51 protein-coding genes and 2 pseudogenes (1 of these 53 only partly in view) are annotated in these 57,337 nt (G+C 66.7%); 21 read left to right on the top strand and 32 right to left on the bottom strand.

The features are described from left to right. The 11 genes from groL to dusB all read right to left on the bottom strand — a co-directional run. Window positions 1-568, bottom strand: partial view of a chaperonin GroEL gene (gene groL, locus WG924_RS03440; RefSeq protein ID WP_345931608.1) — the 5' portion only. The gene continues 1,079 nt to the left of window position 1, outside the view; only the first 568 of its 1,647 coding nucleotides appear in the window; the start codon lies at window positions 566-568; the stop codon falls past the left edge of the window. Between the two features lie 118 nt (window positions 569-686). After that, window positions 687-977, bottom strand: coding sequence for a co-chaperone GroES (gene groES, locus WG924_RS03435; RefSeq protein WP_188577348.1), 291 nt, complete (start codon window positions 975-977; stop codon window positions 687-689). Between the two features lie 162 nt (window positions 978-1,139). Beyond that, a complete protein-coding gene (gene hflX, locus WG924_RS03430) occupies window positions 1,140-2,492 on the bottom strand; it encodes a GTPase HflX (protein WP_345931607.1) in 1,353 nt (450 codons plus the stop codon). A 245-nt stretch (window positions 2,493-2,737) separates the two neighbouring features. Next, window positions 2,738-3,007, bottom strand: a complete 270-nt coding sequence (gene hfq, locus WG924_RS03425; protein WP_188577350.1) for an RNA chaperone Hfq — start codon at window positions 3,005-3,007, stop codon at window positions 2,738-2,740. A 171-nt stretch (window positions 3,008-3,178) separates the two neighbouring features. Beyond that, window positions 3,179-3,877 (bottom strand): HAD family hydrolase, encoded by a 699-nt coding sequence (locus tag WG924_RS03420; protein WP_345931606.1) that lies wholly within the window; start codon window positions 3,875-3,877, stop codon window positions 3,179-3,181. Window positions 3,878-3,940: 63 nt separating this feature from the next. Then, complete coding sequence (trkA, locus tag WG924_RS03415) at window positions 3,941-5,317, bottom strand: Trk system potassium transporter TrkA (RefSeq protein ID WP_188577354.1); 1,377 nt, start codon at window positions 5,315-5,317, stop codon at window positions 3,941-3,943. A gap of 46 nt (window positions 5,318-5,363) precedes the next feature. Beyond that, the gene (ntrX, locus tag WG924_RS03410) at window positions 5,364-6,749 is read right to left on the bottom strand and encodes a nitrogen assimilation response regulator NtrX (protein ID WP_345931605.1); all 1,386 of its coding nucleotides are present in this window, start codon (window positions 6,747-6,749) and stop codon (window positions 5,364-5,366) included. 4 nt (window positions 6,750-6,753) lie between these two features. Then, window positions 6,754-9,153 carry a sensor histidine kinase NtrY-like gene (locus WG924_RS03405; protein WP_345931604.1) on the bottom strand — a complete coding sequence of 800 codons (2,400 nt, stop codon included), beginning with the start codon at window positions 9,151-9,153 and terminating at the stop codon, window positions 6,754-6,756. 92 nt (window positions 9,154-9,245) lie between these two features. Further along, window positions 9,246-10,730, bottom strand: coding sequence for a nitrogen regulation protein NR(I) (gene ntrC, locus WG924_RS03400; protein ID WP_345931603.1), 1,485 nt, complete (start codon window positions 10,728-10,730; stop codon window positions 9,246-9,248). A gap of 15 nt (window positions 10,731-10,745) precedes the next feature. Then, the gene (locus tag WG924_RS03395; protein ID WP_372045122.1) at window positions 10,746-12,077 is read right to left on the bottom strand and encodes a two-component system sensor histidine kinase NtrB; all 1,332 of its coding nucleotides are present in this window, start codon (window positions 12,075-12,077) and stop codon (window positions 10,746-10,748) included. Further along, on the bottom strand, window positions 12,074-13,138 hold the full coding sequence (dusB, locus tag WG924_RS03390) for a tRNA dihydrouridine synthase DusB (RefSeq protein ID WP_345931602.1): 1,065 nt from the start codon (window positions 13,136-13,138) through the stop codon (window positions 12,074-12,076). Before dusB ends, WG924_RS03395 begins: the two co-directional genes overlap by 4 nt. 274 nt (window positions 13,139-13,412) lie before the next feature. On the opposite strand from dusB, the gene WG924_RS03385 reads away from it, so the two are divergent. The 3 genes from WG924_RS03385 to WG924_RS03375 all read left to right on the top strand — a co-directional run bounded on the left by WG924_RS03385 (window position 13,413) and on the right by WG924_RS03375 (window position 15,817). Then, on the top strand, window positions 13,413-14,723 hold the full coding sequence (locus WG924_RS03385; RefSeq protein WP_345931601.1) for a bifunctional 2-C-methyl-D-erythritol 4-phosphate cytidylyltransferase/2-C-methyl-D-erythritol 2,4-cyclodiphosphate synthase: 1,311 nt from the start codon (window positions 13,413-13,415) through the stop codon (window positions 14,721-14,723). Next, entirely contained in the window at window positions 14,720-15,256 is a 537-nt protein-coding gene (locus WG924_RS03380; protein ID WP_345931600.1) for a phosphatidylglycerophosphatase A family protein, read from the top strand. Before WG924_RS03385 ends, WG924_RS03380 begins: the two co-directional genes overlap by 4 nt. Before the next feature lie 69 nt (window positions 15,257-15,325). Beyond that, window positions 15,326-15,817 (top strand): CinA family protein, encoded by a 492-nt coding sequence (locus tag WG924_RS03375; RefSeq protein ID WP_345931599.1) that lies wholly within the window; start codon window positions 15,326-15,328, stop codon window positions 15,815-15,817. 33 nt (window positions 15,818-15,850) lie between these two features. On the opposite strand, the gene WG924_RS03370 is transcribed toward WG924_RS03375, so the two are convergent. From WG924_RS03370 to WG924_RS03330, 9 genes and pseudogenes are all read right to left on the bottom strand, one after another. Further along, window positions 15,851-16,888, bottom strand: a complete 1,038-nt coding sequence (locus WG924_RS03370; RefSeq protein WP_345931598.1) for a sigma-70 family RNA polymerase sigma factor — start codon at window positions 16,886-16,888, stop codon at window positions 15,851-15,853. A 3-nt stretch (window positions 16,889-16,891) separates the two neighbouring features. Then, window positions 16,892-17,392: a type II toxin-antitoxin system RatA family toxin gene (locus WG924_RS03365; protein WP_188577374.1), complete on the bottom strand. Its 501-nt coding sequence runs from the start codon at window positions 17,390-17,392 to the stop codon at window positions 16,892-16,894. A gap of 92 nt (window positions 17,393-17,484) precedes the next feature. Next, a complete protein-coding gene (gene lipA, locus WG924_RS03360; RefSeq protein WP_345931749.1) occupies window positions 17,485-18,423 on the bottom strand; it encodes a lipoyl synthase in 939 nt (312 codons plus the stop codon). Window positions 18,424-18,622: 199 nt separating this feature from the next. Next, window positions 18,623-19,996 carry a dihydrolipoyl dehydrogenase gene (gene lpdA / locus WG924_RS03355; protein ID WP_345931748.1) on the bottom strand — a complete coding sequence of 458 codons (1,374 nt, stop codon included), beginning with the start codon at window positions 19,994-19,996 and terminating at the stop codon, window positions 18,623-18,625. Between the two features lie 225 nt (window positions 19,997-20,221). After that, window positions 20,222-20,422, bottom strand: a pseudogene (locus tag WG924_RS03350) (biotin/lipoyl-containing protein); the annotation flags it as partial. 83 nt (window positions 20,423-20,505) lie between these two features. Further along, the gene (locus WG924_RS03345) at window positions 20,506-21,909 is read right to left on the bottom strand and encodes a pyruvate dehydrogenase complex dihydrolipoamide acetyltransferase (RefSeq protein ID WP_345931597.1); all 1,404 of its coding nucleotides are present in this window, start codon (window positions 21,907-21,909) and stop codon (window positions 20,506-20,508) included. 81 nt (window positions 21,910-21,990) lie between these two features. Continuing rightward, a pseudogene (locus WG924_RS03340) lies at window positions 21,991-22,977 on the bottom strand (pyruvate dehydrogenase complex E1 component subunit beta); the annotation flags it as partial. Window positions 22,978-23,099: 122 nt separating this feature from the next. Continuing rightward, window positions 23,100-24,122, bottom strand: a complete 1,023-nt coding sequence (gene pdhA, locus WG924_RS03335) for a pyruvate dehydrogenase (acetyl-transferring) E1 component subunit alpha (RefSeq protein WP_345931596.1) — start codon at window positions 24,120-24,122, stop codon at window positions 23,100-23,102. A gap of 149 nt (window positions 24,123-24,271) precedes the next feature. Further along, window positions 24,272-25,171: a LysR family transcriptional regulator gene (locus WG924_RS03330; RefSeq protein WP_345931595.1), complete on the bottom strand. Its 900-nt coding sequence runs from the start codon at window positions 25,169-25,171 to the stop codon at window positions 24,272-24,274. Window positions 25,172-25,323: 152 nt separating this feature from the next. On the opposite strand from WG924_RS03330, the gene WG924_RS03325 reads away from it, so the two are divergent. Next, on the top strand, window positions 25,324-26,145 hold the full coding sequence (locus tag WG924_RS03325) for an enoyl-CoA hydratase/isomerase family protein (RefSeq protein ID WP_345931594.1): 822 nt from the start codon (window positions 25,324-25,326) through the stop codon (window positions 26,143-26,145). Then, complete coding sequence (locus WG924_RS03320) at window positions 26,145-26,705, top strand: helix-turn-helix domain-containing protein (protein ID WP_345931593.1); 561 nt, start codon at window positions 26,145-26,147, stop codon at window positions 26,703-26,705. The genes WG924_RS03325 and WG924_RS03320 overlap by 1 nt, the downstream gene beginning before the upstream one ends. Window positions 26,706-27,060: 355 nt before the next feature. Here the strand turns inward: WG924_RS03320 and WG924_RS03315 are convergent, their stop codons facing one another. Then, the gene (locus WG924_RS03315) at window positions 27,061-27,474 is read right to left on the bottom strand and encodes an FtsB family cell division protein (protein WP_345931592.1); all 414 of its coding nucleotides are present in this window, start codon (window positions 27,472-27,474) and stop codon (window positions 27,061-27,063) included. Window positions 27,475-27,849: 375 nt separating this feature from the next. Between WG924_RS03315 and urtA the strand changes: the two genes are divergently transcribed. The 12 genes from urtA to ureG all read left to right on the top strand — a co-directional run bounded on the left by urtA (window position 27,850) and on the right by ureG (window position 40,026). Beyond that, entirely contained in the window at window positions 27,850-29,115 is a 1,266-nt protein-coding gene (gene urtA, locus WG924_RS03310; protein WP_345931591.1) for an urea ABC transporter substrate-binding protein, read from the top strand. 250 nt (window positions 29,116-29,365) lie between these two features. Further along, window positions 29,366-31,105: an urea ABC transporter permease subunit UrtB gene (urtB, locus tag WG924_RS03305; RefSeq protein WP_345931590.1), complete on the top strand. Its 1,740-nt coding sequence runs from the start codon at window positions 29,366-29,368 to the stop codon at window positions 31,103-31,105. A 154-nt stretch (window positions 31,106-31,259) separates the two neighbouring features. Further along, window positions 31,260-32,390, top strand: a complete 1,131-nt coding sequence (gene urtC / locus WG924_RS03300; protein ID WP_345931747.1) for an urea ABC transporter permease subunit UrtC — start codon at window positions 31,260-31,262, stop codon at window positions 32,388-32,390. Further along, complete coding sequence (gene urtD / locus WG924_RS03295; RefSeq protein WP_345931589.1) at window positions 32,387-33,184, top strand: urea ABC transporter ATP-binding protein UrtD; 798 nt, start codon at window positions 32,387-32,389, stop codon at window positions 33,182-33,184. The genes urtC and urtD overlap by 4 nt, the downstream gene beginning before the upstream one ends. Before the next feature lie 18 nt (window positions 33,185-33,202). Beyond that, complete coding sequence (gene urtE, locus WG924_RS03290; RefSeq protein ID WP_345931588.1) at window positions 33,203-33,898, top strand: urea ABC transporter ATP-binding subunit UrtE; 696 nt, start codon at window positions 33,203-33,205, stop codon at window positions 33,896-33,898. 133 nt (window positions 33,899-34,031) lie between these two features. Next, complete coding sequence (locus WG924_RS03285; RefSeq protein ID WP_493660855.1) at window positions 34,032-34,928, top strand: urease accessory protein UreD; 897 nt, start codon at window positions 34,032-34,034, stop codon at window positions 34,926-34,928. 78 nt (window positions 34,929-35,006) lie between these two features. After that, window positions 35,007-35,309: an urease subunit gamma gene (locus WG924_RS03280; protein ID WP_188577399.1), complete on the top strand. Its 303-nt coding sequence runs from the start codon at window positions 35,007-35,009 to the stop codon at window positions 35,307-35,309. Window positions 35,310-35,320: 11 nt separating this feature from the next. Further along, on the top strand, window positions 35,321-35,722 hold the full coding sequence (locus tag WG924_RS03275; protein ID WP_345931586.1) for an urease subunit beta: 402 nt from the start codon (window positions 35,321-35,323) through the stop codon (window positions 35,720-35,722). 3 nt (window positions 35,723-35,725) lie between these two features. Continuing rightward, complete coding sequence (locus tag WG924_RS03270) at window positions 35,726-37,435, top strand: urease subunit alpha (protein ID WP_345931585.1); 1,710 nt, start codon at window positions 35,726-35,728, stop codon at window positions 37,433-37,435. A gap of 191 nt (window positions 37,436-37,626) precedes the next feature. Further along, window positions 37,627-38,502: an urease accessory protein UreE gene (locus WG924_RS03265; protein WP_345931584.1), complete on the top strand. Its 876-nt coding sequence runs from the start codon at window positions 37,627-37,629 to the stop codon at window positions 38,500-38,502. Continuing rightward, window positions 38,486-39,280: an urease accessory protein UreF gene (locus tag WG924_RS03260; protein ID WP_345931583.1), complete on the top strand. Its 795-nt coding sequence runs from the start codon at window positions 38,486-38,488 to the stop codon at window positions 39,278-39,280. Before WG924_RS03265 ends, WG924_RS03260 begins: the two co-directional genes overlap by 17 nt. Next, window positions 39,277-40,026, top strand: coding sequence for an urease accessory protein UreG (gene ureG / locus WG924_RS03255; protein ID WP_372045123.1), 750 nt, complete (start codon window positions 39,277-39,279; stop codon window positions 40,024-40,026). Before WG924_RS03260 ends, ureG begins: the two co-directional genes overlap by 4 nt. A 35-nt stretch (window positions 40,027-40,061) precedes the next feature. Here the strand turns inward: ureG and WG924_RS03250 are convergent, their stop codons facing one another. Genes WG924_RS03250 through WG924_RS03230 form a run of 5 tightly spaced genes read right to left on the bottom strand, consistent with a single transcriptional unit; the run spans window position 40,062 to window position 45,625 of the window. After that, the gene (locus WG924_RS03250) at window positions 40,062-41,492 is read right to left on the bottom strand and encodes a hypothetical protein (RefSeq protein WP_345931582.1); all 1,431 of its coding nucleotides are present in this window, start codon (window positions 41,490-41,492) and stop codon (window positions 40,062-40,064) included. After that, window positions 41,489-42,277, bottom strand: coding sequence for a WecB/TagA/CpsF family glycosyltransferase (locus tag WG924_RS03245; RefSeq protein ID WP_345931581.1), 789 nt, complete (start codon window positions 42,275-42,277; stop codon window positions 41,489-41,491). Before WG924_RS03245 ends, WG924_RS03250 begins: the two co-directional genes overlap by 4 nt. A 17-nt stretch (window positions 42,278-42,294) precedes the next feature. Further along, window positions 42,295-43,119, bottom strand: a complete 825-nt coding sequence (locus tag WG924_RS03240; RefSeq protein ID WP_345931580.1) for a polysaccharide biosynthesis/export family protein — start codon at window positions 43,117-43,119, stop codon at window positions 42,295-42,297. Then, on the bottom strand, window positions 43,110-45,224 hold the full coding sequence (locus tag WG924_RS03235) for a GumC family protein (protein WP_345931579.1): 2,115 nt from the start codon (window positions 45,222-45,224) through the stop codon (window positions 43,110-43,112). The genes WG924_RS03240 and WG924_RS03235 overlap by 10 nt, the downstream gene beginning before the upstream one ends. Then, entirely contained in the window at window positions 45,224-45,625 is a 402-nt protein-coding gene (locus tag WG924_RS03230; protein ID WP_345931578.1) for a hypothetical protein, read from the bottom strand. The genes WG924_RS03235 and WG924_RS03230 overlap by 1 nt, the downstream gene beginning before the upstream one ends. A 318-nt stretch (window positions 45,626-45,943) precedes the next feature. Here WG924_RS03230 and WG924_RS03225 point away from each other — a divergent pair, with 318 nt between their 5' ends. The 3 genes from WG924_RS03225 (at window position 45,944) to WG924_RS03215 (ending at window position 49,798) form a co-directional block, all read left to right on the top strand. Beyond that, window positions 45,944-47,224, top strand: coding sequence for an oligosaccharide flippase family protein (locus WG924_RS03225; protein ID WP_345931577.1), 1,281 nt, complete (start codon window positions 45,944-45,946; stop codon window positions 47,222-47,224). 70 nt (window positions 47,225-47,294) lie between these two features. Continuing rightward, window positions 47,295-48,731, top strand: a complete 1,437-nt coding sequence (locus WG924_RS03220) for an undecaprenyl-phosphate glucose phosphotransferase (RefSeq protein WP_345931576.1) — start codon at window positions 47,295-47,297, stop codon at window positions 48,729-48,731. Window positions 48,732-48,748: 17 nt separating this feature from the next. Further along, a complete protein-coding gene (locus WG924_RS03215) occupies window positions 48,749-49,798 on the top strand; it encodes a glycoside hydrolase family 18 protein (protein ID WP_345931575.1) in 1,050 nt (349 codons plus the stop codon). Window positions 49,799-49,873: 75 nt separating this feature from the next. Here WG924_RS03215 and WG924_RS03210 read toward each other — a convergent pair whose 3' ends face one another. Further along, window positions 49,874-50,716, bottom strand: coding sequence for an FkbM family methyltransferase (locus tag WG924_RS03210; RefSeq protein WP_345931574.1), 843 nt, complete (start codon window positions 50,714-50,716; stop codon window positions 49,874-49,876). 79 nt (window positions 50,717-50,795) lie between these two features. Here WG924_RS03210 and WG924_RS03205 point away from each other — a divergent pair, with 79 nt between their 5' ends. Beyond that, window positions 50,796-51,440, top strand: coding sequence for a PAS domain-containing protein (locus WG924_RS03205; RefSeq protein WP_345931573.1), 645 nt, complete (start codon window positions 50,796-50,798; stop codon window positions 51,438-51,440). A 159-nt stretch (window positions 51,441-51,599) separates the two neighbouring features. Here the strand turns inward: WG924_RS03205 and eno are convergent, their stop codons facing one another. The 5 genes from eno to tpiA all read right to left on the bottom strand — a co-directional run bounded on the left by eno (window position 51,600) and on the right by tpiA (window position 57,111). After that, window positions 51,600-52,889 carry a phosphopyruvate hydratase gene (gene eno / locus WG924_RS03200; protein WP_345931572.1) on the bottom strand — a complete coding sequence of 430 codons (1,290 nt, stop codon included), beginning with the start codon at window positions 52,887-52,889 and terminating at the stop codon, window positions 51,600-51,602. Window positions 52,890-53,034: 145 nt separating this feature from the next. After that, window positions 53,035-53,889, bottom strand: coding sequence for a 3-deoxy-8-phosphooctulonate synthase (gene kdsA, locus WG924_RS03195; protein ID WP_345931571.1), 855 nt, complete (start codon window positions 53,887-53,889; stop codon window positions 53,035-53,037). Between the two features lie 74 nt (window positions 53,890-53,963). Continuing rightward, a complete protein-coding gene (gene pyrG / locus WG924_RS03190; RefSeq protein ID WP_345931570.1) occupies window positions 53,964-55,598 on the bottom strand; it encodes a CTP synthase in 1,635 nt (544 codons plus the stop codon). A gap of 226 nt (window positions 55,599-55,824) precedes the next feature. After that, on the bottom strand, window positions 55,825-56,250 hold the full coding sequence (gene secG / locus WG924_RS03185) for a preprotein translocase subunit SecG (RefSeq protein ID WP_345931569.1): 426 nt from the start codon (window positions 56,248-56,250) through the stop codon (window positions 55,825-55,827). A 102-nt stretch (window positions 56,251-56,352) separates the two neighbouring features. After that, window positions 56,353-57,111, bottom strand: a complete 759-nt coding sequence (gene tpiA, locus WG924_RS03180) for a triose-phosphate isomerase (protein ID WP_345931568.1) — start codon at window positions 57,109-57,111, stop codon at window positions 56,353-56,355. Between the last annotated feature and the right edge of the window lie 226 nt (window positions 57,112-57,337).

Here is a 57,337-nt window from a genome sequence, read left to right as displayed (position 1 = left end):
CCACGTCCAGCTCGGTCAGCAGGCTCTTCGCCTCCTCGACCGTGATGACGCCTTCCTTGCCGACCTTCTGCATGGCCTCGGCGATCATCTCGCCGATTTCACGCTCGCCATTGGCCGAAATCGTGCCGACCTGCGAAATCTCGTCCGAGGTGTTGATCGGGCTCGACCGGGTCTTCAGGGTCTCGACGACCTTGATCACCGCCTGATCGATGCCGCGCTTCAGATCCATCGGGTTCATGCCGGCGGCAACCGACTTGAGGCCTTCGTTGAAGATCGCCTGGGCCAGCACGGTGGCGGTGGTGGTGCCGTCACCGGCATTGTCGGCCGTGCGCGAGGCAACTTCGCGAACGAGCTGGGCGCCCATGTTCTCGAACTTGTCCGACAGCTCGATTTCCTTGGCAACCGAGACGCCGTCCTTGGTGATGCGTGGCGCACCGAAGGACTTCTCGATCACGACGTTGCGGCCCTTCGGGCCCAGCGTCACCTTCACGGCATTGGCAAGGGCGTCGACACCGCGCTGAATCTTGACGCGGGCGTCATTACCAAACTTGATTTCCTTGGCAGCCATGTTCGTTCCTCGAAAGCTCGAATTGTGACAGGGGCGCGCCTGGATGGGTGCTGCATCCCTGAAGATCGTGGACGGCTTCGGTCACCCGAAGCCGGAGGTCTAGGGCGGTTGAGAGGGATCAGCCCTCGATCACGCCGAAGATGTCCTGCTCCTTCAGGATCAGAACGTCCTGGCCGTCGACCTTCACCTCGGTGCCGGACCACTTGCCATAAAGCACGCGGTCGCCGACCTTCACGTCGAGCGCCACCAGCTTGCCGTCGTCGCCGCGGGTGCCGTTGCCCACCGCAACAACTTCGCCCTGCTGCGGCTTCTCCTTGGCGGTGTCGGGGATAATGATGCCGCCGGCCGTCTTCTGCTCCTGCTCGATCGGGCGCACAACGACGCGATCATGCAGCGGACGAATCGCCATGGTTAATCTCTCCAGTCTGAGCGGTTCTCTGAGGATGTGCCGGCCCGCGGGGATGCGGTTATCGCCAGCATCACGCGGGCTGTTTAGCACTCCTCAGGTAAGAGTGCTAGCAATTCGTTCAAGGACGGCCGGCCGAAAAAAACACCGGCCGGCCGAAAAAAATCATGTGTCGGAAGCCGGCGCGGAAAGATGGGGCCAGCGGGCCTGAAAGCGGGAGATGTCCTGGGGTTTCAGGCGGACCGAGACATGGGCTGCCGCCTCGTCATCCGCGCGTGCCGCCACGTCGCCATGGGCATAGAGCCAGGCCAGCGCCTGGCCATCGCTGTGCGGTACGTCGAAATCGGCCAGTTCGTCGCCGACCGCCAGCCTTGCATCGATGGCGCGCAGCAGCCCGTCGAGCCCCTCGCCGGTCATCGACGATCCCGCGACCGCATCGTCGGCACGCGCCGCTTCGTTCAGAACCTGATCGCGCGCATCGCCATCGAGCAGGTCGAGCTTGTTGCGGAATTCCAGAACATCATGCGGCAGGCGATGTCCCAGGCCCAACTCACCCAGCACCTGAAGCACGTCGCGGCGCTGGGCCGCGGTGTCGGGGTCCGCGATGTCGCGGACATGGATGATCAGCGCCGCTTCCTTCACCTCCTCCAGCGTCGCGCGGAAGGCGGCGATCAGGCCGGTCGGGAGTTCGGACACGAAGCCCACCGTGTCGGACAGGATGATCCTGCGGCCGGAGGGCAGTTCGAGGGCCCGCATGGTCGGGTCCAGGGTCGCGAACAGCATGTCCTTGGCGACCACCGCCGCACCGGTCACCCGGTTGAACAGGGTCGACTTGCCGGCATTGGTATAACCGACCAGCGCCACCACCGGATAGGGCACCTCACGACGGTTCTTGCGGTGCAGTTCGCGGGTGCGGACGACCTCGGTCAGTTGAAGCTTCAGCTTCGCGACCTTATCATCGATGATCCGACGGTCGGTTTCGATCTGGCTTTCACCAGGACCGGCCAGGAAGCCGCGGCCACCGCGCTGACGTTCAAGATGGGTCCAGCTACGCACCAGACGGCTGCGCTGATAGCCGAGTCGCGCCAGCTCCACCTGAAGCCGCCCTTCCCGGGTCCGCGCCCGGTCGGCGAAGATTTCCAGGATCAGCCAGATCCGGTCGATAACTTTGACATTCCAGGCTTTTTCAAGATTGCGCTGCTGGATCGGTGTCAGCGGCCGGTTGATCACCACCAGATCGACCGGGGCGGCCTCAAGCTGCGCCTTGATCTCGTCGACCTTACCGGAGCCGAACAAGGTGGCCGGGCGCGCCCGCGCCACCGGCACCACGACCCCTTCGGCGACCTCAAGTCCAAGCGCCGTGGTCAGGGCCATGCCCTCGTCCAGTCGCGCACGCATGCCACGGATCGCGTCGGGATCGTCATCCACCAGAGTCGCAGCCGGCGCCGGACCACGGCTGCGGCGTTGTTGCTTGATGTCCGGTTGGAGCACCAGTGCCCGGGCCGGTCCATCGCCCATGCCGTCATCACCGGTTCTCAATTTGATCTGATCGTCGGACAAGCCGCTCCTTCATGCGCAAGGCGCAAGGCGTGATCGCGACAAAATGTCGCTCAAGGTCGATGTCATCTGGGGGCGATGCCATCAGGAAAGGCCGCCAGCGATACCGCGGCGGCCCTGGTCTGTCGGCCCCAGTCTGTTGGATATGGTCGACCGGCCGGAGGGCGCCACCGCCGCCAGCAACGGTGGCGCGGTCTGCGGCCGGGTCAGTGGTCCCCGTGCTCCTTGTCACGTTCGCCCTGGGCCTGGGGGTCGAACAACTGCACCGGTACAGTCGGCATCACGGTAGAGATCGCATGCTTATAGACGAGCTGACTGTGCCCGTCCCTCCGCAAAAGCACGGAGAAGTTGTCGAACCAGGTCACAACACCCTGAAGCTTGACACCATTGACCAGGAAGACGGTCACGGGAGTCTTGTTCTTCCGGATGTAATTCAGAAACACATCCTGGAGATTCTGGTTCTTCTCAGACGCCATGGAGGCACCCCTTCTTGTTATCATGCGGCGAGTTTGATCTATCTCCCGGCCGCCGCGGCCGCTTTCTGGGCCTTAGCCGGGATCTTTGTCGAGCCGGTGCCGGACGTCCCCCGTCCAGTTACCGCGTGCCATCACACGCCGGCCCGGGCCTTGCCATATCGGACCGACCGATCAGGTAAGACCCATCGCCGAAGTTACAAGGTCATGCAGGTGGCGGCAATCGACAACCCTGAGCGATGCGCGGGCAAGCGCCCCGTCATCGAGGCTCGCGCCATCATGAACCAGCAGAATGGCGGTGCAGCCGGCGGCCATGGCACAGTCCATATCCACCAGCGCATCGCCCACGAACCACACATCCGGCCCGGCCGCGACCGCCATCGGCGCCAGGGCCATGGCAACCGGTGCCGCATCGGGCTTGTCCCGCGCGGCATCGCCCGCCCCCACCAGCGCGCTGAAGCGGCTGGTCCAGCCCAGATGCCCGGCTTCCGCACGCAGGAACGGCCCCTGCTTGTTGCTGACCACGCCGACCGGCACCCCGGCCCGTGCCAGCAGGTCGAGCAGATCGGCGGCACCGTCCATGGCGGTCAGCAGATCCAGATGGCGCGCGGCATAGGCCGATTTGAAATACAAGGCCGCTTCCTGCCAGCGATCGCCGAACAGCTCGGGAAAGGTGTCGCGCATCGACCGTCGGATACGCAGCCGGCCCTCTTCCGGCGTCAGCACCGGTGGCTGACCAAAGGCGATCATCACGTCGTTATAGGCCGCTAGAATCGCGCCCCAGGCGTCGACCAGGGTGTGATCCCAGTCGAACAGCACGGCAGCCGGCCGCGGCAGCCGGGCGAAGGCCGTGGCGTCGTCGATCGCGGTCATGCGCGATGCTCCTGATGTCGGTTCATGGCATTGGGGGCTTGGGTCCGGGCGGCCCGGCCGGGCTCAGAAGAATTCCAACCGCACCGAGAACAGCTTCTCCACCTTGCGGATGCTGTCGGCCAGGGCGAACAGCACGATGCGGTCGCGCACCTTGATGATGGTGTCGCCATCCGGCGCCATCACCTTGCCGTCGCGAACCACGGCACCGATGATCACGCCCGGGGGCAGCGCGGTATCGCGCAGCGGCCGGCCGACCAGCGGCGAGGTCTCCAGCGCATCCGCCTCAATGATTTCGCCGCCGCCATCATGCAGGCTGTAGACCGCATGAATGCGGCCGCGCCGGACATGCTGCAGGATGCGTGAGACGGTGACCGCCCGCGGATTGATCACCACATCCACACCCAGCGAACTGATCAGCGGCGGATAGGTCGGGTTGTTGACCAGCGCCATCGCCCGCTTGCAGCCCAGCCGCTTGGCCAGAAGCGCCGACAGGATGTTGGACTCATCGTCATTGGTAACAGTGACGATGGTTTCGGCATGGCTGATATTGGCGTCACCCAGCAGGTCGGGATCCAGCCCGCTGCCCGACAGCACCAGCGAATGGCTCAGCCGGTCGGCGATACGCTCGGCGCGGTGGCGATCGGCCTCGATCAGCTTGATGTTCAGCCGTGGCTGCAGCTTCTCCAGTTGCACGGTCAGGAACAGGCCGATATTGCCGCCACCGACCACGACGATCCGCCGGGCCTCGCGCTCCTCGAAGCCGAAGATCGCCATCGCCCGCGGCACGTGCTCGCGGTCGGCGACGAAATAGATCTGGTCGCCGGGCAGGATCTGGTCACGCGGGGTCGGCACCATCATCCGGTCGCCACGGATGATGGCGACGATACGCAAGGTCAGGTCGGGAAACAGCTCGGTCAACTGCGCCAGCGGCGTGTTGACCACCGGACAGGCCGCATCGGCCTTCAGGCTGACCAGATAGACCCGGTCGCCGGCAAACGGGATGACGTCGGTCGCGCCCGGCACCTTCAGCCGCCGGCCGATGGCGCGCGCGACCTCCAGCTCCGGCGAGATGATCACGTCGATCGGCAGGTTCTCGCGGCTGAACAGGTCGGCCCACATCGGCTGCAGATAGCCCTGATGGCGCACGCGCGCGATCTTGGTCGGCACGTTGAACAGGGCATGGGCCACCTGACAGGCGACCATGTTCACCTCGTCCGACGCGGTCACCGCGATCAGCATGTCGGCATCGGCGGCGCCGGCCTGTTCCAGCACGTCCGGATGCGAGGCATAGCCGATCAGCCCCTTGATATCCAGACTCTCCGACAGTTTCCGGATCAGGTCTTCCGACTGGTCGATGACCGTGATGTCATTGTCTTCACGGGCGAGCGACCGGGCGATGTTATAGCCCACCTGGCCGGCACCGCAGATGATGACCTTCATGTACGCCTGCCTTCCGGGGGCCCTAACCTGTGATCAGAACAGGGGCTTACGACGAGGTGTTGATGCCGAGGCTCTTGAGCTTGCGATGCAGGGCCGAACGTTCCATGCCGACGAAGCTTGCCGTGCGCGACACGTTGCCGTTGAACCGCGCCACCTGTGCCTTCAGATAGTTGCGCTCGAACACCTCGCGCGCATCGCGCAGCGGCAGGCCCATGATCTCGCCATCTTCCGACGGGTTGACCAGTGCCGGCGCCCCTGCCCCCAGTTCCGGCGGCAGCATCTCGGCCCGGATCTCGGCCTGAACATCCCCCGGTGCCATGATCAGCAGCCATTCGATGACATTGCGCAACTGCCGGACATTGCCCGGCCATTCGCCTGCCTGAAGCACGGCCAGCGCATCGGCGCCCAGGCTGCGCGCCGGCAGACCCGACAGCCCGGCCGCCCGCACCATGAAATGGCGCGCCAGATCCGGAATGTCGTCACGGCGTTCCTTCAGGCTGGGCACACGCAACGGCACCACGTTCAGGCGATAGAACAGATCCTCGCGGAACCGCCCTGCCTGGATCTCGGTGCCGAGGTCGCGGTTGGTCGCCGCCACCACACGCACATCCACCTCGATCGGCCGTTCGCCGCCAAGACGGGTGAAACGCTGTTCGTGCAGCGCCCGCACCACCTTGCCCTGAGTTTCGAGCGGCAGGTCCGACACTTCGTCCAGGAACAAGGTGCCCGAATGGGCCTGCTCGAACAGGCCCAGCTTGCGCGGCGTCTCCGGGCCCAGCGCGCCGGGTTCGGCGCCGAACAGCTCGGCCTCGACCCGGTCGGGGGTCATGATCGCGCAGTTCAGCACCACGAACGGTGCCTCCGCACGCTTCGACTGCATGTGTACGCGCCGCGCCGCCACTTCCTTGCCGGCACCGGCGGGGCCGGTGACCAGCACGCGGCTGTTGGTCGGCGCCACCCGCTCGATCGTGTGGCGCAGTTGCCTGATGGCCGCCGATCCGCCGATCAGTTCGGCATCGATACCGGCGCGCTTCTTCAGGTCGGCGATCTCGCGGCGCAGCTTCGCCTGTTCGATCGCATTGCGGACCACCAGCAGCAGCCGGTCCGATTTGAACGGCTTCTCGATGAAATCATAGGCACCTTCGCGGATCGCTGTCACCGCGGTCTCGATGGTGCCGTGGCCGCTGAACATCACCACCGGCAGGCCGGGATGCTCACGCACAATCTCGGCCAGAATCCCCATGCCGTCGAGCCGGCTGCCGTCGAGCCAGATGTCGAGCAGCACCATATCGGGGAGACGGGCGGCAACTTCCCCCAGCGCCTCGTCGCTGTTGCGCGCGGTGCGGGCGGTATAGCCCTCATCACGGAGCAGTTCGGCGACGAGGTGCCGGATGTCGTCCTCGTCATCGACGATCAGAATGTCCGATGGCATCGCGTCAGGGCCTTGTAGAACCAGGTTCGCTGATAGGACCGTCTTGGCTTGGCGGGGTCGGCCGGATTTCAGGGGTAACCGCACCGGCGACGGAGACCGGGGCAGCCAGAGGCAGTTCAAGCGTGGCGACGGCGCCGAGAATGCGTCCGTCGCTGTCCCGCCTGTCGTCGATCGACACGCGGCCGCCGTGATCTTCCATGATCTTGCGCACGATGGCGAGGCCCAAACCCGTTCCCTTGGCCTTCGTTGTGACATAGGGCTCGGTCAGCCTGCCCTTCAAGCTCTCGGGCAGACCACGCCCGGCATCGGCGACGGTGATCTGTGCCAGCCGGTCTAGGGCCTCGATGGCGACGACGATGCGCCGCCGCTCCGGAGGCAGGTCACGCGCCGGAACACCTTCGGTTTCGGCAATGGTATCAACGGCCTGTCCGGCATTCACCAGAAGATTGGTGAGGGCCTGCCCCAGCAGCCGGCTGTCTGCCCGCACCAGGACAGGCACGTCTGGGCGGGTGAATTCGAATCCCAGTTCGGGGCGGCCGAGGCGTTGAGTGATCACTGCTTCACGCACCAGCGGCCCCAGATCGACATCGGCCATCACCGGCTGAGGCATACGGGCGAAGGACGAGAACTCGTTCACCATGCGGCCGATATCGCCGACCTGACGGATGATGGTATCGGTGCAGGCGACGAATGTATCGGGATCGGAGGTGATCTCTTTCAGGTAGCGGCGTTTCAGCCGTTCGGCCGAAAGCTGAATGGGGGTCAGCGGGTTCTTGATCTCATGAGCGATGCGGCGCGCCACATCCGACCATGCCGCGGTACGCTGCGCCACCATCAGATCGGTGATGTCGTCGAATGTGATCACCACCCCCACCGGGGCCGCCGGTCCGCTATCGCGGGTCGAGATGATGTCGGCGGCCAGACGCACCATGAGATTACGATGGCGGCCGCCGGGGTCGGCTTCGATCTGCGCCTGAACCACCCGGTCGGGGCGGTCGACCAGGCGCGCCAGCAGCGGTTCCAGCGCCGGCAGCAGGTCCACCATCGGCCGGTCGACCGCCTGATCGAAATCGAGGCCCAGCAGCGACAGCGCCGACCGGTTGGCCAGATTGACCCGGTGATCGGCATCCAGGCCGATGACCCCCGCCGACACCCCTTCCAGCACCTTCTCGGTGAATCGCCGCCGGGTGTCGATCTGACGGTTAGCGGCCAGCAGAGCCTCACGCTGGGCGGCCAATTGTCGGGTCATGCGGTTGAACGCACGAGCCAGGATGCCAACCTCGTCATCCTCGCGCCCTTCGGGCACCTGGGCGCGCAGATCGCCGCTGCGCACGCGCTCGGCGGCACCGACCAGCTGGCTCATCGGCCGGGCGATCGAACGGGCGACCAGAAAGCCGATCCACACCGCCGCCAGCAGCAGAACCAGCGCGATCAGCACGAACAGCCCGGTGAAGGTCAGTTGAATGCCGGATCTGCGGCTTTCGGCCTCGTCATACTGGCTGACCGCGCGGTTGACCTGCTCCATGTGGTCGAGCACGGCACTGTCGACGAAGCGGCCGACATACAGGAAGACATCGCCCAGGCTCTGCACCTGGATCAGCGCCCGCACCCGGTCGTCCTGGCGATCGGTCAGCAGCACCACATCGCCGCGCCGCGCCTGATCCAGCAGCGGTTGGGGCACGGTGGCGAATTCCAGGCTGAAGCTCAGTTCGCTGCGGGCCAGGATGCGGCCATCGCCGCGAAACACCATGGCCTCCGGCAGATTGCGCAGCGCCGCCTGGATTTCCAGTAGCCGTTGCAACCGGCCCGACGCATCGAAGGTGGTCAGGGCCTCGCGATCGATATCGGCCGCCATGGCAATGACATCGGCGCGGATCGTGCGCTGATGTTCAAGCAGATAGGCGCGCGCCACGGCATTGGACTGGTTCAGCGCGGTGCGCACCCGTTCGTTGAACCAGGTCTGGATGCCGAAATCGAAGAACAGCGCCGAGAACACCATCACCACGATCGCCGGCAGCGCGGCCACCAGGGCGAACAGCGTCACCAGCCGCAATTGCAGCCGTGATCCCGCCGATCGCCGCCGGCGTTGCAACCACAGCCGGATCAGCCCATGGGCCAGCACCCCCACCAGCAGCAGCAGCAACGCCAGATCGACATTCAGCAGAATGAATACCGTGCTGGCATCGGCACGGGCCTCGCTGCCCCAGTTGCCGCCGAAGAACGACAGCCCGGTCAATGCCAGATAGGTCGCGACGCCCGATGCCAGCGCCGCGACCAGCAGCGCGATGGTGAAGATCCGCCCCGGTCGGATACGGGCGAACAGCACTGTCATCCGTCGGCCGAAACTGCCGGCGATACGACCGGCATAGCGTTCGCGACGTGCGTCATCGGCCTTGCTGCGCATGGTCGATGACGGCGGCGATACCGGACGTGCGGCGCCGTCCGGTCGTTGATCCTCCGGACCTGTCTGGTGCGGTTCTGGCCGGTCGGTATCGCTCATCGGCCCGACGGACCACCACCGATACGGGTTGGCTCGCCCCCGCGGGTCACCTCGATCGCCAGATCGCGGATCTTCTTGCGCAGCGTGTTGCGGTTCAGGCCCAGCACCTGCGCCGCCTTGATCTGATTGCCGCGGGTGGCGACCAGGGTGCGTTCGATCAGCGGCCGCTCCACCTCGCGCAGGATGCGGTCATACAGCCCCGCGGGTGGCAGACCGTCGTCATGGGCATCGAAATACTCCGCCAGATGGAAATCGATCGCCTCGCCCAGGCTGCCGCCCCGGCGGCGATCGTCGTCGGCCGGCAGCGGCTCGGCGAATTCGCCTTCGATATCGGGGCGATAGATCACGTCTTCCGCCGACAGCGCCGCCAGACGCCGCATCAGGTTTTCCAGCTCGCGGACATTACCCGGCCAGTGATAGGCGCTCAAAACCTCGACCGCATCGGCGGACAAGCTCTTCAACGGCAGTCCCTGGTCGCAGGCCAGCTTCAGGAAATGGCGGGCGAGGTCGGCGATATCCTCGCGCCGCTCCCGCAACGGCGGCAGACGCACCGGCACCACGTTCAGGCGATAGAACAGATCCTCGCGGAACAGCCCCTGCTGGATCAACTGGCGCAGATCGCGATGGGTGGCGGCGATGATCCGGACATCTGCCCGGATCGGCGTGCGGCCGCCGACGGTGGTGAACTCGCCTTCCTGCAGCACGCGCAGCAGCCGGGTCTGGGCATCCAGCGGCATGTCGCCGATCTCGTCCAGGAACAGCGTACCGCCCTGGGCCTGTTCGAAGCGGCCGGTCTTGCGTTGAGCGGCACCGGTGAAGGCGCCCTTCTCGTGACCGAACATCTCACTCTCGATCAGGTCACGCGGGATCGCCGCCATGTTGATGGCGACGAAGGGTCCACCCCGGCGCTTGCCATAGTCGTGCAGCGCCCGCGCCACCAGTTCCTTGCCGGTACCGCTTTCGCCGGTGATCATCACCGTCAGGTCGGTGCCCATGATCCGGGCCATGACCCGATAGACTTCCTGCATCGACGGCGATCGGCCGACCAGCGGCATTTCCTCATCGGCCTGCGGCTGGCTGCGCGGGTCCAGCGCCGGCGGCGGCGCGTCGCCACGCCGGGTGTTCAGCGCCCGCTGCACGATCCGCAGAAGTTCGTTCAGATCGAATGGCTTGGGCAGATATTCGAACGCGCCGCGTTCAGTGGCCTTCACGGCGGTCAGCAGGGTCTTCTGCGCGGTCATCACGATGACCGGCAGGTTGGGGCGCAGGCGTTTGATGCGCGGCAGCAGGTCCAGCGCGTTCTCGTCGGGCATCACCACATCGGTGATGACCAGATCGCCGTCGCCGTCTTCCACCATCCGCCACAAGGATGCGGCGGTGCCGGTGGTGCGGACCGTATGGCCGGCACGGCTCAGCGCCTGATGCAGAACGGTGCAGATGCTGCGGTCGTCATCGGCGACCAGGATGGTTGCGGGCTCCATCGCGTCTGCGTTCCTTCAGGCCTTGGAGTTGTACATGGGCAGCATCACCTTGAACACGGTGCGCCGGGGGCGGCTGTCGACCTCGATCACCCCGCCATGATCGTTGACCGCCTTGGCGACCAGCGACAGGCCAAGGCCGGTGCCCGAGGGCTTTGTCGTCACGAACGGATCGAACAGGTTGGCGCGGATGTCTTCGGGCACGCCCTGGCCATTGTCCTGCACCGTCACCACCAGCGGCAGGTCCAGCCGCTCGCGGGTGCCGGGCACCTGAACCCGCAGACCATGCTGGAAGGCGGTCGTCATGGTGATCTCGCCACCCTCCTCCGGCACGGCTTCGGCGGCGTTCTTCACCAGGTTCAGAAAGATCTGCACCAGCATGTCGTGGTGGCCGAACACCGGCGGCAGGGACGGGTCGTAATGCTCGATGAACCGGACATGGCTGGCGAAGCCGTTCTGCGCCAGCCGGCGGACATGTTCCAGAACCACATGGATGTTCACCGGCTCGCGCTCGATCGGCCGGCCGTCAGAGAACTGTTCCATGCGGCCGATCAGGTTCACGATCCGGTCGGCTTCCTTGCAGATGAGCTGGGTCAGCATCCGGTCGCCTTCCGGAACATTGTATTCCAGCAGCTGTGCGGCGCCCCGGATACCCGATAGCGGGTTCTTGATCTCATGGGCCAGCGCCATGGCCATGCCGGTGATCGAGCGCGCGGCGCCGCGATGGGTCAACTGGCGGTCGATCTTATGGGCCATGGAGCGTTCGATCAGCGACAGCAGCACCGCCGGGCCGGCCGTGCTGGCGTCGACGATCGGCGCCACCTGCACATCGACCAGCCGGCTGCCGGTGCGCGGCCCGTCGATCACGATGTCATATTCATGCAGGCCCGATACGCCTTCCGCCAGACCCTTGCGGATCAGTTCCATCAGCGGGCTGTCATAGCGGATGAACTCGGTCAGCGCCGATCCGATCAGCACCGAGATGCCGGTGCCGAAAAATTGCTCGGCTGCGGGATTGCCATAAAGGATACGGTCGTCACTCGCCACCACCAGAACCGGATGGGGCAAGGCGTCGAGGATGGCATCGCCGGGAACCGGCGATTTCGATGGCCGGCGTTTCCGGCCGAAACTGGTCAGAGCCATGGTCTGGGCCAGACCTTTCCACATGCGCTGGCGGGGGGGTGCGGACAGGCCGTCGGCCTCTCCGGCTGGCGTGGACAGGCCCTCCTCCACCGATCCGTCCTGGCCATTGCGGTCACGGGCGGTCTCCATGGGCGCGGCGGCCATGGCGGCGGGGTCGGGGGGTGGTGCATCATCTGCGGGTGTGGCGGCCCGACGGCGCTCGGTCATGCGGCCGCTCCAAACATGTGGGCGAGATCGGCCGGTCCGACCGGTCCGTCGGCCAATGCCGCCAGCCGGTCGCGCACGGCGCCGGCATCATCGGTTCGGACCAGGGCATCGCGCACAACCCGCCCGGCACCGGCCGATGACGCATAGGCGTCGAGATGCTTGCGGATCACCCGCCGCCCCTTCTGTTCCCCATAATGCGTCAGCGCCAGGTCGAAATGATCGCGGGCCAGGGCCCAGATGCCGGCCGTATCGGGCACCACCGCGTCGTCATCCATGCCGCTGAGCCCGGCCATGATCTGCGCCGGCAACCAGGGCCGGCCCATGGTCGCGCGGGCCACCATCACGCCATCGGCGCCGGTCTGCATCAGCAGCCGCCGGGCATCGGCGGTGCAGGTCACGTCGCCATTGGCGATCAACGGTATCCGGACACGCCGGCGCACGGCGGCGATGCCGGCCGGATCGGCGGCGCCGCGATAGAGCTGGGCGCGCGTGCGGCCATGCACGGTGATCAGCCGCGCGCCGGCCTGTTCAAGCCGTGCAGCCAGGTCCGGGGCGGTCAGGCTGCCCTCGTCCCACCCCAGGCGCATCTTCACCGTCACCGGCACGGGGCCGGCCGCATCGATCACCGCGCGCAGAATGGCTTCGGCAAGCGCCGGCTCGCGCATCAGCGCGGCGCCACAGGCGCCGCTGGTGACCTTCTTGGCGGGGCAGCCCATATTGATATCCACGATCGCGGCGCCCGCCTCCACAGCCCGCGCCGCCGCTTCCGCCATCACGGCCGGGTCGCGACCGGCCAACTGAATGGCGATGGGCCCCGGCTCGCCGTCGAGGTCGATCATGCCCAGCGTGCGGGCGCGGCCTTCCACCAGCGTGCCGCCGGCGATCATCTCGGATGCCATCATCGATGCGCCGAACCGGCGCACCATTGCCCGGAAGGGCCGGTCGGTCACGCCCGCCATCGGCGCCAGAAGCACGGGTGCCGGCGTCGGCGGTCGTGCATCGGCGGCCGGAAACAGCAGCGCGGCGATGGGATTTCCGAGGAAAGCGAACCGGTCGGTCATCGGGTTCCTGATCATGGGGTGGGCAGTTGCCCTGCCCAGGTGCATAAAGTTTAGGCGAAGTGTATTGAGCCGGCCCCCGCCGCGCAAGCGTCGCGCGCGCTCTGGCCGCACAGCCCCGTAAGCGGGCAGGCTGTCGAGGGCTGGATGTGGCACCACGGGGCCGCGCCTGCCGATCACTGAAGGCGCGCTTGCATGACCGGTCCTGTCCCGGTATCGAAGGACGCGGGCCTGCCCGCCGCCGCGCGCCCTGCCCGCCATCCGAGGAGACCCGCCGATGACCGCCACCCTGTCCGATGCCACTTCGGCCAATGCAGACCCGGCCGATCCGGCATCGGCCGTGCGGCCCCGGGTGGCGGCGCTGATCGTGGCGGCCGGTCGCGGCCGGCGCTTCGGCACCACGGTTCCCAAACAGTATCAGGCGCTGGATGGTCAGGCGGTGTTGTGTCACCCGATGCGGGCCTTTCTGAACCATCCCCGCATCGATCGGGTCCAGGTGGTGATCGGCGCCGATGATCAGGTGCTGTACGATCTGGCCACGGATGGCCTGGCCCCGCGGTCGGGCAAGCTCGCGCCGGCGGTGATCGGCGGCGCCGAGCGCCAGGCATCGGTTCGGCTGGGCCTGGAGGCGCTGGCGGCGGCGGGCGGCATCGATCTGGTGCTGGTGCATGACGCGGCACGGCCCTTCGTGCCGGCGGCGATGATAGATCGGGTGATCGATGCGCTGGGCGATGCTCCGGCGGCACTGCCGGCATTGCCGGTGACCGACACGCTGAAGCGCGCCATCGATGCGGCGGCGGATGGCGCGGCTCTGGTTGCCGGCACCATGGCCCGCGACGGGTTGTGGCGGGCACAGACGCCTCAGGGCGCGCGGCTGGATCTGCTGCTGGCGGCGCATCACGCGGTCGCGGGGCGGGCATTGACGGATGATGCCGCGGTGATGGAAGCCGCAGGTCATGCCGTCCGGCTGGTTACCGGCAGCGAGACTGCCTTCAAGATCACCACCGCCGACGATTTCGACCGGGCGCGGCAGATGCTGGCGGCCAGTGGCGGTCGCCCGGCTGCAACGCTGCTGCCGGCTACCGGCACCGGCTTCGACGTACACGGCTTCGGGCCGGGGAACCATGTCTGGCTGTGCGGGGTTGCCGTGCCGCACAGCCACGGCCTGAACGGTCATTCCGATGCGGATGTGGCGCTGCATGCCCTGACCGATGCGGTGCTGGGGGCGATCGCCGCCGACGATATCGGCCGGCATTTCCCGCCCAGCGATCCGCGCTGGAAAGGGGCATCGTCGGACCGGTTTCTGGTCCATGCGCTGGCCCTGATGGGGGCGATGGGTGGACGGCTGGTGCATTGCGATGTCACCATCATTGGCGAACGGCCGAAGATCGGCCCGCATCGCGCGGCGATGCGGGCGCGTCTGGCCGACCTGACCGGCCTGCCGCCGACACGCATCGGCGTGAAGGCGACGACCACCGAAAAGCTGGGCTTCACCGGCCGCGGCGAAGGGCTGGCCGCCATGGCCACCGCCACCGTGCTGCTACCGGAAGCCGGCACTGGAGCCATTATCTGGGAGCGGACGCCATGAGCCCCCGCCGGCATCGCGAGCATCTGCCCCGACATCATCCGGCCGAGTTGATCGCAACCGTCCTGGGCAGCGGCAACGCCCGCCGCGCACCGGGAACGGTGGGATCGGTCGCAGCCCTCTTCCTTGGCATTCCCGTCGCCTGGGCGGGGGGCGCCGAAGCCTTGCTGCTGGGGGCGCTGGTGGCTATCCTGGCCGGCTGGTGGGCGATCCGCATGGTCACGGCCCATGACGGCATCCATGATCCCGGCCGCGTGGTCATCGACGAACTGGCCGGCTTGTGGATTACCCTGGCAGCCCTGGCCCCGCTTGGCCGGCTGGGCGACTGGCTGTGGTGGGTTCTGGCCTTCATCGCCTTCCGCACCTTCGATATCGCCAAGCCCTTTCCCGTGGGCTGGGCCGATCGCCATGTCCGGGGCGCGCTCGGCGTGATTCTCGACGACCTGATCGCCGGGGTCTATGCAGCGATCGTGCTGGGGCTGATCGCCACCGGCCTGGATGCCGCGGGCCTGTCGCCGCTTGTACACACGCCCTGATCATCATATCCGTGATCGCCGCCCCTCATCCCCGCCCTCATCCCCACCGGCCGGAGGCCCCGCACCCCCATGACCTTCGATGACCTGATCGAGACCGCCGGCATCGTGCTGGATCGCGCCCGCGCGCAAGGCCTGCGCATCGCCACGGTCGAAAGCTGCACCGGCGGGCTGATCGCCGGCGCGCTCACCGCCGTTGCCGGATCGTCCGACGTGGTCGACCGCGGATTCGTGACCTATTCGAACGACGCCAAAACCGCCATGGTCGGCGTGCCGGCGGCGCTGATCGCATCGGAGGGTGCCGTCAGCCGCCCGGTCGCCGAGGCCATGGCCACCGGCGGTATCGCCAATTCCCTGGCCGATCTGGCGGTATCGGTCACCGGCATTGCCGGACCCGGCGGCGCCACCGCCACCAAACCGGTGGGGCTGGTGCATTTCGCCTGCGCCCGACGCAACGGCACGGTCGTGCATCGCCGCCATGTTTTCGCCGGCGACCGTCAGGCCGTGCGCCTGCAGAGTGTCGCCGCAGCACTCGACCTGCTGCTCGACGCGCTCGCCGACTGACTGAACCGGCCGGCCGGTTCAGCCCCTGCCGGTTCAGTCCATGTGCGGCACAGGGTCCATCGGCGGCACGGGGTCCATTGGCGGCACGGGGCGGATCGCCCTCAGCTTGTCGGGATTGCGCATGGTCAGAATGGCGCCAACCCGCCCCTGCCCGTCCGGCACCAGCGCCGTCACCGACATGGTGCCGTCGGTCAGGTGCTGCACAAACCCCGGATGGCCGTTGACCGATGCCAGCCGCAGCGCCATGGTCGGGTTCTTGCGATGGATCGACAGCAGGAAACGGACCACCTTGTCGATGCCGCGGATCGGGTTCAGGGCCGCCGCGGCCTTGCCGCCGCCATCGCTTTCCAGCACCACATCGGCCGCGAACAGACGCCGCAGGGCGGCATCGTCGCCGGCGGCCACGGCGTCCAACACGGCTTCAGCCAGTCGTCGTGCCGCATCGGGGTCGGCAGCCGGGCTGCCGGGGGTGCGGTCGAGCAAGGGGTCGGCCAGTGCCGGCAGCTCTGCCCGGGCCGCCGCCAGCCGGCGGTGCGCCCGCGACAGGCGCTGGCGCAGCGAGGCGTCACGGATGCCGAGTGCTGTAGCGGCCTCCGCCGGGCTCAACTCCGCCACCTCGACCAGCAGCAGGGCAGCCCGTTCCGATGGCGGCAGCCGCTCCATCAACCGCAGCAGTGCCAGCGACAGGGTTTGCGTCGCCTCGACCCGTCCAGTCTCGGGCGTGGTGATGTCCGACACCAGCGGCTCGGGCAGCCATGGGCCGGGATAGCCGGTGCGGGCCCGCTTCAGATGCCGCAGCCGGTCCAGCGCCAGCCGGGTGGCAACGCTCAGCAGAAAGGCCCGGGGCTCACGCGGCCGCCCATCTTCCGGGCCCTCGCCGGCCCGCTGCCAGCGCAGCCAGGCGTCCTGCATCACGTCATCGGCATCGGCGGCACTGCCGGTCAGCCGATAAGCCTGGGCCCAGGCCGCCGGAGCATGGGCCAGGAAGACATCGGTCGGCTGTCCCTCGGTCGTCGGGATAGAGGCACCGAAGCGTGACGCCAGGGCGGGCGGTGCTGCGTCGGGGGCCATGGCTCAGGGCTCGGCCGCGCGCGGTGCCTGACCGCGCTGCAGACCGGGGCGGCCGTAGAGATCGGCGGCGCGGGCCTCGAAAGCGCGGACCATGCGTCGGGTCGCCTCGCCGAACAAGGCACCCATCACATTGTCGAGCAGGCGGGAACGGAACTTGAAATCGACCTCGAAGTCGATCAGGCAGCCTTCCGGGTGCGGTTCGAACGTCCACCGGTTGCGCAGATGGTCGAACGGCCCGGTCACGTCGGTGACCAGCACCTCATGCGGGCGCAGAAGCTCGACCTTCGAGGTGAAACGCTCGCGAATCATCTTGAAGCCGATCACCAGATCGGCCTCCATGCGTTCCCGCGCCCGGCCATCGGTGTCGACGAAGCTTTCCCGCGTGCGAATGCGCGAGGCAATGCACCAGGGCAGGAATTCGGGGTAACGATCGACGGCTGCAACAAGGTCGAAAAGCTGGTCGGGCGCGTAGGGCAATACGCGCTTTTCGCTGAAGGACGGCATCGTCGAACGCAATCTCCGCGGTCAGGCCGGCGGCGACATGCCGCCGGGCTGGTGTTCCCGGCCATGGCGCTGCATGACCGGGACTGCAGTCTCTATACGATTTCAGCGGGTCCGGCTGCAAGCTGTGCCTCGCGGGCCGCCTTCAGCCGGGCGAAATCCTTGTCGGCATGGTGCGACGAACGGGTCAGCGGGCTCGATGACATCAGCAGGAAGCCCTTGGCCCGGCCCATGGTGGCATAGGCGCTGAATTCCTCAGGCGTCACGAAGCGGTCGACCGCCAGATGTTTCGGTGTCGGCTGAAGATACTGGCCGATGGTCATGAAGTCGACATCGGCCGCGCGCAGGTCGTTCATCACCTGATGCACCTCGACCTTGCTCTCGCCCAGACCCACCATGATGCCGGATTTGGTGAAGATCGTCGGGTTGATCTCCTTGACCTGCGACAGGATTTTCAGCGAATGGAAATAGCGCGCGCCGGGCCGCACCTCGCCATACAGCCGCGGCACGGTTTCCAGATTGTGATTGAACACATCCGGATGCGCTTCGGCGACGGCCTGGACCGCGCCCTTCTTGCGCTGAAAATCGGGGGTCAGCACCTCGATCGTGGTCGTGGGCGAGGCATCGCGGATGCGGCGGATCACCTCGACGAACTGGCTGGCGCCGCCATCGTCCAGATCGTCGCGGTCGACCGAGGTCACCACCACATGGGCCAGCGCCATCTCGGCCACGGCTTCCGCCAGATGCGCCGGCTCCTGCGGGTCGACGCCGCGCGGCATGCCGGTCGCGATGTTGCAGAACCGGCAGGCGCGGGTGCAGATATCGCCCAGAATCATCACCGTGGCGTGTTTCTGGGTCCAGCATTCGCCGATATTCGGGCAGGCGGCCTCTTCGCACACCGTGAACAGGTTCAGGCGCCGCATGCGCTGGCGCATCTCGGCCACCTGCGGCGAGGTCGGCGCCTTCACGCGGATCCAGTCGGGCTTGCGCTGGCGGAGAGCTGGCGCCGCGGCGGTGCCGTCTGCGCCGATCACGGCGGAAGACTTCGCGGCGGATGGTGCCGTCTCGACGGGATGGATGATCACGGCCACGATTGAACGGTCCCCGGCCTGATGGGTTTGTGTCACGGCGCCGGACGGCCGGTGGCCGGCGGCGGCGTGGCAGGATATCGACGCGGAAAGCCGGGGCAGCCCCCGACGCTGCGGGTGCCGCCCCGGCCACCGGTCTCATGGCTTAGAAATGGATCGCGCGCCCGAATGCGTCAAGCACCGACTCATGCATCATCTCCGACAGGGTGGGATGCGGGAAGATCGCGTGTATCAGATCCAGTTCCGTGCCTTCCATCGACTTTGCGACCACATAGCCCTGGATCAGCTCGGTCACCTCGGCGCCGATCATATGGGCGCCAAGCAGTTCACCGGTCGCGGCGTCGAAGATGGTCTTCACCATGCCCTCGGGCTCGCCCATCGCCAGCGCCTTGCCGTTGCCACGATAGGGGAAGCGGCCGACCTTGATCTCGCGGCCGGTCTCCTTGGCCTTGGCTTCGGTCAACCCCACCGAGGCCACCTGCGGCGTGGCATAGGTGCAGCCTGGAATGTTCTCGCGGGTCATCGGATGGACGTTCTCGCCCCCGGCCAGCGCCTCGACGCAGATCACGCCTTCATGCGACGCCTTATGGGCCAGCCACGGCGCGCCGGCGACGTCGCCGATCGCATAAATGCCGGGCTCGGCGGTCTCAAGATATGGCCCCACCTTGATCTGGCCGCGATCGACCTCGACCTTCGTGGTCTCAAGCCCCAGATCATCGGTGTTGCCGACGATGCCGATCGCCACGATCACCCGGTCGACCTTCAGGGTCTGGGCCTTGCCCTTCGCGTCTTCAAGCCGGGCCGAGACACCATCCCGGCCCTTGTCCAGACCCTTGACCTGGGTGCCGGTCAGGATCTTGATACCCTGCTTTTCAAACGCCTTGCGGGCCATGGCGGAGATTTCCTCATCCTCCACCGGCAGGATGCGGTCCAGCAATTCGACCACGGTCACCTCGACGCCAAGCGCGCGATAGAAGCTCGCGAACTCGATGCCGATCGCGCCCGACCCCACCACCAGCAGCGATTTCGGCAGGCTTTCCGGCACCATCGCCTCGCGATAGGTCCAGATCCGCTCGCCATCGGGCTCCAGCCCCTTCACGATCCGCGGACGCGCGCCGGTCGCCAGAATGATGTGATCGGCGGTGATCGACCGCTTGCCCTTGGCGCCGTCGACCTCGACCTTGCCCGGACCCTTCAGCCGGCCACGGCCATCGATGACCTCGACCTTGTTCTTCTTCAGCAGATGCGCGACGCCCTGTGACAGGGTCTTCGCGACATCGCGGCTGCGCTTGACGATCGCCGCCAGATCGAAGCTCGGCTTCTCCACCGAGATGCCGAAATCCCTGGCGTGGTTGATCAGCGTCCAGACCTCGCTGGCGCGCAGCAACGCCTTGGTCGGAATGCAGCCCCAGTTCAGGCAGATGCCGCCCAGGTGCTTTTCCTCGATCACCACCGTGCGCAGGCCGAGCTGTCCGGCGCGGATCGCCGCGACATAGCCACCGGGGCCGCCACCGATGATCGCGACGTCGTAATCGTCGCCGCTCTTGCCGCTGCCGGCCGGCTTCGCCGCCGCCTTGGGCGCAGGCTTCGGCCCGACCTTGGCAGCGGGTTTCGCCTCGGCCTTCGGGGCAGGCCTGGGTTCCGGCTTCGCGACCGGTTTGGGCTCGGGCTTGGGGGCGTCGCCACCTGAGAGTGCCGCGGCGGCGGCCTTCGGGTCTTCACCCTCTTCCGCCAGCACGGCGATCAGGCTGTTGACCGCCACACCCTCGGTGCCATCCGGCACCAGGATCCTGGCCATAACGCCCTCATCGGCCGACTCGACCTCCATGGTGGCCTTGTCGGTCTCGATCTCGGCGATCACCTGGCCGCTTTCGACCATGTCGCCTTCCTTGACCATCCAGCGGGCCAGCGTGCCTTCGGTCATGGTCGGCGACAGCGCCGGCATCAGAACCTTGATCGGCATGGGATTGGGTCTCCCGTCCGTCTTGCGTGTTTCAGAGATGATCGCGAGATTGCCTGAAGTGCCGCTCAGAGCAGCATCGACAGCGGATCCTCGATCAGCTTCTTGAAGGCGGCCAGGAACTGGGCGCCGACCGCGCCGTCGACCACCCGATGGTCGCAGGACAAGGTCGCGGTCATCACGGTCGCCACGGCCAGCGCGCCATCCTTCACCACCGGCCGCTGTTCGGCGGCACCGACGGCCAGAATCGCCGATTGCGGCGGATTGATGATCGCCGAGAATTCCTTGATGCCGTACATGCCAAGGTTCGACACCGAGAAGGTGCCGCCCTGATATTCCTCGGGCTTCAGCTTGCCGGCGCGGGCGCGCTCGGCAAGATCGCGCATTTCCGACGAAATGGTGGCCAGGCCCTTGGTGTCGGCCTTCTTGATGATCGGCGTGATCAGCCCGCCATCGATCGCCACCGCCACCGAGACGTCGACATCGTGGAAGCGCAGGATCGCCTCGTCGGTCCAGGCGGCATTGGCGGCCGGCACCTTGCGCAGCGACAATGCGCTGGCGCGAACCACGAAATCATTGACGCTGACCTTCACGCCGCCGCGCTCGTTCAGCTCCTTGCGCACACCCATCAGCCGGTCGATCACGCAATCGACGGTCAGGTAGAAATGCGGCACGGTCTGTTTGGCGTCGAGCAGGCGGCGGGCGATGGTCTTGCGCATGCCGTTATTGGCCTCGGCGGTATGCGCCATGCCCAGCTTGTCGACCAGATCACGGGTCTGGGCCGATGCCGCGGCCGAAATCGCCGCGACGCTGTAGCCGCCACCGCCGGCGGCCAGTGCCGCTGCCGCCTTCGCGGGTGCGGCGGTCGGCGCCGCCTCTGCCGCCGGGGCCGCTTCGGCCGCGGCCGGGGCACCACCGTCAGCCAGGGCCGACTCGATATCCGCCTTCACGATCCGGCCATGGGGGCCGGTGCCGGCAAGGCCGGCCAGATCCAGCCCGGCCTGCGATGCCATGCGGCGGGCAAGCGGGCTCGCCTTGATCCGGTCGCCGTCATCGGAGCCGGCAGCGGCGGCCCGCGCCTCCCTGGCAGGAGCAGGGGCCGGCTTCGCCTCGGCATGATCGTCGGCATCGCCCTTGGCGGCGACATCGTCCTCGGCGGGTGCCTCCGCGGCCGGAGCCGGGGCGGCGGCGTCGCCACCAGCCAGGGCCGCGACCGCATCGTCGCTGTCACCCTCTTCCTTCAGCACCGCGATCACCGTATTCACGGAAACGGCCTCGGTACCGGCCGGCACCATGATTTTCGCCAGCACGCCTTCCTCGACCGCCTCGACCTCCATGGTCGCCTTGTCGGTCTCGATTTCGGCGATGGCCTGTCCGCTCTCGATCGTATCGCCCTCATTGACCAGCCATTTGGCAAGCGTGCCTTCGGTCATGGTCGGCGACAGGGCCGGCATCAGGATGGTCTGAGCCATGTTCGGTCCTCTCCTGCCCGTGGGCGGCCGTGGTGCCGCCGCCTCAGGGTTGTCCTTGATCGGATGTCCGGCGATGCCGGCTCAGAATTCGTAGCCGACGGCGCGCTTCGCGGCCTCGACGATATGGTCGGCCTGGGGCAGCGCCAGCTTTTCAAGGTTCGCGGCATAGGGCAGCGGCACATCCTTGCCGCTGACCCGGATAACCGGCGCGTCCAGATGGTCGAAGGCGTGCTCCATCATCAGGGCGGCCTGTTCGGCACCCATGCCGGCGGTCGGCCAGCCCTCTTCCACGGTCACCAGCCGGTTGGTCTTCTTCACCGAGGCAACGATGGTGTCGACATCCAGCGGCCGGATGGTGCGCAGGTCGATCACCTCGGCCTCGATCCCCTCGCCCGCCAGAGCTTCGGCCGCTTCCAGGGCCTTGCCGACATTGATCGACCAGGCGGTGATGGTCACGTCGGTGCCCTCTCGCACGACATTGGCCTTGCCGATCTCGACCACATGGTCGTCATCCTCGGGCACCTCGAAGCCCTGGCCATACAGGATCTCGTTTTCAAGGAAGATCACCGGGTTGGGATTGCGGATCGCCGCCTTCAGCAGGCCCTTGGCGTCGGCCGCCGACCATGGCGCCAGCACGATCAGCCCCGGCACATGGGCATACCAGCTTGCATAATCCTGGCTGTGCTGGGCGCCGACCCGGGCCGCCGCGCCATTGGGGCCGCGGAACACGATCGGGCAGCGCATCTGGCCGCCGGACATATAGTTCGTCTTGGCGGCGGAGTTGATGATCTGGTCGATCGCCTGCATGGCGAAATTGAAGGTCATGAACTCGACGATCGGCCGCAGACCACGCATGGCGGCGCCGACCGCGAGGCCGGCAAAGCCATGCTCGGTGATCGGGGTGTCGACCACCCGGCGAGGGCCGAATTCGTCCAGCAGGCCCTGGGTCACCTTATAGGCGCCCTGATATTCCCCGACCTCCTCGCCCATCACGAAGACGGCGTCGTCGCGACGCATTTCTTCGGCCATGGCGTCCCGGAGGGCTTCGCGTACCGTAATCTTCGGCATGTGTCGGTATCTCTCTTGTCCGTCGGACATCCGCAGCATCGGCCGGAAGCGTCAGCACCCCGCCCCGTACCCGCTCGAAGGCGGTATCGGTGGCGGCGCAATCACAGGCCTCCGGCGGGCGATCAGGCTTCGACCAGCACGTCGGTCCACAGCTCCGACGGATCGGGCTCGGGGTTTTCCTGGGCGAAGTCGGCGGCGTCGACCACCACGTCCTTGATCTCGCGATCGATCGCCTTCAGCTTGGTCTCGTCCCACTCGCCGCTTTCGATCAGCAGCTTCTTGACCGTCTCGATCGGGTCGCGCTCGGCCTTCATGCGGTTCAACTCGTCCTTCGACCGGTATTTGGCCGGATCGGACATCGAATGGCCGCGGAAGCGATAGGTTTTCATTTCCAGCAGGATAGGGCCCTTGCCGGTGCGGGCATGCTCGATGGCGAAATCGGCGGCGCCGCGGACATTGCGCACATCCATGCCGTCGACCGAATAGCCGGGAATGCCGAAGCTCTCGCCCCGGCGGTGCAGTTCGGTGACGGCACTGGCGCGGGCGACCGAGGTGCCCATGCCGTAGAGATTGTTCTCGATGACATAGACCACCGGCAGGTGCCAGAGGCTCGCCATGTTGAAGCTCTCATAGACCTGGCCCTGGTTGACGGCGCCATCGCCCAGATAGGTGATCGAAACCTTGCCGTCGTCCTTGTATTTATGGGCAAAGCCAAGGCCGGTGCCGATCGGCACCTGGGCGCCGACGATGCCATGGCCGCCGAAGAAACCTTTTTCGACCGAGAACATGTGCATCGACCCGCCCTTTCCGCGGGAATACCCGTCTCGGCGGCCGGTCAGCTCGGCCATCACGCCCTTGGGGCTCATGCCGCAGGCCAGCATATGGCCATGGTCGCGATAGCTGGTGACGACGCTGTCGCCGTCCTCAAGCCCGGCCTGCATGCCGACAACGACCGCTTCCTGGCCGATATAAAGATGGCAGAATCCGCCGATCAGGCCCATGCCGTACATCTGGCCGGCCTTCTCCTCGAAACGCCGGATCTGCAGCATTTCGCGATAGTAATGGACCAGTTGATCGATGGAGCTCGTCTCGGGCGCGAGCTGATTGCTCGGCGTGCCCGAGGCTTTGCGGCGCGTAGTCGCCATGCGGTCCTCCCCGGAATTGTCGCGCGGCAGGCCGGTCGGCCCCGAAGCGCCTGGATGGCGATGAACCTAAGCGTCGCATGCTGCGCTGGCAAGTGAAGAACCCGCGAAAAGCCTTGTGTTGCGCTGCGGTATTAACGATTAACTTGTTTTCAGTTAACTATGGACCTGATGAGCATTGGCGCGCATGCCTGCTCCCCCGCCTCCCGCAGCGCGGCAACCATGACTTCATGCAAACGACTGTCCAATCCTACCGCAAGCTGTACGCCGATGCGCCGGGTCAGGCCGAGATCCTCGATCGGCACGAAACTCAGGCCGGGAGGCGTCAGGCTCAGCGGCGCCATAGTGATACCGAGTCCGGCGCGCACGGCAGCAAACGCCCGATCATCCTGATCGGTTCCAAACACGGCCCGGGGTCGCACGCCGCGCGCCTGCAACAGGCCCTGTACGTCGGTGCCCCGCTCGCAATGCAGCCGCAGCACGAAGGCCGTGCCATCCAGATGCGACAGCCGGATCGATCCACGCCGGGCGAATGGATGGTCGGGCGTGCAGACCACCGCCATCGGGTCATCGGCCAGCGGCACCCAGCTGTCATCGGCGCTCAGATCGGAAATGGTCAGGGCGGCGTCCATCCGCCCCATGCCCAGGGCATCCATCAGCTCTTGCTCGCGGGCCTCGCGCATGGTCACCTCGACGCCTGGCACCCGCGCCTTCACGCCCTCGATCAGGCTCAACACCAGCGGCATGGCGATGGTCGGCAGCATGCCCAGGGTCAGCACCCGCTGATCCATCCCACGCCTGAACTCGGCCCGCGCCAGATCGCAGTCCCGCAGAATGCCCAGCGCGCGACGATGAAACCGCCGACCCAGCGGCGTCAGCCTGACCGCGCCGCGCTGACGCTCGACCAGCGGCCCGCCCAATTCGTCTTCCAGTGCCGCCAGACCGGCCGACAGGGCCGGCTGCGAGACGTTCAGCCGCCGGGCCCCTTCCGTGATACTGCCCGCCTCCACCACCGCCGTCAGATAACGCAACTGCCGGATCTTCACCGCCACCTCCGGTCCGTTAAGAAGATTTTTTGGATGCTATGCATCCAAACAATCCATTTTCCATAGATTAGCATCGGTTCTTATGATCATGCCAGGGTCTGGCGGCCGCACGTCGTCGGGCCGGTTTCCACCACAGCAGGACCGGGGAGCTGTCTGTCATGACCATGTCGACCACCGATGCCGCCGACGCGTGCTACACGGTCACCGACGGGATCGCCCATGTGGTCCTGAACCGGCCGGCGGCGCTGAACGCGATAGACGACCGGATGAACGCCGCTCTGGCCGCGATCTGGGACCGGTTCGCCGCCGATGACGAGGCCGCCGTCGCCATCCTGTCCGGGGCCGGGCGCAGTTTCTGCGCCGGCGCGGACCTCAAGAGCTTCATCCCGCGCTGGCGGGGCGCCGACATGATGGCGCCGCGGCGCAATGCCGCCATGGGGCTGGGTGGCGGCTTGACCCGCGGCCGGCACCGGATGGCCAAGCCGGTGATCGCGGCGCTGCACGGTCATGTCATCGGCGCCGGCTTTGAACTGGCGCTGGCCTGCGACATCCGGATTGCCGCCGAGGACACCAGGTTCGGCGTCTTCGAGCTGCGCTATGGGCTGCATCAGGGCGATGGCGGGCTGGTGCGGCTGGTGGCGGTCGCCGGAATCGGCACGGCGCTGGACCTGACCCTCACCGGCCGGCCGGTCGATGCCGTCGAGGCGCGCCAGTTGCATCTGGTGTCGCAGGTGGTGCCGCGCGATCAACTGATGGCGGCAGCCGAGGCCACCGCGCGGATGATCCTGGCCAATGGCCGGACAGCCGTCCAGTCAGCCCGCGAGACCATTCTGGATCTGATCGGCCGGCCGCTCGACGACGCGCTGAGGTTGGAGGCGATCAACGGCTATTCCGCATTGGGCGACTTCTCGGAAGCCGGCCCGCGGCTCGACCAATTCATGGCAGGCGTCGCCAGTGGCGCCCGCAGGAGTGATGACTGATGCCCAAAGCCCGTGCGAATGCCGATGATCAGGCGCTTGGCCGCCGGCTCCGCCGGCTCAGGATCCTGCGGGATCTGAGCCAGAGCGATGTTGCCGCCGCGATCGGCGTGTCGTTTCAGCAGGTTCAAAAATACGAACGCGGCGTGAACCGCATCCCGGCCGTGATGGTGCTGCCGTTGGCCCGCCTGCTGGGCGTGACCGTGGGCCGGCTGCTCGACGAACCGCCAGCCACCTGTCCGTCAGGTGCCACGGGCCAACCCGGTGCCGTCGATATCGGCCTGGATCATCGCGAACTGGTCGACCTGCAGGCGGCGCTCGCGATCTTCGACGATCGCGATCCTGCCCTGCAACACTATCTGCGCGCCATTGCGGCCCTGGCACGCGCCATCGCGCTGACCGATATCGATCCGGAAAGTCTTGCGACCGGCGCCCGGCAACCCTTCCGTCAAGCGGTGGCCGGCGCCAAAACGCCGATGAGAACCGGCCCGGTCGCCATGTCCGGCATGGGCACCACCTGGTCGACGATCCCCCAATCCGACAGATCGTCATGCGACCCGTGAACGGTGCCGGTGCCTTCGGTGAAGGCCATCTTGCGTGAAAGCACATCGGCCTGCCATTCAGGCGCGCTGTGGCTGGCGATGATCCGGGCGAAGGCGCCCCGACGGCGCCCGTCCGGCCGAGATCGGCGAAATCCGGTCCCATGGGCTGATCAGGGCCAGTATTGTTCGACCCGGTCGAAAGGGCCGGTGTTGTTCGACCCGGTCGAAAGGGGTCGCGCCCAGTCGATGGCCGGCTGCCCGCGCAGGGTCACGGTATGCATGATCGTATCATGATCGGGTCCGAAGATGCGCGCGATCAGCCCCCTGGGCGCGGGCCTCGTTATCCTGAAACACCCGTTCGATCATGCGGTGACGATCAGCGCGCCACCGGCTCCTGGGGCGGCAGCACGTCGAGCACATCACCCGCCGGCGCATCCGGCGCGGCATCGTCGAGGGCCGGCGCCCGCATACGGGCATCGGAATCATAGAATTCCACCCGGTCGCGTGCGTCGGTATAGCCCAGCACACGACGGACCTGTTCATCGAGCATGTCGGGATCCAGGCTCTGCGGGCGCATCAACGCCACCTGCCGCTCCAGAATCATGCGTTCATGCTGTGCCGCATCCAGTTGCTGGTCCAGTTGTGCCAGCTGCTGGCGCATCTGCAGCCAGGCGACCACCCCGCGATCGCCCTGCACTGCATGAAACGCGAAATAGCTGACCAGGCACCCCCAGAAAATCTGGGGTGCGATCTGGCGCAGGCGCCGCGTTATATCCCTCTGCATCGACATGGGCGCCATCGAATCATGCGCGCCCCGCTCCGTCAATCGCGGCCGCACATGCGAAACCCCGCAGATTGACGTTTATCCGCCGAGTGTGGCACCGGAGCGGCAGCCCGATCGCCCGGATGATGCGCCGGCCGTGCCGGGGTGCAGCAAGTTTGTGATCATTTTTTGACCACAAGGGGTCGTTTGGGCGTTTTTTGAGCGTATGAAACAGGAGGTAACTGGTACCGCCTCGGCTGCCATGCCGCTGCGGTGCGCTGGCAGAAACCGCGGCAACCTGCGGTTCGGGCATTCTGCAGCCACCACATATCGGTGACTTGGTCCGCTTCTTGCTGATGGCCTGGGTGGATCGGAACATAAAAGCCCTACCGGAGGCCATCGATGAAACTTATCGTCCGCACCATCGCCAGCGGTATCATTCTTGCCGCAGCGGCTGCCGGCGCCCATGCTGCCGAGCCGATCAAGGTCGGCGTCCTGCATTCACTGTCGGGCACCATGGCGATCAGCGAGACCACCCTCAAAGACACCGTGCTGATGCTGGTGGACGAGGTGAACAAGAACGGCGGCCTGATGGGCCGGCCGCTTGAAGCCGTGGTGGTCGATCCGGCGTCGAACTGGCCGCTCTTCGCCGAAAAGGCCCGCGAGCTGATCGAGAAGGACAAGGTCGACGTCGTGTTCGGCTGCTGGACCTCGGTATCGCGCAAGTCGGTTCTGCCGGTGTTCGAGGAACTCGACAGCCTGCTGTTCTATCCTGTGCAGTATGAGGGTGAGGAAAGCTCGCGGAACGTCTTCTACACCGGCGCCGCTCCCAATCAGCAGGCGATTCCGGCCGTGGAATACCTGATGAGCGAGGATGGTGGCGCCGCCAAGCGCTGGGTTCTGCTCGGCACCGACTATGTCTATCCGCGCACGACTAACAAGATCCTGCGCGCCTTCCTGCACTCCAAGGGCGTCGATGACGCCGACATCATGGAGAGCTATACCCCCTTCGGTCACAGCGACTGGCAGACCATCGTCTCGGACGTGAAGGCCTTCGCCAGCGCCGGCAAGAAGACGGCCGTGGTGTCGACCATCAATGGTGACGCCAACGTGCCGTTCTACAAGGAACTGGCCAATCAGGGCATCGATGCGGCCGAGATTCCGGTCGTCGCCTTCTCGGTGGGCGAAGAAGAGCTGGCTGGTCTCGACACCGGCCCGCTGGTCGGCCATCTGGCCGCCTGGAACTATTTCATGTCGGTCGACAGCCCCGAGAACGACGCCTTCATCAAGAAGTGGCAGACGTTCATCAAGAGCGACAGCCGCGTCGTGAACGACCCGATGGAAGCCACCTATATCGGCTTCAAGATGTGGACGCAGGCCGTTCTCCAGGCCGGCACAACCGATGTCGATGCCGTCCGTCAGGCGATGTATGGCCAGACCGTGCCGTCCTTGACCGGCACCACGGCGGTGATGAATACCAACCACCATCTGTCGAAGCCGGTGCTGATCGGCGAGATCCAGGGCGACGGCCAGTTCTCGACCGTCTGGAAGACCGATGGCCCGATCGTCGGCGATGCCTGGTCGGATTTCATCCCCGAAAGCGCCAAGCTCACCGCCGACTGGACCTATCCCTGGGTCTGCGGCAATTGCGAGGCGCCGAAGTACTGAGACCGGCACTGATGGATGCCACCCCGGCCCGCGCCGCCCGTGCGCGCGGGGGCCGGGGTGGATGCGGGGCTCCGGATGCATGCGGATGGCAGCGGTCTGCTCTCCCGCCGCAACCCGACATAACCCGGAGCCCCCACCCGGCCGCGCGGCCCCCGGCCCTGCTTCAAGCTTTCAGCCAGCAGCATCCGGCCAGCCGCCAGAAGCCTCTCTCTCAGGTCCGCATCACCGCGGACACAGAAGACGAGCCCAGATGTCCGGATTTTCGACTGCTTTTCGCCGGCCGACCGGTATCCGCGTGATGCTGTTGGCGGCTTTGATGCTCGCCGCGACAACCATGTCCGGCTTCGGTCCTGTTGCCACGGCCCATGCGGCAACAGCACTTGCCCAGACCGCAACGCCGGCGGCCGGTGACGCCTCCGTCGAGGACGCGGCGCTGCGCGACGCGCTGGCCACTCCTGGTGAGGGCTTCGATGGCGCACTGGCGCTGATCCAGGCACTCGCCGCGACCGGTGACGCCCGGGCCGCCCGCGCGATCGATGCTCTCCAGTCGGGCAATCTCGGCCGGCGCACCAGCGATGGCGCGCTCGTTATCGTCGAGGGGCGCGGCGGCGACGCTGTGATGCGCGATCCTGTCACCGGCGATAATCTGGGCGCCGCCGAACGCGGCGCCGTCGACCGCATCCGGGTCAACAACCGGGTCCGGGTCGATGCCCGGGCCGCGATGGGTCTGATCGATCTGGGCGCGAAGCTGCCGGAGCGTCGCCGCGCGGCCGCCGAAGCCCTGATCAAGCTGCCGGAAGCGGCGGCACTTCCGCTGCTGACCAGGGCGGTCGACACCGAAACCGATGGCCGCACCCACGACGCGCTGATGAAGGCGCTGGCGGCGGTGCAGTCGATGCATGCCGACAATCCCGAAGAGCGGCTGGCCGCCATCGACACCCTTGGCGATTTCGCCGACCCGCAGGTTCGAAGCCTTCTGGGACGGATTGCCGCCGCGCCGCCGGCCGGTCTGGCGCCCGATGCCGCCGCCGCCGTGCAGGGTGCTGCCGCCGAAGCTCTTGAGCGGGTCGAGGCCAAGCTCGAAATGTGGGCGCTGGTCGGCAATGTCTATCAGGGCCTCAGCCTCGGCTCGGTGCTGGTGCTGGCGGCCGTGGGCCTTGCCATCACCTTCGGCGTGATGGGCGTCATCAACATGGCGCATGGCGAGATGGTCATGCTGGGCGCCTATACGACATATCTGGTCCAGCAGACGATCGCCGCCAATCTGCCGGCGCTGATGCCGGTCTCGCTGCTGATCGCCCTGCCCGCCGCCTTCCTGGTCTCAGGTGCTGCCGGTTTCGCGATCGAGCGCAGCGTGATCCGCTGGTTGTACGGCCGGCCGCTGGAAACCCTGCTTGCCACCTGGGGCGTCAGCCTGATCATTCAGCAGGCGGTGCGCTCGGTCTTCGGGCCCACCAACCGCGAGGTTTCAAGCCCTGAGTGGATGAGTGGCGCGTTCGAGGTCGCGGGCGGTATCACGCTGACCTACAACCGGCTGTGGATCCTGGCCTTTTCGCTGGTCGTGGTCGGGGGTGTGGCGCTGCTGCTGCGCAAGACCTCGCTTGGCCTGCATGTCCGCGCGGTCACCCAGAACCGCTCCATGGCCTCGTCGATGGGCATCAAGACCGGCCGGATCGATGCGCTGACCTTTGCGCTTGGCTCGGGCATCGCCGGCATTGCCGGTGTCGCCCTCAGCCAGATCGACAATGTCAGCCCCAATCTGGGCCAGGGCTATATCATCGACAGTTTCATGGTTGTGGTGTTCGGCGGTGTCGGCACGCTGTGGGGCACGCTGGTCGGCGGCTTCACCCTGGGCGTGGTCAACAAGCTGATCGAACCCTTCGCCGGCGCGGTGCTCGCCAAGATCCTGGTGCTGATCGCCATCATCCTGTTCATCCAGAAGCGGCCGCGCGGGTTGTTCGCGCTCAAGGGCCGCGCGGTGGAGGCCTGATCCCATGGCATCGACCACCGAACCCACCCTGCCCGACCCCACCATCACTGCGTCCGGCGCCACCGGGCGCGCCCGGGCCGGCCGTGGCCTCGCCGCCGGTCCGCGCAAGCCGATCCTGCTCGCCCTGCTGGGCGATCGCGGCGGCCTGGTCTTCATGTCGCTGATCGCGCTCTCGGCCATTCTGATGCCGATCTCGGCGCTGGTGCTGCCGGCCGACCACCCGCTGGCGATCCCGTCCTATCTGATCTCGCTGTTCGGCAAGTATCTCTGCTATGCGCTGCTCGCTCTGGCGCTCGATCTGGTCTGGGGGTATTGCGGCATCCTCAGCCTGGGCCATGGTGCCTTCTTCGCGCTCGGCGGCTATGCCATGGGCATGCATCTGATGCGCGAGATCGGGCCGCGCGGCGTTTACGGCAACCCGGTCCTGCCCGACTTCATGGTCTTCCTGAACTGGCAGGAACTGCCCTGGTACTGGCTGGGCTTCGACATGGCCTGGTTCGCGATCCTGATGGCGCTGGTGGCGCCGGGCATCCTGGCATTCGGACTGGGCTGGCTGTGCTTCCGGTCACGGGTCACCGGCGTCTATCTCTCGATCATCACCCAGGCCATGACCTATGCGCTGCTGCTGGCCTTCTTCCGCAACGACATGGGTTTTGGCGGCAATAACGGTCTGACCGATTTCAAGGATCTGTTCGGTTTCAGCCTTCAGGCGCCCGAGATGCGGGTGGCGCTGTATTCGGCAACCGCAATCGCGCTGGTGCTGGCCTATGCCCTGTCGCGGATCGTGGTGTCGTCAAAGCTGGGCAAGGTGCTGGTGTCGATCCGCGATGCCGAAAGCCGGGTGCGCTTCCTGGGCTATCGGGTCGAGCACTTCAAGCTGTTCGTATTCGTGATGTCGGCGATGCTGGCCGGTCTGGCCGGCGCGCTCTATGTGCCGCAGGTCGGCATCATCAATCCGGGTGAATTCGCCCCGGCCAATTCGATCGAGGCGGTGATCTGGGTCGCGGTCGGCGGGCGCGGCACGTTGTGGGGTGCGGCCCTCGGCGCGATCTCGGTCAACTGGGCCAAGACCTGGTTCACCGGCGCGATGCCCGAATTCTGGCTGTTCGCCCTTGGGGCGCTGTTCGTGGCGGTCACCCTGTTCCTGCCCAAGGGGCTGGTCGGCAAGCTGCCCGCCTTCCCGGAATTCGGCCGCAAATCCCGGACGGCCGCATCATCGGTCGCCGCATCATCGGTCACGGGGCCGGTCGCCGCCGGCGACACGGCGACGGAGGATCGGACATGACGGTCCATACCGCAGAACTTCTGGCCGATACCGAGGTGGCCGGCCGCCGGTCGCCGCAGGGCAGCGCGCTCTATCTCGATGGCGTCTCGGTCAGCTTCGACGGCTTCCGCGCCCTGAACAACCTGTCCCTGGTGGTCGATCATGGCGAATTGCGGGCGGTGATCGGCCCCAACGGCGCCGGCAAGACCACGATGATGGACGTGATGACCGGCAAGACCCGTCCCGATACGGGCAAGGTGCTGCTCGATGGCCGCATCGACCTGACCCGCCTCGACGAAGCCCGGATCGCCACACTGGGCATCGGCCGTAAATTCCAGAAGCCCAGCGTGTTCGAGACCCACACGGTGATCGACAATCTGGAACTGGCGCTTGCCGGCGACCGGACCCCGTTCTCGGCGCTCAAATTCCGGCGCACACCTGACAAGGCGGCACGGATCGAGGCGGTTCTGGAAGACATCGCCCTCGCCCATCGCGCCCATGAACCCGCCGGCCGGCTCAGCCATGGCCAGAAGCAGTGGCTGGAGATCGGCATGCTGCTGATGCAGCAGCCGCGGGTGCTGCTTGTCGACGAGCCCGCCGCCGGCATGACCGACAGCGAGACCTCGCAGACCGCCGTGTTGCTGAAGCGGCTGGCGCAGTCGCATGCGGTGATCGTGGTCGAGCATGATATGGGCTTCGTGCGCGACCTGGACTGCCGGGTGACCGTGCTGCATGAAGGCTCGGTGCTCGCCGAAGGCAGCCTCGACCATGTCCAGTCGGACAGCCGGGTCGTGGATGTCTATCTGGGCCGTTGACGGAGAACCGTGATCCAAATGCTCGATGTTCATGCGCTGGATGTGCATTACGGCTCGGCCCAGGCGCTCAAGGGCGTTTCGGTCGAGGCCCGTGCCGGTGAGATCACCTGCGTCCTCGGCCGCAACGGCGTTGGCAAGACCACGCTGATGCGTGCCATCACCGGCCATCTGAAGCCCTCGGCCGGCACCATCAAGCTGGCCGACACCGACCTGGCCGGACGCGCGCCCTTCGACCGTGCCCGCGCCGGCATCGGCTTCGTGCCGCAGGGCCGCGAAGTCTTTCCGCTCCTCACCGTTGAAGAGAATCTCAAAACCGGCCTTGCCGCCCGGCCCCGCAGCCTGGAACGTCGGATCCCCGACGACATCTTCACGCTGTTTCCGGTGCTGAAATCGATGCTCGGCCGGCGCGGCGGCGATCTGTCGGGCGGCCAGCAGCAGCAACTGGCCATCGGCCGCGCCCTGGTCACGGCGCCCAAGCTGCTGGTGCTGGATGAACCGACCGAGGGCATCCAGCCGTCGATCATCAAGGATATCGGCCGGGTCATCCAGCTTCTGGCCCGCGAACGGGGGCTTGCGGTTCTGCTGGTCGAGCAGTATTTCGACTTTGCTCAGGAACTGGCCGACCGCTTCATCGTGCTCGACCGTGGCGAGGTCATCGTCTCAGGCGACGGTGCGTCCCTCGACGACGATGTCCGCCGCCATCTGACCGTCTGAACCGGGCTTCTCTGAACCGGACCTCTCTGGCCCGAACCATCAAGGACTGACCCCGCCGGTGCCTTGCCTGACGACGACCGATGATGACGCGGCGCGGCGCATCCGGCGCTCCGCGCTGGACCGCGGGCGCCTGATGCTGGTGATGGGCCCCGCCCCCACCGCCCGGCAGGGCCTGCGCGATCTGGATCAGCGGGCCCCCTTGCGGGCGCTGTTTCCACATGCGGAACCCGGCGAGGTGCCGATGGTGGTGGTCACCAGCACCTCAGGTGGCATCGTGGCTGGCGACCGGCTGTCGGTGTCGGTGACGCTGGAGCCGGGTGGCCGCCTGCTGTTGATGCCGCAGGCAGCCGAACGTGTCTACCGCAGCACCGGTTCTGTTTCAGAGATCGATAATCATTTCGCCGTCGGTCCGGGGGCCGGCTTCGAATGGCTGCCGCAGGAAACCATTCTGTATGATCAGGCGCGGTTCGAGCGGCGAACCCGTGTCAGTCTGGCCGATGAAACCGCTCAGGCACTGTTCGGCGAGATCATCGTGCTGGGGCGGACTGCCCACGGCGAGTGCGTCAGACGGGGCCGGTTGCGCGATGCTTGGGCAATCGAGGTGGCAGGCAAACTGATTCTGGCCGATGCGCTGGATATTGCCGAGGCCGATTTTGCGGCAGCGCGACACCATCCGGCCGCCATCGGCGGCATGACCGCAATCGCAGGATTCTGCGCGGTTGGCGCCTCAGATGCCGTCGGCGCCGTGGCCCTGCGCGATCGTTTGCGGGCAGTCCTGACCGAGGTCAATGGCCCCGAGGCCAAGTTTGGCACAAAACATGCTTCAAACATCCCCTATGTCTCGGCCTCCGATGCTGACGGCGCACCCCGCCCGGTGGTCGGTATCGGGGTGATCGACGGGGTCGTGGTGGTCCGGATGGCGGGCCGCGATGCCGCCCGTCTGAAGACCGTGTTCGACGCATTATGGGCAGTCGCGCGCGCCGGATTGATGGGACGCCCGCCCCGCCTGCCACGGATACGGCGTGGTTGACGGGGCGCTCGAACAACCAGCAACAACCCGGCCGGGAACAGGCCGGGCATAGCCAGAACACCAGGGAGCGTCCGCCGCATGCATCTGAGCCCTCGGGAAACGGAGAAACTGCTGATCGCGATGGCGGCCGAGGTGGCGCGCCGTCGCCACGCCCGCGGTGTGAAGCTGAATTATCCGGAGGCCATCGCCCTGATCACCGATTTCGTGGTGGAAGGCGCCCGCGATGGGCGCAGCGTTGCCGATCTGATGGCGGCGGGTGCGCGGGTGCTGACCCGCGACGAGGTGATGAGCGGCATTCCAGAGATGATTGAGCAGATCCAGGTCGAGGCGACCTTCCCCGACGGCACCAAGCTCGTCACCGTCCATAATCCGATCCGTTGAGGGGGCCGAAGATGACCGAAACCGTCTCGCCCTCCCATCCGTCCCAGCCCTATTCGCCCGACGCCGCGGGTGTCGCGCCGGGGGCGATCATCCCGGCTGCCGGTGTGATCGTGCTCAATGCCGGTCGCCCGATTGTCGAGATCACCGTTGCCAATACCGGCGACCGGCCGGTCCAGGTCGGCTCGCATTATCATTTCCACGAGGCGAATACCGGCCTCGCCTTCGACCGGCCGGCCGCCTATGGCATGCGGCTCGACATTCCCGCGGGATCGGCGGTGCGCTTCGAGCCCGGCCAGACCCGCACTGTCCGCCTCGTCGCCTATCAGGGCGACCGGGTGGTGCACGGCTTTGACGGCAAGATCTCGGGTGCATTGCAGGCGGTGGCGCCCGCCACCGACGGCGGAGAGGGCTGAGCCATGGCATACGAGATCGACCGCGTTTCCTATGCCGCCACCTATGGGCCGACCACGGGCGACCGGGTCCGCCTTGCCGACACGGAACTTGTGATCGAGGTCGAGCTCGACCACACGATCTATGGCGAAGAGGTCAAGTTCGGCGGCGGCAAGGTGATCCGCGACGGCATGGGCCAGTCGCAGCGCACCCGCGCCGATGGTGCCGCCGATACCGTCATCACCAATGCCCTGATCCTGGACCACTGGGGCATCGTCAAGGCCGATGTCGCCCTGCGCAACGGCCGTATCGCCGCGATCGGCAAGGCCGGCAATCCCGATATCCAGCCGGGCATCGACATCGTCATCGGGCCGGGTACTGAAATCATCGCCGGAGAGGGGCGCATCCTCACGGCCGGCGGCATCGACGCTCATATCCACTTCATCGCGCCCCAGCAGGCGACCGACGCGATCGCGAGCGGCATCACCACCATGATCGGTGGCGGCACCGGCCCGGCCGAAGGCACCTTCGCGACCACCGTCACCCCCGGTCCCTGGCACATGATGCGCATGCTTCAGGCGGCGGCCGATCTGCCGGTGAATGTGGGCTTTCTGGGCAAGGGCAATGCCAGCCGGCCCGAAAGCCTGATCGAGCAGATCGAGGGCGGCGCCTGCGGACTGAAACTGCATGAAGACTGGGGCACCACCCCCAAGGCGATCGACACCTGCCTGACGGTTGCCGATCTGATGGACGTTCAGGTGGCGATCCACACCGACACGCTGAACGAGAGCGGTTTTGTCGAGCGTACCATCGCCGCCTTCGCCGGCCGCACCATCCATGCCTATCACACCGAAGGCGCCGGCGGCGGCCATGCGCCCGACATCATGAAGGTGGCGGGGCTGGCCAATGTCCTGCCCTCTTCCACCAATCCCACCCGACCTTACACGGTCAACACCATCGACGAGCACCTGGATATGCTGATGGTGTGCCACCATCTCGATCCGTCGATCCCTGAGGACGTGGCCTTCGCCGAGAGCCGCATCCGGCGTGAGACCATCGCGGCCGAGGATATCCTGCACGATCTGGGCGCGATCTCGATGATCTCGTCCGACAGCCAGGCCATGGGTCGCGTCGGCGAGGTGATCATCCGGACCTGGCAGACCGCCGACAAGATGCGCCGCCAGCGCGGACGGCTGCCGGGCGAGACCGGCGACAACGATAATCTGCGCGCCCGGCGGTATGTCGCCAAATACACCATCAATCCGGCCCGTGCCCATGGCATCGACGCCGAGGTGGGGTCGATCGAGGTTGGCAAGCTGGCCGATCTGGTGCTGTGGAAGCCGATGTTCTTCGGGGTGAAGCCCGATATCGTGCTGAAGTCGGGCAGCATCGCCTATGCCGCCATGGGGGATCCCAATGCGTCGATCCCCACACCGCAGCCGGTGATCTATCGCCCGATGTTCGGCGCGATGGGGGCCGCCCGCACGGCATCCTGCCTCACCTTCGTCTCGGGTGCGGCGCTCGCGTCAGGCCGGCTCGATGCGATCGCGGGTGGACGGCGGCTTGCGGCGGTGCGCGGCACCCGCACCGTCACCAAGGCACAGATGGTGTTGAACGATGCCTGCCCGGTGATCGAGATCGACCCTGAAACCTATGAGGTGCGCGCCGACGGCGTGCCCCTGATCTGCGCGCCGGCCGAGGTTCTGCCCCTGGCCCAGCGCTATTTTCTCTTCTGACCCCGCCCTTGTCTTCTGACCCGCCCAGTCTTCTGACCCGCCCAGCCTGCGGAGGAGCGCCAGCCATCTGAGCCCGCCATCGTCATGACCATCCGCCGTTGCACGAACCGGTCGTGACACTGATCTGACCCCCTCCCGATGCACGATCCGATGCCACCGCCCGCATCATCGCCCGCAGGAGACCGGCTCCCATGAAAATGATCCAGATTCCCACCGATATGCTCGCCTCCCATGGCAAGGCGCCCGAAATGCCGCAGACGGTTCTGCCGCGCGCGGTTCAGGTGATCACGGCCGCCCTGCCGGCTCTTGGGTCCGATGGCGGCTGGGGCACGGTGACGCTTGTCCATGCCGATCGCCATCGACGCCGCATCCGGATGCTGACCGATGATGGCCGTCCATTCCTGCTGGACCTGCGCGAAGCCACGCGTCTGGCCGATGGCGACCGCCTGATGCTGGATCAGGGCGGTCACGTCGTGGTGCGTGCGGCCCCCGAAGCGGTGATCGAGGCCGAGACCACCGATCGGCGAGACCTTGCGCGGATCGCCTGGCACCTGGGCAATCGCCATGTGCCGGTGGCGGTGACCACCCATATCGTCACGCCGCGGCTGCGCCTGGCGCGTGATCTGGTAGCCCGCGACCTGCTGGGCCGGCTGGGCGCGCATCTGATCGACAACGAGGCGCCTTTCGACCCCGAACCCATCCTGGGCGCCGCCAGTGCCGTGGCCTGGACAGGCGGCCGGCATGACGTCCGCGAACATGGGCATGGGCATGGACATGGGGCCGATCACGGGCATGAGCATGGGCACGATCACGCCCGCGGTGCCGGTCTGAAGGCCACGGCGGTGGTGGATCTGGTCGGCGGCACCGGTGCCGATACCGCGCGGGCGGCGTGGCAGATCGGCAATCGGCACCGGCCGGTCCAGATCGTCGATGGATGGCGGCTGCGTACCCATGACGAACCCCTGGTGCGGCGGATCGCTGCGGCGCTGGGCCTGCGTGTGATCCCGGCGGCCGACGGGTTCGATCCGGAACAGGGCGCCTATGCCGATCATGGCCAGCATCACTGATCAGGCGCCGTCGGCGCTCACCGCTATCTTTGACGGCTGGCCCCGGGCGTCGTTGGCCGACGATGCCGGGCGGGCCGCGTTCCAGGCGGCACCGGGCGATGCCCTGCACCGGCTTCTGGCCTGGACCAGTCCCAGCTTTCCGATCGGCGCCTTCAGCTACAGCCATGGCATCGAACAGGCGGTCGAGGACGGCGCGATCGCAACCGCCAGCGACCTGACCCGGTGGATCGAGGGGCTGTTGCGCTTCGGCGCAGGGCGAACCGATGCCGGCTTCGCGGTTCGCGCGGCGCGGGCCGCGGCGGCACATGACGATCAGGGTCTGCTGTCCCTGGCCCGGACGGCGGCAGCGCTGGCGCCTGCGGCCGAACGGGCACTGGAAGCGCGCCAGCAGGGCGGCGCGTTTCTCGATGCCGTGGCCAGAGGCTGGGGGCTGGATCAGGCGGCGGATTTCGCGGCCCGGCTGGCCGTTGCCGGCATACCGCCGACACTGGCTGTGGCCGCCGGTGCCTGCGGCGGCTGGGCCGGGTTGCCGGAGGCCATGCTGATCGAAGCTCTGCTTCATGGCTTCGCGACCAATCTGGTCTCGGCCGGTGTCCGGCTGGTACCGTTGGGCCAGACCGACGGCCAACGTGCCATCGCCGCATTGGGACCGGTGATCGCCGCAATCGCGGCCGACGCCCGGCGGCATCCCCAGGCGCCGCCGGGTGGCTGCGCCGTTCTGGCAGACATCACCGCCCTTCGTCACGAAACCCTTTATTCCAGGCTGTTCCGCTCATGACCACATCTGCCCCCGCAGGCCCCCCGACCGCGACCGGTCTTTCGGCGACGCCGATCCCGCTGACGGCATCCGGCACCAGCCGCCCCTTGCGCATCGGGGTCGGTGGCCCGGTTGGCTCGGGCAAGACGGCGCTGCTTGAAATTTTGTGCCGGCGGCTGCGCGACCGGTACCGCATCGCCGCGATCACCAACGACATCTACACTCAGGAAGACGCTCAGATCCTCACCCGCGCCGGGGCGCTGGCCCCCGACCGGATCATGGGGGTGGAAACCGGCGGCTGTCCGCATACCGCGATCCGCGAGGACGCCTCGATCAATCTCGCGGCCGTCGCCGAAATGAGCGCCCGCTTCCCCGACCTGGAACTCGTGTTCGTCGAAAGCGGCGGCGACAATCTTTCGGCGACATTCTCGCCCGAACTGGCCGATATCACGGTCTATGTGATCGATGTCGCGGCAGGCGAGAAGATCCCGCGCAAGGGCGGCCCCGGCATCACGCGGTCAGATCTTCTGGTGATCAACAAGGTCGATCTGGCACCGCTGGTCGGCGCGGATCTGGGCGTGATGGCGCAGGATGCCGCCCGCATGCGCGGGCGCCGGCCGTTCCTGTTCACCAACATGAAAAGCGGCGCCGGGCTCGACGCGGTCATCGACCGGCTGCTGATCCTGGGCGGGCTTGACGACCGGCTGGGTGTCAGTGATGCGGCACCGCTGGATGTCGCGGCCGCATGCGCCGAAGCCGCCGCCTGACGGTGGATGCCGTCTGACGGGGCATGCCAGTGCGGCTATCCGCCGCCCGCATGCGGCCCCATAGCCGCCTGGGTGGACCAGAAGCCGCGGACATAGATCAGCAGCGCGGTCACCATGGCCAGTTCGCCGGGCGTGAACACAGCGGAATAAACGCTGCTGATCACCAGCAGGAACAGCACATAGTCGCCCAGCGCCAGAACCATTGCCTCGGTTCGCGGATCCTGCATCCGGCGTTCGGGTGCCCGGGCCCTGCGGCCATAGGCATTCTGCAGGCCCACGGCATACAGCGCCAGCAGCAGCAGAGCACCCACCACGCCATATTCGAACACGATGCCGACCCAGCCGATATCGGCCAGATAGAAATGATTGGTGCCGAACAGGTCGAACAGGGTGACGGCGCTGAACCGGGTGATCGACCCCACACCGAACAACCACCGCCAGGCATCGGCCAGCATGTAGTCGAAAGCGAGCGCCAGGGAGTTCATCCGGATCGACAGCGAATTGCCGAATCCCGCCGCGACCTTGTCCATCGCAGGCAGCACGATCAGCACCGTGCCGGCGACCAGGATCACGCCGAGCACCAGGGTCGCCACGGATCGCGCAAGCTTCGGCAGGTTGCGATACAGGATCCAGCCGCTGATCACGATCAGCATCATGATGCTGGTGCGCTGCTTGAAGATCATCACCATGGTGGCAAGGCCGGCCAGATACAGCACGACATGGATCAGCCGCGGAGACATCGTCATCCGACGCACCAGATACAGCAGCGACATGATGCCGAAGACCATCGGCATATAGATCCGGTAGCCGCGCTCCACCTCATACATGAACAGCTTGCTCTGGGTCGGGTCGACAGCGTAATGCGTGCGGGGCACCACCAGCCACAACGCCCACATCATGGCGAAGGTCGCGATACCATAGGCGAGCAGAACCCGCCTGAGCGTGTCGGGATGCGGGCGCAGCATCACCAGCAGCGACAGGACGCTGAAATAATAGGTGAGCGGCCAGACCTTGATGGTGGTGCCGAAGGCATCGAGAAACGCATTGCCCAGCCAGATCATCGACAGCGCCGGCGTGATGCCGATGACATAGCCCAGCACCATTGCATAGAGCGGATGATGCCGGCCGCTCAGGCGGAACGCGCCGTGCATGGCCAGCGGCAGGGTCAGGAACGGCCACGCCTTCGACAGGTAGTACAGCGGGCCGGCGTCGATGAGATAATGGAACACCTGTCCGAACATCGGCAGAACAGCGATCAGCAGCGCCAGTTCCAGGCCGACGGTCGCGCGGGTGGTGTGATCGGCGGCGCTGGCCGGCACGGGCTCTCCCGGCACACCGCCGCTCCGCGACGCGGCACCACCAAGAATACCAGGCCGGCCGATGGCTGACCCGCCGGCGCCGATGATGCGGCCGCGCTGACGGGGGCCAAGGCCGATCCGGCCGGCGCTGTTGCCCGGCCCGCTCATCGCCCGCGCGTCCCGCCGTCGCCGGCGCGGGACGGACGGATGCCCCGTCCGCCAAACCGCGCCCGCAGGATGATCCACACGATCGGCAGGCTTTCCTTGAACACGCGTCGGAAATGCCCCACGGGCGACAGCATCAGCCGCCAGCCACCCTCAAGGCCCAGCTTGCGGATCAGGGTCGGCGCCCGGCGCACCCGGCCGGTCACGAACAGCAGCGAACTGCCGATGCACAGGCCGGTACCCGTGGCGCCGCCGGCATCGGCGATCATCCGGGCCAGCAATTCCGATTGCGGCGAGCCGACCGCGATGAACACATACCGCGCCGGCGATGCCCGAACCACTGCAACGGCATCGGCCACCGCCGCCGGATCGCGGATGAAGCCCATCGGCGGCACATGCAGATGAACGTGGCCGACGCCGAACCGCCGGCGCAGATCGCCAACCAGTCGATCGTCACCGCCAACGATCATGATCGGGTCGTCAGGCTGGATATGAGCCTTGAACAGCCGCGCGGTGACATCGGCGCCAGAGGCATGCGGCAAGGGCCGGTTCAGGATCAGGGCCGACAGCCGGCGCACGACATTGCCATCCGACAGCACCAGCCAGGCGCCGTCATAGGCACGCTCGAAATCCGGTGCGCCGCCGGCGATCCGCACCATGTGCTGAGCATTCGGCGTCACCACATAGGCAAAGGGCGCCTGCGGATCGCGCGCGGCGACCGCCGCCGCGGCCGGGTCGCAATCCAGATCACTGATCGACAAGCCCAGGAAGTCGATCCGTCCCGTCATCGGCCGCCCCCTTCAGGTCAGAATGGCGTATTGCTCGACGTGTCGTTGCGGGTGATCGAATACTGGAACACGCGCTGGAACGGAATGACGCCTTCGATGAACTGTGCCACCCACAGATTGACCTCGGCGATGCGGCTGCGCGGCACGAACAGGATGTCGCCCTGCACGATCGGCAGATCGATCAGCCGGCCTTCCAGCAAGCCACGCAGATCGACCGTCCGCATCATCGGCCGGTCCCGCGGGCCGCGGCGGATCAGCACGATCTCGTTCATCCGGCCGTTGGGGGTGATACCGCCGGCCAGCGTCAACGCCTCGGCAACCCCGATCCGGCCGACGATGCGATAGACACCGGGCGCGCGCACATCGCCACCGACATAGACCCGTGCCGAGATGGCATCGTCGACCGCCACCGTCACTTCCGGGTCGCGCAGCAGGCGCGTCGCCTGGCCGGCCACCCGCTCACTGGCCTGCGGCGGTGTCAGATCCGCCACCAGCACATCGCCTGTGGCCTTCAGAGACACATAGCCGTCGGGGCGGACCACCACCTCCTCGTCGAATTCGGGGGTGCGCCAGAAGCCCACTTTCAGCTTGTCGCCTTCGCCGATGCGATAAGGAGGCAGCGCATCGGTCCAAGGCGCGAAGGCATCCTCACCCAGACGCGCCGCAACCGCCTGCGCATCGCCGGCCTCGGCGCCACCCACCGGGCGGATGGCCTGACCGGTTTCGCAGGCCGCAAGCGCCGCCGCCACGCCAATCATCGCGATTGCCCTGCCCCACCGCCCGACGATGGCCAGGCGGGCGATATCGAACCCGCCCCGGCTTCCGCTTGCGCTCAAAGCCATCTGTAGATCGCCCTCGGAATGTGGAAGCGGCGGCCGGTGACCACGGCGCCCAGCATGTCGCCACCGGCATCGAGCACCTGATCGCGTGTGTTTGCCGCGACCGGGCTGCGCGTGTGCTCCGACCGGATCACCAGGATCGAACCATCGATCACCGGCGCCAGCCTCAGGGCCACAAAACTGCTGCGTGTGGCCGGCGCGTCGATGATGACGAAATCATAGCGGTTGGAGAGCTGTTCAACCAGCGTCGCCAGTTCACCGACCTCGGTCCGCATCCGGCCGAGGGTCGATCCGGAGGCATCGACCGTGACCTCCAGATCCGGAATGCGGGTGGCGGCGGCGCGGATGCCATCGATCCCCAGCTCCCGTGCCTCGCCCGCGCGGAGCGCCCCGGCCTGACCATTCCCATCGCGATCCAGATCGATCAGCAGCGTCCGTCGGGCGTGGCCCTCGGCCAGTTCAGTCGCCAGCGCGCGCGCAAAGCCGTCGCGATGTTCCTGATCGCCGGCGGACAGGATCTGGATCGTGCGCAGCGCCTGCCCGTCATCGCGCCCCGCCAGCAGCCGCCCCACGAAATACACCATCTGCTGCTGAGCACCGCCACCGATGAAGCCACCGGCCTCGTTGAAGGTGGCGAGCACCGGCAGGCCGAGGCCACGCTCCACTTCCAGCGGCAGCAGATAGACCCGGCGGTTCCATGCCGCCGCGAGCCCTGCCACAGCCGCCAGCAGCACGCCACCGAACAGCCCCGCCGCGACCAGGTTCACCGCCTGACTGCGGCCACGCGCCGGCGCGTCGGCATATTCCACCACCCGGACATTCGATGCCCGCTGGAGCGCCGATTCCTCCTCAAGCCGGGCGCTTTCCGCCCGCTCGCGCGCCTGACGATACAGTTTGTCGACCACATCCAGGCTACGGGCCAGATCGCCGATGGTCTGCTCGCCCTGGCGCAGTTCGGCGATCCGCAACTGCGCCACGTCACGCTGGCGATCCAGCTCGGCGATCTGGCGTTCGGTCGCGTCTGCCTCGATTTCAAGTTGCAGAAGATGATTGGTCAGGAACGCGATCGCCGGGTTGCGCACGTCGCGGTCGGCGAAATAAACCGGCCGCTCGCGATCCTGAAAGCGCTGCAGCGTCTGAAGCTGGCGCTCGATCTCCTTGAGCCGCGGGTGGTTGTCCTGATAGCGGGCGCGCAACTGGTCCCGCTCAAGCTGCAATTCAATGCGGCTGTTGCGGGCTTCGTCATTGTCGGTGCGGTTCGTGCGTTCCGCGAAATCGAACACCCGCTCCGGCAGGTCCCCCAGCCGCTGTTTCGCGGTCGCCACCTCGGCGAGCAGGCTCTCGCGCCGCTCCAGCACATGGCGCCGGCGCTGGATGATGCTGTCTTCCTGGTTCACCGCCAGCAGGATTTCCTGCTCAAGGTTAAGCACCTGGAACCGCGTCTTCGCCTTGGCGAGCTGTTGCTGCAGTATATCGATCTGGCCCCGGAACTTCTCGGTCTCGTCGACCAGGAAGCGCGAGCGGGGATTGGCGTAAATCTCGCTGCGACGGGCCAGATAGGCTTTGATCAGGGCATCGACAGCCTTGATCGCGACATCGCGATCCTCATGGGCATAGCCAACCAGAACCAGGTTCGACCCGCTCTGCGCCGCGATCCGGAACCGGCCTTCGGCAAGATCGGTCGCGCGTTCGACCATCTCCTCGTGCGAAGCCGGCTCGCCCAGACCCAGCATCCGGGTATCGTGGAGATCGGGAAACAACGTCGAGACCCCCACCGCGCGCACCATGTCGCGGATCAGGGTGCGCCCCCGCAGGATGTCGACCTCGGACTCCGTCGCCCGCAGACCGTCGATCGACAGGATCGACGGACGCTCGACGATGTCCTGATTACCCGACTGCTCGGCATTGAACAGCACCAGAAGCCGGGCCTCGGCCTCGTAACGGATCGGGCTGAACCATGCGGCGACACAGGCGGCGGCAAAGGTCACCAGGAACACGATGATCATGATCCGCCGGTGATACGACGCCACGATCAGCAGGTCGCGAAGCGTGTACGAGGTCTGGCTGCCAGCGCCGGGGCGCTGGCGGCGCTGCTCGTCATTTCCCATCACAAGCGACATTCAAAGCCCGCGGTCGAAAGATTGCGATACCGGGGCTCGATAAACACCCGGTCGGTGCTGCGCCAGATCGGGCTCTGCCGCGGCGGACAGAGATCCATCATCGCAGATCGCGGATTGCCGGCCCAATTGCTGGGTATGTTCACGGTCACCTGATATCCGCCAAGAAAACGTTCGGGCTCCGACGCCCACCAGCCGGGTGGCAGTGCCCGGATGAAATGTTGCCTGATCTCAAGAAGAGGGTCGATCGCCAGCTCTGCCTGCGCCGCCGCTCCCGACGCGTCTTCATCGCTGCGGAACGTCTGCCCCGACACGGTCGATACCACACAGCTGGCGATCACGCCAAGGACAAGCCCCGTCGTCAACAGCACCCGTAGCACCCGTTCGCGCAACACCCGCTCCCGAAAAACCTTCGCGCCCGAAATGTTCGCTCGGCTGCGGCACCCGCGGCGACCCATCGGTCATTGTCTGCAAGGTCATTGATATCAGCAAAGACCATATCGGCAAGCCAGCATATTTGCACCGTCCAACAAGTTCAAGCGCGCCCGATGTGCTCACCACAGGCTATAGTGTCGCACGCCCTTTACCGGTATCTGTCAGCCGTATCAATCTACGATCCGTTCAGAAGAGATGGATGCAGCATGGGAAAATTAGCCGCTCTTCTTGGGCGTCCTGTGGTGGCCGGGTTCGCGGTACGCGGATTTGAGATCATGTCCAAGCTGGCGCTCTATCTTCTGACCGCGCGGATGCTGGGCGCCGCGGAGGCCGGCCTGTTCTTCTTGTGCCTCACCTGGGCCAGTTGGTTTTCCACCTTCGGCCGTATGGGCATAGACAGGGCGCTGACACGGCATCTGGGCGCGGAACTTGGTCTGCATCAAGGCCTTAAGGCCCGCGCCACCCTGATCACCGGCGTTCTGCGGGTCACAGCGACCGGTGCCGCGCTGGGCCTTTTGACCGCGGTGGCGGCGCGGGCCCTGGCGATCCACGTCTTCAAGGACCCGGGCCTCGCCACGCCCCTGATGTGCGGCGCGATTGCCGTATCAGGCATGTCGACAACCTTCACCCTGACCGCGGCCCTTGCCGGCGCCGGACGCACAACATCCGCCCAGTTCCTTCAGAACGCGTTCTGGCCGGCGCTGACCGTTCTGTCACTGATGCTGGGCGCGCGCGACGCCACGACGCTGGTCACGGCGATGGGTATCGCCATCTGGGCCTGCGGCGCGATCGCGTTCGCCATCTTTCTCGCCGACCGTGCCCGGTTCGCCGAAGATCTGCCTGCCGGGGAGCTGGCATCGGGCCTGCCGCCCGCGCCGATGCCGCCATTGATGCGGACGGCCTGGCCGCTGATGGTGGTGGAAATGGTTCAGGCGACCATCGTGTCGCTGCCGGTCCTGCTATTGGGCATGGTGGCCGATGCGGCCGATGTCGGCGCCTTCAGCGTCGCCCTTCGCATCTCGATGCTGGTCTGGATGGTTCTGGTCAGCCTGGGAACAGTGGCGAGCCCACGGTTTGCCACCCTGCACCGGCGTGGCGACATGGCGGGCCTCGCGGCCCTGAACCGGCAGATCCAGTTGCTGGGGGCCGGGCTCGGCGGCGGGGTCTGCGTGATGATGATCGTCATCCCCGAAACCCTGCTGGGCATATTGTCGCCCGAATTTGTCATGGCGAGCCTGCCACTGATGATCCTGGCCGCAGGTCAGGCGGTCAACGCACTGTATACCGGCCAGGACGTGCTGTTGGCGATGACCGGCAATGGCGGCACCCTGCGGCGGCTAAACCTCGCGCAGCTTGTGATGGTTCTGCTATTGTCTCTGGTGTTCATTCCGCTCGGAGGCGCCGTCGGCGCGGCCATCGCCACGGCCGTCGCCACGGCACAGGGCGGCATCGGCACCGCGATGGTCGTGCGCTGGCTGCTGCCGGCAGCCCGTCCACTGGCAGCCCCGCCGATGCCCCCCCGCCTGCAGCCCTTCCTTACGGTGCGGGCCGGCTGATGCCGGATTTCGCGCAAACCGTCCCCGACCGGCACTTCCGATCCGCCCCCTGACCCGATTACAGGCGCGCATGACGACATCCGAGAGCATTACGCCACGCGTACGCAATGTGACCTTCGGGCTGGTGAACCGGGCGGTCAAGACAGTCGATGCCCTGACGCTGCTGGTGGCGGCGGCACTCGCCCGTCCGCTGTCGGAAGCGACCCTGACGGATATCACCTGGGCGCAATCTCTTCTGCTGGGCGTTCTGGCGGTGATCCCGCTGGTGCAGATCAACGAGTCCCGCCGGGTGTATCGCTGGGAGCGGTATCGCAGCCTGCGCGGACAGATCGTGGATGTGGTGCTGGCGCTGATCATCGCCACCGCGGTCACCGGCCTGTTCGCGGTGGTCTTCCTGCCCGACAGCATCGTTGAGAGCTGGCTGGTCGCCTTTGCGTTGGGCGCCCTGGTGTTGCAGATGGCCGGACGCGCCGTCGCCCGGCTGATGGTGGCCGGCATGGAAACCCGCGGCGCGCTGAAGCGGCGGGTGGCCGTTATCGGTGCCGGCGAGGAAGGCGAGGCCGCGATCCGCTATCTGGCCGCCCCGGGCCACCGCGATCTTTATGAACTCATTGGCGTGTTCGATGACCGGGCGGCACGCCGCGCCGTCGAAATCGCCGGCCTGACCGTCACGCATGGCGTTGACGATCTGGTCAAGCGCGCCCGGCAGGAGCGGGTGGATGTGGTGATCATCGCCCTGCCCTGGCGCGCGGGACAGCGCATTGCCGAGATGATGCGCAAACTGTGCTCGATTCCGGCCGACGTGCTGCTGCCGATCGAGGCCGACTGGATCAATCTGCGTGGGGCCCGGCTGTTCAGCGTCGGCGGCCTGCCCTTCCTTCAGGTCGCTCGCCGGCCGCTGAAGGGCTCCGACGCGATTCTGAAGAGCATTCTGGACTACATCGTGGCCGGGACCGCCGTCGCCCTGCTGTCACCTTTGCTGTTGACCGTGGCAATCATGGTCAAGTTCGACAGCCCCGGACCAGTCCTGTTCCGGCAAAGCCGGGTCGGCTTCAACGGTCGCGGTTTCGACATGTTCAAGTTCAGGTCGATGACTGTCGATCCAACCGATGACGGCTCACGTGGCACGCCGCTCGACAATCCGCGCATCACCCGCATCGGGCGATTCATCCGTCGGACCAGCATCGATGAACTGCCGCAGTTGTTCAACGTGCTGCGGGGCGAGATGTCGGTGGTGGGACCACGCGCCCATGTCCCCAACATGCTGGTTGGCGAGCGAACCTACTTCGAGACGGTCCAGGAATATGCCGCCCGCCATCGCGTGAAGCCCGGCATCACCGGCTGGGGGCAGATCAACGGCATGCGCGGCGGCATCCACGATGCCGACAAAGCCAAACGGGGCGTGGAACTGGATCTGCAATACATCGAGAACTGGACGCTGTGGTTCGACATCCGGATCATGGTCCGCACGCTGTTCGGCGGCATGGCCGGCCGCGACGTGTTCTGATCGCGAGGAGGTGGCGCATGGACAGGCAGACAGGACGACACCGGCAACCACGGTCGGCCTGCACCGCCATGGCGCTGGCGTCGATGCTGGCGCTGGCACCGGTCATGTCGGTGTCGGCCGGCGCGGCCGAGCCGCGCGTGCCGCTGCCCGCGCCGTTTTCCATGGCTTATTATGAAAGCTGGTCCGAACTGCCGGGGGTATCCGGCCCGGACACCCTGCTTGCCGCCACACCCGCCCATGTCGATGTGCTGGCAGTCGGTTTCGCGAAGCCGGATCTGGTGTATCGGGGGGATCTGAACCTGGACGGCACCGGCATTCAGGTGCCGGTGTCGGGACAGGTTCTGGCAGAGGCGATCGCTGCCCTGAAGACGCGCGCGCCCTCGATCCGGGTGCTGATCTCGGTGGGCGGCTCCGGTTATATGACAGGCTGGTCGCTCTACGATCCGGCGGCGCTGGCGCGGCTTGTCCGTGACCTGGGCGCAGACGGCATCGATCTGGACTACGAACCGGCCGACCCGGGGTGCCAGTCGGCCGAGGCTCGCCGCGGCCCGACCGTCGTCTGCCTGACCGATACCACATGGGCGCGGCTGATCGCCCGGACCCGCGCCGCCCTGCCGCGTCCGATGATGCTGGCGGTGCCGGCCTGGAGCACCGGCGCCTATGGTACCGGCGACTTTCTGAACGACCGGCCACCCAGCCCCCATACCGGATCGATGCTGTGGCTGGGCCGCGACCGCGAGGCGGCTGCCGCCGTCGATATGGTCTCGATCATGGCCTATGCCGGCGGCCCCGCCTTTCAGCCGGAACGTGCCTTCGATGCCTATCGTGCGATCTGGGATGGTCCGCTGGCGCTGGGACTGATCGTGCCGCCCGACCCCACCGGTCAGACCGTGCCGGACATGGCGGGCATCCGTGACCTCGCCGCTCGACTCGCCGCCCGCGACCTTGCCGGCATCATGATCTATGGCATGCTGGGCACGCCGCCGGGTGGCGGTGACCCGTCCAGCCCCAGCGGCATGATGATGCTTCAGGCGGTGTGCGAGGGATTTGGCGGCGAAACCTGCTGAGGCGCCGGTGGCACAGTGTCCATGCGGGCGGTCCTCGTGGGATCGCCATGAGCCGTTCAGCCTGTGGTGGCCCATTCAGCCTGTGGTGGTTACCGGCCCATACGCCGCCTCCAGCCGGGCAAGCGGTTCTGGCCGCGCGACGAAGATGAAGTTGTTGACATAGACCCGGTCGGGCAGACGCCGGGTGCCATCGGCATTCAGGGCCGAACGATCCTGAAGCCGGGCGATATCGAAGCCGGTCATGTCGTGCAGGCGGCCATCGCGCAGATACAGGCCGCGATAGCCGATCGGGTCCAGCATGGCCTGCAGTTCGGCCAACGTGCCCGGGGTATGGCGTTCCTCCGCCTCGATCAGCAGGCTTGGCCGCTGTTCGCGCAGGGTGGCGAGGGCGCCGCGCAGCACTGTGCCCTCAAACCCCTCGACGTCGATCTTGATGAAGGCCACCCGGCGTTTGCGGCCGATCTCGACCGCCAGGTCATCCAGACGGCGGATCGCCACCGTGATGTGAAGCATGGCCGGCGTCGCGACACTTTCCACGGCATCGGCCTTGATAGAGGCCAGCCCGGAGCCGGCCTCAGGCACATGGAGCACCGCTTCGCCATCGGCGTCGCCCAGCGCCATGGCCATCAGCACCAGCTTGCCCTCCCGCAATTCACGGCCAAAGCGGGTTTTCAACACGGTGCCAAGCGTCGGGTTGGGTTCGAAGGCCACCACCCGGCCGGCTGCATGCAGCATCGGCGCGGTGTAGGATCCGTGATTGGCACCGATGTCATAGGCATCCGCATCGGCTTCGGCCAGCAGCGGCACAAGCGCCAGCTCCATCTCGCCATAATCCGGCGCCATCCGGTCGCGGAGATCGATCAACCGCGCATAAAGCCGCGGCATTCGACGTTCGATGATCGCTTTAAGACCGGCCAATCCCACGTGCTCCCGGCTGCGAGAGGCTGAAACAGAAGGGGCAGGATAACATGGAACCTGTCGGTAAGGGATCACCGACTTGCAGGCCCGGCAAGACGACGCCTGCGACGACGAGCCTCTTGCGCATCCGGGCGGCAGCGCTGATGATTGGGAGATGACTGGTGATGCTCCCGCTTATCCCTCAGCTTCCGGCCCATCAACGCCACCCCGTTCGGACAGGCGCCGTGACCCGCGCATTGACAGCCTGATCACCTATTGGCGCGCCTGCAGACATGGGCGTCCGATGCCAATGCGACGGGATTTCGATATCCTGATCGCCAGGCCGCGGCTGCTGCCCATGATGGTCATCCTGGAACGCCTGCCCGACGGCCAGTTCGTGCACCGCTATGTCGGCAGCACCATTGTGAATCTGGCCGGACGCGATGCCACCGGCAGGATTGTCGGCCCCGATCTCTATGGCGATCGCTGGCAAGTGGTCGCGAAGACCTATGCCCGCGCCATCGATGACGCCGTGGTGCTGTGGGGTATCGACCGTGCCACCTGGCCGCGCGGCGAATGGCGCAGCACGGAATGGCTGATCGCGCCATTGGCCGGCTTGGATGGTATGCCACGCTGGCTCGCCACCATCACTCTGGTTCTCGATGGGCCCGCCACCGCACGTGCCCCGGAAATCCATGTGGTCGGGGACGAACCCGACATCGAGGACAAACCTGGCGCGCCGTGAGTGGCGCGCCTCGCACGGTTGTGCCGGGACAGGGACGGCCGGGTGCCGGGCCGGGCCTGTCGAGGCCTCGCCCCGGCCCGGCCCCTTGAAAAAGCCGGCTGAAGACATCGCTCCAGCCGGCTTTCCGTTGTCTCGCCTTAAGTTCCGCCTGCCTGCCGCTCAGCGGCGGGCCAGCGCCTTCAGCGCCCCGCGCCCGGCGTAATAACCGGTATCGCCCAGGATTTCCTCGATCCGGATCAGCTGGTTGTACTTTGCCAGCCGGTCCGACCGCGACAGCGAGCCGGTCTTGATCTGGCCACAATTGGTGGCAACCGCCAGATCGGCGATGGTGGTATCCTCGGTTTCGCCCGAGCGATGCGACATCACCGCGGTATAGCCGGCACGATGGGCCATCTCGACGGCGCGCAGCGTCTCGGTCAGGGTGCCGATCTGGTTGACCTTGATCAGGATCGAGTTGGCGACGCCCTTCTCGATGCCTTCGGCCAGGATCGCCGGGTTGGTGACGAACAGATCGTCGCCGACCAGCTGCACCTTGTCACCGATCGCGCGGGTCAGGGCCGCCCAGCCGTCCCAGTCGCCTTCGGCCATACCGTCCTCGATCGACACGATCGGATAGCGGCCGACCAGATCCTCGTAGAAGCGCACCATCTCGTCGGCGCCGAGCACGCGACCTTCGCCGTCCAGACGATACTTGCCGTCCTTGAAAAACTCGGACGAGGCGGCATCCAACGCCAGCATCACGTCGTCGCCGGGCGTGTAACCCGCGGCTTCGATCGCCTTCATGATGAAGTCGATCGCCTCGGCATTGCTGCCCAGATTGGGCGCGAAGCCGCCCTCGTCGCCGACATTGGTGTTATGGCCGGCCGCCGATAGCTGCTTCTTCAGGTGATGGAAGATCTCGGCGCCGGTGCGGATGGCATCGCCGATGCTTTCCGCCGCCACCGGCATGATCATGAATTCCTGGATGTCGATCGGGTTGTCGGCATGGGCGCCACCATTGATGATGTTCATCATCGGCACCGGCAGGGTGTGGGCCATCACGCCGCCGACATAGCGGAACAGCGGCCAGCCGGCCTCCTCGGCCGCGGCGCGCGCCGTGGCAAGGCTGACGCCGAGAATGGCATTGGCGCCCAGGCGCTCCTTGTTCTCGGTGCCGTCCAGCTCGATCAGCGCATGGTCGATACCGATCTGGTCCTCGCCGTCATAGCCGATCAGCTCATCGGAAATCTCGCCCATCACTGCGTCGACGGCCTGCTCGACGCCCTTGCCCAGATAGCGGCTGGCATCGCCGTCGCGCTTCTCCACCGCTTCGCGGATGCCGGTGGACGCCCCGCTCGGCACGGCGGCGCGGCCGATGGCGCCGCTCTCCAGCTCGACATCGACCTCGACGGTCGGATTACCGCGGCTGTCCAGGATCTCGCGGGCACGAATATCGACAATGGCAGTCATGAGATGTCTCGCTCTCCGTTCAGGGCAAGGCTTCGGGGGCAGTACGGGGCCGGGGGATCGGGTGGATCTCGTGGCAGGCAACCCCGGCATGAGGAGCAGTGTAACGGCATCAGGTGACACTGCGGCGTCGGCGCAGCGCGGCAGGTCAGACGATCAGGCGCCGGGCCTTGGCCAGGGCGTCGAAGGCCATCCAGTCTTCCACCATGGCCGGAAGGGCCTTCAGCGGCACCATGTTCGGGCCGTCGCTGGGCGCCTTGTCGGGATCGGGATGGGTTTCGGCGAAGATCGCGGCGACACCCACCGCCGCCGCCGCCCGTGCCAGCACCGGTACGAATTCACGCTGGCCGCCGCTGCGGCCGCCCAGGCCGCCCGGCTGCTGAACCGAATGGGTGGCGTCGAACACGATCGGGCAACCGGTGCGGGCCATCACCGGCAGGCCGCGATAATCGGTCACCAGCGTGTTATAGCCGAAGCTGGCGCCACGCTCGGTCAACATGACATTGCCGTTGCCGGCGGCATCCAGCTTGGCGACCACATTGGCCATGTCCCATGGGGCCAGAAACTGGCCCTTCTTGACGTTGACCACCCGGCCGGTCTCGGCTGCGGCGACCAGCAGGTCGGTCTGACGGCACAGAAATGCCGGGATCTGAAGCACGTCGACCGCTTCGGCCGCCATGGCGCATTGTTCCGGCAGATGCACGTCGGTCAGCACCGGCATGCCGGTGGTCTCGCGGATCTCGGCGAAGATCGGCAGCGCCTCTTTCAGACCCAGCCCCCGCTCGGCATTGGCCGAGGTCCGGTTGGCCTTGTCGAACGAGGTCTTGTAGATCAGGCCGATGCCGAGCTTGACCGACATCTCCTTGAGTGCCGCCGACACTTCGAGCGCATGGGCCCGGCTTTCCAGCACACACGGGCCGGCGATCAGCACCAGCGGCAGGTCATTGGCGATCTCGAGCGCGCCGACGCGCACGCGGCGCAGGGTGTTCGGGGTCTCGGTCATGATCGGTGGGCCTTCCATCGATGGTCGGCAGCCCGGGCCACACCGGATGACCGGATATGGCCCGGGCCGGAGCGTCAGACGAGCCGCGACTGGTCCATCGCGGCACGCACGAACGACACGAACAGCGGATGCGGCTCGAATGGCCGCGACTTCAGTTCCGGATGGAACTGGACGCCGACGAACCACGGATGACCGGGCATCTCCACAATCTCGGGCAGCACGCCGTCCGGCGACAGGCCCGAGAAGCTGAGACCGGCCGCTTCGAGCTGCGGGCGATAATTGACGTTCACTTCCCAGCGATGCCGGTGGCGTTCGGCGATCCGCTCCACATTGCCATAGATGCTGGCAGCACGGGTACACGGCACCAGAGCACAGTCATAGGCGCCAAGACGCATGGTGCCGCCCAGATCGCCACCATGGCTGCGGGTTTCGGTCGAGCCGTCGCTGCGCTGCCATTCGGTCAGCAGGCCGACCACGGCTTCTTCCGTCGGGCCGAACTCGGTCGACGAGGCCTTGGGCAGACCGGCCAGATGGCGGGCGATCTCGATCACCGCCATCTGCATGCCAAAGCAGATGCCGAAATAGGGGATGCGCCGTTCACGCGCGAAGGTGACCGCCGCGATTTTGCCTTCGGCACCACGTTCGCCGAAACCGCCGGGCACCAGAATACCGTGCACGCCGCTCAGATGCTCGATCGCATCCTCGCGCTCGAACACCTGGGCATCGATCCATTTCAGCCGGACCTTGACGTTGTTGGCGATACCACCATGGGTCAGGGCCTCGTTCAGCGACTTATAGGCGTCCATCAGCTCGACATACTTGCCGACCACCGCGATGGTGACCTCGCCTTCCGGCCGCTTCACCCGGTCGACCACCCGTTCCCAGCCCGACAGGTCCGGGCGCGGCGCGCCGGTGATCCCGAACGACTTCAGAACCTGGGTGTCCAGGCCCTGTTCGTGATAGCGGATCGGCACCTCATAGATGGTCTCGACGTCATAGGCCGGCACCACCGCTTCCTCGCGGACATTGCAGAACAGCGCGATCTTGCGGCGGTCGGATGCGGGGATCTCGCGGTCGCAGCGCACCAGCAGGATGTTCGGCTGAATGCCGATGCCGCGCAGTTCCTTCACCGAATGCTGGGTGGGCTTGGTCTTCAGCTCGCCCGCCGCCTTGATGTAAGGCACCAGCGTGACATGGATGAACACCGCCCCCTCGGGGCCCAGCTCGTTGCCAAGCTGGCGGATGCTCTCCATGAACGGCAGGCTTTCAATGTCACCCACCGTGCCGCCGATCTCGCACAGCACGAAATCATGGGCATCCGCATCGGCCAGGATGAACTCCTTGATGCAGTCGGTGACATGCGGAATGACCTGAACCGTGCCGCCCAGGTAATCGCCACGCCGTTCCCGCGCGATCACCTCGGAATAGATCCGGCCCGAGGTGACGTTGTCGTTGCGGCGGGCGGCCACACCCGTGAAGCGCTCGTAATGGCCAAGGTCCAGGTCGGTTTCGGCACCGTCATCGGTGACGAAGACCTCGCCATGCTGATACGGGCTCATCGTGCCCGGATCGACGTTCAGATAGGGGTCGAGCTTGCGCAGGCGCACGCGATAGCCGCGGGCCTGGAGCAGCGCACCCAGCGCCGCCGAACCCAGGCCCTTGCCCAGCGAGGAGACCACGCCGCCGGTGATGAAGATGAAACGCGTCATGGGAAAAGCTCGTCCTGGTCTTTGGCGCGGGGGCGCGCGCACGTCGATAGGTGGGCACCTGGCGGGTCTGCGTCCGGCATCATGCTGCCGCGCCCAGAACCGCAGGCGGCCGGCGATCGACGCACCGGCCCTTGACCTGATCTCGATCTGCAAACCCGCGTCATGCGGGGTCCGGAAGCTCCGAGCCCCGCGGCCGAAGCGGCGCGGGGCCCGAAGAGGTGTCGTTTCAGTCGGCGGCCGGCGCCGTGGGCGGCGTCACCGTGTCGCCCGCCGGTGCCGGTGCCGCCGGCGCGGCCGGGGCCGCATCGGAGGTCGCGGGTGCCGCCGGGGCCGCGGGTGTGCTGGGCACGGCCGGCGCGATCGGGGCCGCGGGGCCGGTCGGTGTCTCGATGCGATCCAGGACCGAACTGCCCTTGGAATGGGTTCCGCCCAGAATCGCCAGGCCAAGGCTGGTGATGATGAACAGCGTGGCCAGCACGGCGGTTGCGCGGGTCAGCAGATTGGCCTGGCCGCGCACCGACATCAGACCGCCGCCGCCACCACCGCCGCCACCGCCGATGCCGAGGGCACCGCCTTCGCTGCGCTGCAGAAGGATCGTGATGATCAGCGCGATCGCCAGCAGCAGGTGGATGACCAGCAGAACACTTTCCATGGGGCGTGTGGTCCGTTCTCGAAAGTGTGGATGCGGGGCCGTCTCAGGGCTTGTCCGCGGATCTCGTGTCGGAGGGTGCGATCGTCAAGGGTGGCCGTCGGCTCAACGCGCCGGGGCGGCCGCCCCGATCGCGAGGAAATCGGCGGCCTTCAGGCTGGCGCCACCCACCAGGGCGCCATCGACATTTTCGATGGCAAGGATTTCCGTGGCATTGCCGGGCTTGACCGACCCACCATACAGGATGCGGATGCCATGGGCGTCGTCGCCGAAACGTTCGGCCAGGCGGGCGCGGATCGCGCCATGCACCGCCCGGATATCGTCATTGGTCGGCACCAGCCCCGAGCCGATCGCCCAGACCGGCTCATAGGCGATGACCAGCCGGTCCGGCGAGGCCCCGGCCGGAATCGAGCCGGCGATCTGGCGTTCCACGACCGCGACCCCCTCGCCCGCCTTGTACTGGTCCAGCGTCTCACCGACGCAGACGATCGCGACCAGGCCGGCGGCGGCGGCGGCGGCGGCTTTCGCGGCCACCTGCTCATCGCCTTCGTCATGGTCCTGGCGGCGTTCGGAATGGCCGACAATCGCATAGCGGCAGCCCAGATCTGCCAGCAGCACGGCGGCCACGTCACCGGTATGGGCGCCCGAGGCTTCGGCGTGGCAATCCTGCGCGCCCAGCGCGACGGTCGAGCCGGTCAGCGCATCGCCCACCACCGGCAGCAGCGGCGCCGGCGGGCAGACGGCAAGCTCGGCGGCGATCGACCCGGCACCGGCGGCCACGGCGGCGGCCAGCGCGCGGCCATCGGCCGACAGCATGTTCATCTTCCAGTTCCCGGCGACCAGCGGCGTTGGACGATGCGGCATGCCTGAAGACTCCTCCGAGAAGATGCTTGTTCAAAACGCCCGGCCGAAGCCTGGAAGACCGGTGCCGGGGTCCTTGCCGGCAGAACCCCGTGCGATCACGCACGCATCCACCTCCGGCAAACGCGTCCTCCGCGTCCGGTCGCGGCTGCTATAACATGCCTTGAAAGCCATTTCCAGTCGGCGCGGCACCATATACAGCAGGGCCGATATGCGGCCGGCCGGTTTC

It is taken from the genome of Tistrella arctica (assembly GCF_039630945.1).
In the GTDB taxonomy this organism is placed as follows: Bacteria; Pseudomonadota; Alphaproteobacteria; order Tistrellales; family Tistrellaceae; genus Tistrella; species Tistrella bauzanensis.
The sequence above is the reverse complement of the archived record's forward strand: the minus strand, read 5'-3'. Positions and strand labels throughout refer to the sequence as shown.

What these genes read in the sequence shown, in the direction of transcription:
- groES (WP_188577348.1), bottom strand. Translation starts at nt 977, where the DNA reads ATGGCGATTCGTCCGCTGCATGATCGCGTCGTTGTGCGCCCGATCGAG.
- urtE (WP_345931588.1), top strand. Translation starts at nt 33,203, where the DNA reads ATGCTCGATGTTCATGCGCTGGATGTGCATTACGGCTCGGCCCAGGCG.
- WG924_RS03245 (WP_345931581.1), bottom strand. Translation starts at nt 42,277, where the DNA reads ATGACGGGACGGATCGACTTCCTGGGCTTGTCGATCAGTGATCTGGAT.
- eno (WP_345931572.1), bottom strand. Translation starts at nt 52,889, where the DNA reads ATGACTGCCATTGTCGATATTCGTGCCCGCGAGATCCTGGACAGCCGC.
- WG924_RS03365 (WP_188577374.1), bottom strand. Translation starts at nt 17,392, where the DNA reads ATGCCGTCCTTCAGCGAAAAGCGCGTATTGCCCTACGCGCCCGACCAG.
- WG924_RS03235 (WP_345931579.1), bottom strand. Translation starts at nt 45,224, where the DNA reads ATGGGAAATGACGAGCAGCGCCGCCAGCGCCCCGGCGCTGGCAGCCAG.
- WG924_RS03375 (WP_345931599.1), top strand. Translation starts at nt 15,326, where the DNA reads ATGACCTTCGATGACCTGATCGAGACCGCCGGCATCGTGCTGGATCGC.
- pyrG (WP_345931570.1), bottom strand. Translation starts at nt 55,598, where the DNA reads ATGACGCGTTTCATCTTCATCACCGGCGGCGTGGTCTCCTCGCTGGGC.
- WG924_RS03270 (WP_345931585.1), top strand. Translation starts at nt 35,726, where the DNA reads ATGGCATACGAGATCGACCGCGTTTCCTATGCCGCCACCTATGGGCCG.
- urtA (WP_345931591.1), top strand. Translation starts at nt 27,850, where the DNA reads ATGAAACTTATCGTCCGCACCATCGCCAGCGGTATCATTCTTGCCGCA.
- WG924_RS03265 (WP_345931584.1), top strand. Translation starts at nt 37,627, where the DNA reads ATGAAAATGATCCAGATTCCCACCGATATGCTCGCCTCCCATGGCAAG.
- WG924_RS03220 (WP_345931576.1), top strand. Translation starts at nt 47,295, where the DNA reads ATGACGACATCCGAGAGCATTACGCCACGCGTACGCAATGTGACCTTC.
- WG924_RS03280 (WP_188577399.1), top strand. Translation starts at nt 35,007, where the DNA reads ATGCATCTGAGCCCTCGGGAAACGGAGAAACTGCTGATCGCGATGGCG.
- WG924_RS03315 (WP_345931592.1), bottom strand. Translation starts at nt 27,474, where the DNA reads ATGTCGATGCAGAGGGATATAACGCGGCGCCTGCGCCAGATCGCACCC.
- WG924_RS03225 (WP_345931577.1), top strand. Translation starts at nt 45,944, where the DNA reads ATGTCCAAGCTGGCGCTCTATCTTCTGACCGCGCGGATGCTGGGCGCC.
- urtD (WP_345931589.1), top strand. Translation starts at nt 32,387, where the DNA reads ATGACGGTCCATACCGCAGAACTTCTGGCCGATACCGAGGTGGCCGGC.
- urtC (WP_345931747.1), top strand. Translation starts at nt 31,260, where the DNA reads ATGTCGCTGATCGCGCTCTCGGCCATTCTGATGCCGATCTCGGCGCTG.
- WG924_RS03395 (WP_372045122.1), bottom strand. Translation starts at nt 12,077, where the DNA reads ATGACCGAGCGCCGTCGGGCCGCCACACCCGCAGATGATGCACCACCC.
- ntrC (WP_345931603.1), bottom strand. Translation starts at nt 10,730, where the DNA reads ATGGAGCCCGCAACCATCCTGGTCGCCGATGACGACCGCAGCATCTGC.
- WG924_RS03240 (WP_345931580.1), bottom strand. Translation starts at nt 43,119, where the DNA reads ATGGCTTTGAGCGCAAGCGGAAGCCGGGGCGGGTTCGATATCGCCCGC.
- WG924_RS03345 (WP_345931597.1), bottom strand. Translation starts at nt 21,909, where the DNA reads ATGGCTCAGACCATCCTGATGCCGGCCCTGTCGCCGACCATGACCGAA.
- WG924_RS03420 (WP_345931606.1), bottom strand. Translation starts at nt 3,877, where the DNA reads ATGACCGCGATCGACGACGCCACGGCCTTCGCCCGGCTGCCGCGGCCG.
- tpiA (WP_345931568.1), bottom strand. Translation starts at nt 57,111, where the DNA reads ATGCCGCATCGTCCAACGCCGCTGGTCGCCGGGAACTGGAAGATGAAC.
- WG924_RS03320 (WP_345931593.1), top strand. Translation starts at nt 26,145, where the DNA reads ATGCCCAAAGCCCGTGCGAATGCCGATGATCAGGCGCTTGGCCGCCGG.
- WG924_RS03370 (WP_345931598.1), bottom strand. Translation starts at nt 16,888, where the DNA reads ATGGCCCCCGACGCAGCACCGCCCGCCCTGGCGTCACGCTTCGGTGCC.
- WG924_RS03250 (WP_345931582.1), bottom strand. Translation starts at nt 41,492, where the DNA reads ATGAGCGGGCCGGGCAACAGCGCCGGCCGGATCGGCCTTGGCCCCCGT.
- hfq (WP_188577350.1), bottom strand. Translation starts at nt 3,007, where the DNA reads ATGGCGTCTGAGAAGAACCAGAATCTCCAGGATGTGTTTCTGAATTAC.
- dusB (WP_345931602.1), bottom strand. Translation starts at nt 13,138, where the DNA reads ATGACCGACCGGTTCGCTTTCCTCGGAAATCCCATCGCCGCGCTGCTG.
- WG924_RS03380 (WP_345931600.1), top strand. Translation starts at nt 14,720, where the DNA reads ATGAGCCCCCGCCGGCATCGCGAGCATCTGCCCCGACATCATCCGGCC.
- WG924_RS03285 (WP_493660855.1), top strand. Translation starts at nt 34,032, where the DNA reads ATGCTGGTGATGGGCCCCGCCCCCACCGCCCGGCAGGGCCTGCGCGAT.
- pdhA (WP_345931596.1), bottom strand. Translation starts at nt 24,122, where the DNA reads ATGGCGACTACGCGCCGCAAAGCCTCGGGCACGCCGAGCAATCAGCTC.
- ureG (WP_372045123.1), top strand. Translation starts at nt 39,277, where the DNA reads ATGACCACATCTGCCCCCGCAGGCCCCCCGACCGCGACCGGTCTTTCG.
- WG924_RS03260 (WP_345931583.1), top strand. Translation starts at nt 38,486, where the DNA reads ATGGCCAGCATCACTGATCAGGCGCCGTCGGCGCTCACCGCTATCTTT.
- trkA (WP_188577354.1), bottom strand. Translation starts at nt 5,317, where the DNA reads ATGAAGGTCATCATCTGCGGTGCCGGCCAGGTGGGCTATAACATCGCC.
- WG924_RS03215 (WP_345931575.1), top strand. Translation starts at nt 48,749, where the DNA reads ATGGACAGGCAGACAGGACGACACCGGCAACCACGGTCGGCCTGCACC.
- urtB (WP_345931590.1), top strand. Translation starts at nt 29,366, where the DNA reads ATGTCCGGATTTTCGACTGCTTTTCGCCGGCCGACCGGTATCCGCGTG.
- WG924_RS03275 (WP_345931586.1), top strand. Translation starts at nt 35,321, where the DNA reads ATGACCGAAACCGTCTCGCCCTCCCATCCGTCCCAGCCCTATTCGCCC.
- secG (WP_345931569.1), bottom strand. Translation starts at nt 56,250, where the DNA reads ATGGAAAGTGTTCTGCTGGTCATCCACCTGCTGCTGGCGATCGCGCTG.
- kdsA (WP_345931571.1), bottom strand. Translation starts at nt 53,889, where the DNA reads ATGACCGAGACCCCGAACACCCTGCGCCGCGTGCGCGTCGGCGCGCTC.
- WG924_RS03385 (WP_345931601.1), top strand. Translation starts at nt 13,413, where the DNA reads ATGACCGCCACCCTGTCCGATGCCACTTCGGCCAATGCAGACCCGGCC.
- WG924_RS03405 (WP_345931604.1), bottom strand. Translation starts at nt 9,153, where the DNA reads ATGCGCAGCAAGGCCGATGACGCACGTCGCGAACGCTATGCCGGTCGT.
- ntrX (WP_345931605.1), bottom strand. Translation starts at nt 6,749, where the DNA reads ATGCCATCGGACATTCTGATCGTCGATGACGAGGACGACATCCGGCAC.
- hflX (WP_345931607.1), bottom strand. Translation starts at nt 2,492, where the DNA reads ATGGGCGATGGACCGGCCCGGGCACTGGTGCTCCAACCGGACATCAAG.
- WG924_RS03325 (WP_345931594.1), top strand. Translation starts at nt 25,324, where the DNA reads ATGACCATGTCGACCACCGATGCCGCCGACGCGTGCTACACGGTCACC.